The sequence below is a fragment of the Paracoccus sp. PAMC 22219 genome, assembly GCF_000787695.1.
In the GTDB taxonomy this organism is placed as follows: domain Bacteria; phylum Pseudomonadota; class Alphaproteobacteria; order Rhodobacterales; family Rhodobacteraceae; genus Paracoccus.
In genome coordinates this window covers 1-43,590 of record NZ_BBPH01000075.1, presented here as the reverse complement: position 1 = coordinate 43,590, position 43,590 = coordinate 1, and the positions used below count along the sequence as shown (strand labels likewise).

Annotated in this window: 44 protein-coding genes and 3 pseudogenes; 25 read left to right on the top strand and 22 right to left on the bottom strand. The window is 68.2% G+C overall.

Annotated elements, in window-relative coordinates; all coding sequences use genetic code 11:
* The first annotated feature begins 156 nt into the window (after positions 1-156).
* Both glgB and malQ read left to right on the top strand, forming a co-directional pair.
* The gene (glgB, locus tag TY51_RS09225; RefSeq protein WP_042248685.1) at positions 157-2,337 is read left to right on the top strand and encodes a 1,4-alpha-glucan branching protein GlgB; all 2,181 of its coding nucleotides are present in this window, start codon (positions 157-159) and stop codon (positions 2,335-2,337) included.
* Positions 2,334-4,166 carry a 4-alpha-glucanotransferase gene (malQ, locus tag TY51_RS09220; protein WP_042248683.1) on the top strand — a complete coding sequence of 611 codons (1,833 nt, stop codon included), beginning with the start codon at positions 2,334-2,336 and terminating at the stop codon, positions 4,164-4,166. Before glgB ends, malQ begins: the two co-directional genes overlap by 4 nt.
* 21 nt (positions 4,167-4,187) lie before the next feature.
* On the opposite strand, the gene TY51_RS09215 is transcribed toward malQ, so the two are convergent.
* The 5 genes from TY51_RS09215 to TY51_RS09195 all read right to left on the bottom strand — a co-directional run bounded on the left by TY51_RS09215 (position 4,188) and on the right by TY51_RS09195 (position 7,150).
* Positions 4,188-4,565 carry a DUF1622 domain-containing protein gene (locus TY51_RS09215; protein ID WP_052649989.1) on the bottom strand — a complete coding sequence of 126 codons (378 nt, stop codon included), beginning with the start codon at positions 4,563-4,565 and terminating at the stop codon, positions 4,188-4,190.
* Positions 4,566-4,891: 326 nt separating this feature from the next.
* Positions 4,892-5,167 (bottom strand): hypothetical protein, encoded by a 276-nt coding sequence (locus tag TY51_RS09210; RefSeq protein WP_197054707.1) that lies wholly within the window; start codon positions 5,165-5,167, stop codon positions 4,892-4,894.
* Positions 5,168-5,746: 579 nt separating this feature from the next.
* Positions 5,747-5,941, bottom strand: coding sequence for a hypothetical protein (locus TY51_RS09205; protein ID WP_042248680.1), 195 nt, complete (start codon positions 5,939-5,941; stop codon positions 5,747-5,749).
* A 113-nt stretch (positions 5,942-6,054) separates the two neighbouring features.
* Positions 6,055-6,756 carry an SDR family oxidoreductase gene (locus tag TY51_RS09200; protein ID WP_231558987.1) on the bottom strand — a complete coding sequence of 234 codons (702 nt, stop codon included), beginning with the start codon at positions 6,754-6,756 and terminating at the stop codon, positions 6,055-6,057.
* A 70-nt stretch (positions 6,757-6,826) separates the two neighbouring features.
* On the bottom strand, positions 6,827-7,150 hold the full coding sequence (locus tag TY51_RS09195; protein WP_042248677.1) for a nuclear transport factor 2 family protein: 324 nt from the start codon (positions 7,148-7,150) through the stop codon (positions 6,827-6,829).
* A 112-nt stretch (positions 7,151-7,262) separates the two neighbouring features.
* Here TY51_RS09195 and TY51_RS09190 point away from each other — a divergent pair.
* Positions 7,263-8,153, top strand: a pseudogene (locus TY51_RS09190) (LysR family transcriptional regulator).
* 12 nt (positions 8,154-8,165) lie between these two features.
* Here TY51_RS09190 and TY51_RS09185 read toward each other — a convergent pair.
* Entirely contained in the window at positions 8,166-8,705 is a 540-nt protein-coding gene (locus TY51_RS09185; RefSeq protein ID WP_042248674.1) for a TetR/AcrR family transcriptional regulator, read from the bottom strand.
* A 110-nt stretch (positions 8,706-8,815) separates the two neighbouring features.
* Between TY51_RS09185 and TY51_RS09180 the strand changes: the two genes are divergently transcribed.
* The 4 genes from TY51_RS09180 (at position 8,816) to TY51_RS23360 (ending at position 12,548) form a co-directional block, all read left to right on the top strand.
* Entirely contained in the window at positions 8,816-9,301 is a 486-nt protein-coding gene (locus tag TY51_RS09180; protein WP_042248671.1) for a (2Fe-2S)-binding protein, read from the top strand.
* Positions 9,298-10,242 (top strand): xanthine dehydrogenase family protein subunit M, encoded by a 945-nt coding sequence (locus TY51_RS09175; RefSeq protein ID WP_231558986.1) that lies wholly within the window; start codon positions 9,298-9,300, stop codon positions 10,240-10,242. Before TY51_RS09180 ends, TY51_RS09175 begins: the two co-directional genes overlap by 4 nt.
* Before the next feature lie 69 nt (positions 10,243-10,311).
* Positions 10,312-11,478 (top strand): xanthine dehydrogenase family protein molybdopterin-binding subunit, encoded by a 1,167-nt coding sequence (locus TY51_RS23365; RefSeq protein ID WP_231558985.1) that lies wholly within the window; start codon positions 10,312-10,314, stop codon positions 11,476-11,478.
* Positions 11,451-12,548, top strand: coding sequence for a xanthine dehydrogenase family protein molybdopterin-binding subunit (locus tag TY51_RS23360; protein WP_231558984.1), 1,098 nt, complete (start codon positions 11,451-11,453; stop codon positions 12,546-12,548). The genes TY51_RS23365 and TY51_RS23360 overlap by 28 nt, the downstream gene beginning before the upstream one ends.
* 37 nt (positions 12,549-12,585) lie before the next feature.
* Here TY51_RS23360 and minE read toward each other — a convergent pair whose 3' ends face one another.
* The 5 genes from minE to TY51_RS20245 form a co-directional block, all read right to left on the bottom strand.
* Positions 12,586-12,855, bottom strand: coding sequence for a cell division topological specificity factor MinE (minE, locus tag TY51_RS09165; protein WP_042248668.1), 270 nt, complete (start codon positions 12,853-12,855; stop codon positions 12,586-12,588).
* Positions 12,852-13,700, bottom strand: a complete 849-nt coding sequence (gene minD, locus TY51_RS09160; RefSeq protein WP_042248665.1) for a septum site-determining protein MinD — start codon at positions 13,698-13,700, stop codon at positions 12,852-12,854. Before minD ends, minE begins: the two co-directional genes overlap by 4 nt.
* Complete coding sequence (gene minC, locus TY51_RS09155; RefSeq protein WP_231558983.1) at positions 13,697-14,389, bottom strand: septum site-determining protein MinC; 693 nt, start codon at positions 14,387-14,389, stop codon at positions 13,697-13,699. Before minC ends, minD begins: the two co-directional genes overlap by 4 nt.
* Before the next feature lie 283 nt (positions 14,390-14,672).
* Positions 14,673-15,098: a peptidoglycan-binding protein gene (locus tag TY51_RS09150; protein ID WP_081994829.1), complete on the bottom strand. Its 426-nt coding sequence runs from the start codon at positions 15,096-15,098 to the stop codon at positions 14,673-14,675.
* The gene (locus TY51_RS20245; RefSeq protein ID WP_052649987.1) at positions 15,061-15,678 is read right to left on the bottom strand and encodes a peptidoglycan-binding protein; all 618 of its coding nucleotides are present in this window, start codon (positions 15,676-15,678) and stop codon (positions 15,061-15,063) included. The genes TY51_RS09150 and TY51_RS20245 overlap by 38 nt, the downstream gene beginning before the upstream one ends.
* Before the next feature lie 208 nt (positions 15,679-15,886).
* Here TY51_RS20245 and TY51_RS09140 point away from each other — a divergent pair, with 208 nt between their 5' ends.
* Positions 15,887-16,252: a DUF305 domain-containing protein gene (locus TY51_RS09140; protein WP_081994836.1), complete on the top strand. Its 366-nt coding sequence runs from the start codon at positions 15,887-15,889 to the stop codon at positions 16,250-16,252.
* Positions 16,253-16,282: 30 nt separating this feature from the next.
* Here TY51_RS09140 and TY51_RS22615 read toward each other — a convergent pair whose 3' ends face one another.
* Positions 16,283-16,441: a hypothetical protein gene (locus TY51_RS22615; protein WP_197054706.1), complete on the bottom strand. Its 159-nt coding sequence runs from the start codon at positions 16,439-16,441 to the stop codon at positions 16,283-16,285.
* A gap of 194 nt (positions 16,442-16,635) precedes the next feature.
* A complete protein-coding gene (locus tag TY51_RS09130) occupies positions 16,636-17,553 on the bottom strand; it encodes a DMT family transporter (protein WP_231558982.1) in 918 nt (305 codons plus the stop codon).
* Positions 17,554-17,704: 151 nt separating this feature from the next.
* Here TY51_RS09130 and TY51_RS09125 point away from each other — a divergent pair, with 151 nt between their 5' ends.
* From TY51_RS09125 to TY51_RS09105, 5 genes are all read left to right on the top strand, one after another.
* A complete protein-coding gene (locus tag TY51_RS09125; RefSeq protein ID WP_042248693.1) occupies positions 17,705-17,923 on the top strand; it encodes a DUF3072 domain-containing protein in 219 nt (72 codons plus the stop codon).
* Between the two features lie 119 nt (positions 17,924-18,042).
* A complete protein-coding gene (locus TY51_RS09120; protein ID WP_042248651.1) occupies positions 18,043-18,891 on the top strand; it encodes a type 1 glutamine amidotransferase in 849 nt (282 codons plus the stop codon).
* A 104-nt stretch (positions 18,892-18,995) separates the two neighbouring features.
* On the top strand, positions 18,996-19,775 hold the full coding sequence (locus TY51_RS09115; RefSeq protein ID WP_042248648.1) for an SDR family oxidoreductase: 780 nt from the start codon (positions 18,996-18,998) through the stop codon (positions 19,773-19,775).
* The gene (locus TY51_RS09110) at positions 19,775-21,574 is read left to right on the top strand and encodes a glycoside hydrolase family 15 protein (RefSeq protein WP_042248645.1); all 1,800 of its coding nucleotides are present in this window, start codon (positions 19,775-19,777) and stop codon (positions 21,572-21,574) included. Before TY51_RS09115 ends, TY51_RS09110 begins: the two co-directional genes overlap by 1 nt.
* Before the next feature lie 112 nt (positions 21,575-21,686).
* Complete coding sequence (locus TY51_RS09105; protein ID WP_042248642.1) at positions 21,687-22,256, top strand: type 1 glutamine amidotransferase domain-containing protein; 570 nt, start codon at positions 21,687-21,689, stop codon at positions 22,254-22,256.
* Between the two features lie 29 nt (positions 22,257-22,285).
* Here the strand turns inward: TY51_RS09105 and TY51_RS09100 are convergent, their stop codons facing one another.
* The 8 genes from TY51_RS09100 to TY51_RS09070 all read right to left on the bottom strand — a co-directional run bounded on the left by TY51_RS09100 (position 22,286) and on the right by TY51_RS09070 (position 29,478).
* Positions 22,286-23,173, bottom strand: coding sequence for a DMT family transporter (locus TY51_RS09100; RefSeq protein WP_231558981.1), 888 nt, complete (start codon positions 23,171-23,173; stop codon positions 22,286-22,288).
* Positions 23,174-23,193: 20 nt separating this feature from the next.
* Positions 23,194-24,204 (bottom strand): DctP family TRAP transporter solute-binding subunit, encoded by a 1,011-nt coding sequence (locus TY51_RS09095; RefSeq protein WP_042248640.1) that lies wholly within the window; start codon positions 24,202-24,204, stop codon positions 23,194-23,196.
* A gap of 24 nt (positions 24,205-24,228) precedes the next feature.
* Positions 24,229-25,506 (bottom strand): TRAP transporter large permease, encoded by a 1,278-nt coding sequence (locus TY51_RS09090; RefSeq protein WP_042248637.1) that lies wholly within the window; start codon positions 25,504-25,506, stop codon positions 24,229-24,231.
* The gene (locus TY51_RS09085) at positions 25,503-26,036 is read right to left on the bottom strand and encodes a TRAP transporter small permease (protein ID WP_042248634.1); all 534 of its coding nucleotides are present in this window, start codon (positions 26,034-26,036) and stop codon (positions 25,503-25,505) included. The genes TY51_RS09090 and TY51_RS09085 overlap by 4 nt, the downstream gene beginning before the upstream one ends.
* Positions 26,037-26,038: 2 nt before the next feature.
* Complete coding sequence (locus TY51_RS09080) at positions 26,039-27,205, bottom strand: fumarylacetoacetate hydrolase family protein (protein ID WP_042248631.1); 1,167 nt, start codon at positions 27,203-27,205, stop codon at positions 26,039-26,041.
* A 124-nt stretch (positions 27,206-27,329) separates the two neighbouring features.
* Positions 27,330-27,830: a FadR/GntR family transcriptional regulator gene (locus TY51_RS09075; protein WP_197054705.1), complete on the bottom strand. Its 501-nt coding sequence runs from the start codon at positions 27,828-27,830 to the stop codon at positions 27,330-27,332.
* A complete protein-coding gene (locus TY51_RS22610; RefSeq protein ID WP_197054704.1) occupies positions 27,827-28,057 on the bottom strand; it encodes a winged helix-turn-helix domain-containing protein in 231 nt (76 codons plus the stop codon). The genes TY51_RS09075 and TY51_RS22610 overlap by 4 nt, the downstream gene beginning before the upstream one ends.
* Before the next feature lie 2 nt (positions 28,058-28,059).
* On the bottom strand, positions 28,060-29,478 hold the full coding sequence (locus TY51_RS09070) for an FAD-binding oxidoreductase (protein ID WP_231558980.1): 1,419 nt from the start codon (positions 29,476-29,478) through the stop codon (positions 28,060-28,062).
* A 167-nt stretch (positions 29,479-29,645) separates the two neighbouring features.
* Here TY51_RS09070 and TY51_RS09065 point away from each other — a divergent pair, with 167 nt between their 5' ends.
* The 9 genes and pseudogenes from TY51_RS09065 (at position 29,646) to TY51_RS09025 (ending at position 39,059) form a co-directional block, all read left to right on the top strand.
* Complete coding sequence (locus tag TY51_RS09065; RefSeq protein ID WP_042248625.1) at positions 29,646-31,424, top strand: IlvD/Edd family dehydratase; 1,779 nt, start codon at positions 29,646-29,648, stop codon at positions 31,422-31,424.
* A gap of 186 nt (positions 31,425-31,610) precedes the next feature.
* Positions 31,611-32,689, top strand: a pseudogene (locus tag TY51_RS09060) (DUF475 domain-containing protein).
* Between the two features lie 184 nt (positions 32,690-32,873).
* Positions 32,874-33,620 (top strand): ImuA family protein, encoded by a 747-nt coding sequence (locus TY51_RS09055; RefSeq protein WP_042248622.1) that lies wholly within the window; start codon positions 32,874-32,876, stop codon positions 33,618-33,620.
* The gene (locus TY51_RS09050) at positions 33,541-35,049 is read left to right on the top strand and encodes a DNA polymerase Y family protein (protein WP_042248619.1); all 1,509 of its coding nucleotides are present in this window, start codon (positions 33,541-33,543) and stop codon (positions 35,047-35,049) included. The genes TY51_RS09055 and TY51_RS09050 overlap by 80 nt, the downstream gene beginning before the upstream one ends.
* Positions 35,050-35,133: 84 nt before the next feature.
* Positions 35,134-35,364 carry a hypothetical protein gene (locus tag TY51_RS09045; RefSeq protein ID WP_052649983.1) on the top strand — a complete coding sequence of 77 codons (231 nt, stop codon included), beginning with the start codon at positions 35,134-35,136 and terminating at the stop codon, positions 35,362-35,364.
* A 486-nt stretch (positions 35,365-35,850) separates the two neighbouring features.
* The gene (locus tag TY51_RS09040) at positions 35,851-36,213 is read left to right on the top strand and encodes a helix-turn-helix transcriptional regulator (RefSeq protein ID WP_042248616.1); all 363 of its coding nucleotides are present in this window, start codon (positions 35,851-35,853) and stop codon (positions 36,211-36,213) included.
* A pseudogene (arsB, locus tag TY51_RS09035) lies at positions 36,210-37,287 on the top strand (ACR3 family arsenite efflux transporter). Before TY51_RS09040 ends, arsB begins: the two are co-directional and overlap by 4 nt.
* Entirely contained in the window at positions 37,284-37,997 is a 714-nt protein-coding gene (gene arsH, locus TY51_RS09030) for an arsenical resistance protein ArsH (protein ID WP_042248613.1), read from the top strand. Before arsB ends, arsH begins: the two are co-directional and overlap by 4 nt.
* 72 nt (positions 37,998-38,069) lie before the next feature.
* Positions 38,070-39,059 carry a D-2-hydroxyacid dehydrogenase family protein gene (locus tag TY51_RS09025; RefSeq protein ID WP_231558979.1) on the top strand — a complete coding sequence of 330 codons (990 nt, stop codon included), beginning with the start codon at positions 38,070-38,072 and terminating at the stop codon, positions 39,057-39,059.
* On the opposite strand, the gene TY51_RS09020 is transcribed toward TY51_RS09025, so the two are convergent.
* Complete coding sequence (locus TY51_RS09020) at positions 39,043-40,155, bottom strand: tripartite tricarboxylate transporter substrate binding protein (protein ID WP_042248610.1); 1,113 nt, start codon at positions 40,153-40,155, stop codon at positions 39,043-39,045. The two genes, TY51_RS09025 and TY51_RS09020, sit on opposite strands and share 17 nt — an antisense overlap.
* A gap of 121 nt (positions 40,156-40,276) precedes the next feature.
* On the opposite strand from TY51_RS09020, the gene TY51_RS09015 reads away from it, so the two are divergent.
* The 3 genes from TY51_RS09015 to TY51_RS09005 all read left to right on the top strand — a co-directional run bounded on the left by TY51_RS09015 (position 40,277) and on the right by TY51_RS09005 (position 43,556).
* Positions 40,277-40,951 carry a response regulator transcription factor gene (locus TY51_RS09015; protein ID WP_042248606.1) on the top strand — a complete coding sequence of 225 codons (675 nt, stop codon included), beginning with the start codon at positions 40,277-40,279 and terminating at the stop codon, positions 40,949-40,951.
* Complete coding sequence (locus TY51_RS09010; RefSeq protein ID WP_042248602.1) at positions 40,948-42,360, top strand: sensor histidine kinase; 1,413 nt, start codon at positions 40,948-40,950, stop codon at positions 42,358-42,360. The genes TY51_RS09015 and TY51_RS09010 overlap by 4 nt, the downstream gene beginning before the upstream one ends.
* Positions 42,361-42,458: 98 nt before the next feature.
* On the top strand, positions 42,459-43,556 hold the full coding sequence (locus tag TY51_RS09005; protein ID WP_042248597.1) for a tripartite tricarboxylate transporter substrate binding protein: 1,098 nt from the start codon (positions 42,459-42,461) through the stop codon (positions 43,554-43,556).
* Positions 43,557-43,590 lie beyond the last annotated feature (34 nt).

The window sequence follows — 43,590 nt, the reverse complement described above, 5'->3', positions numbered from 1 at the left end:
GAACCTGCCGTCCGATCGTGCCGCGGCCGATGCGCTGCTGGACCTGTTCCTGCTGCAGAAGGCCATCTACGAGACCGGATACGAGCTGGGCAACCGCCCGGCCTGGGTCGGCATTCCGCTGGCGGGTATCCTGGAACTGCTGACGCAGGAGAACGCATGACCGATGTCGCATATCTGCCCGACGGGCTGACCTCCTCCGGGATCGAGGCGATCCTGCGCGGACAGCATCACGACCCGTTCGCGATCCTGGGTCCGCATGAAGGTCAGCTGCGGGTCTTTGCGCCGCAGGCCGCCGAGGTCCGCGCCCTGACCAATGACGGTGTGTTTCCGTTGGAACGGATCCACCCCGAGGGGTTCTTCTGCGGGCCCGGCCCGCAGGGGGCATACCGGTTGGCGATGCGGGCGGGCGATCATGAGTGGCAGGTGGGTGACCCCTATCGCTTTGGTCCCGTCCTGGGAGAGATGGACGAATACCTGCTGGCCGAGGGCAGCCACCGCCGCCTGTACGACAAGCTGGGTGCGCGTCCGATCACCCATCAGGGTGTCGCGGGCGTGGCCTTTGCGGTCTGGGCGCCCAATGCCCGGCGCGTCAGCGTGGTGGGCCATTTCAACGCGTGGGATGGCCGCCGCCACCCGATGCGCCGCCGTCTTGGCCCCGGCATCTGGGAGCTGTTCATCCCCGGCCTGACCACCGGAGAGGTCTACAAGTACGAGATCCTCAGCGCGCATGGCGAACGTCTGCCGCTCAAGGCGGACCCGGTCGGGTTCGCCCACCAGCAGTCGCCGGAAACCGCATCGGTCGTGCACGGTCTGCCCGATCACGACTGGCGCGACGGCGCATGGATGACCGAGCGCGCGCGCCGGCAGGACCGGCAGGCCCCGATCTCGATCTATGAGGTGCATCTGGGCTCCTGGCGCCGGGGCGGCGATGCCGAGATCCTGGATTATGACGCGATGGCCGATCTGCTGGTGCCCTATGTACAGCGCATGGCCTTTACCCATGTCGAATTCCTGCCGGTGGGCGAACATCCCTTTACCGGGTCGTGGGGCTATCAGCCCGTGGGCCTGTTCGCGCCCACCAGCAGGTTCGGGTCGCCCGAAGCGTTCGCGCGGCTGGTCGATCGCCTGCATCAGGCGGGCATCGGCGTCATCATGGACTGGGTGCCTGCGCATTTCCCGTCCGACGCGCATGGGTTGGCGGGGTTTGACGGCACGTCGCTGTATGAACATGCCGATCCGCGCCAGGGGTTCCATCAGGACTGGAACACGCTGATCTATAACTTCGGCCGCCGCGAGGTCGCCAATTTTCTGCAGGCCAGCGCGCTCTATTGGGTGGACAAGTTCCATGTCGACGCGCTGCGCGTCGATGCGGTGGCGTCGATGCTGTATCTGGATTATTCGCGCCAGCCCGGCGAATGGGTGCCCAACCGCCACGGCGGCAACCAGAACCTGGAGGCCATCGATTTCTTGCGCGAGGTCAACACCCGCGTCACCACCGACCACCCCGGCGCCATCACCATCGCCGAGGAATCGACCGCCTTTCCGATGGTCAGCCGACCCGTCGACCAGGGGGGCCTGGGCTTTGCGTTCAAGTGGAACATGGGCTGGATGAATGACACGCTGTCCTATTTCCGCCTTGACCCGATCCACCGTCAGCATCATCAGCACGACCTGACATTCGGTCTGGTCTATGCCTTCTCCGAGGATTTCGTCCTGCCGCTGAGCCATGACGAGGTCGTGCATGGCAAGGGATCGCTGATCCGCCAAATGGCCGGCGACCGCTGGCAGAAATTCGCGAACCTGCGGGCCTATTACGCCTTCATGTGGACCCATCCCGGCAAGAAGCTGTTGTTCATGGGCTGTGAATTCGCGCAGGATCGCGAATGGAACCACGACCAGTCGCTGGACTGGCACCTGCTGGACGACCCGATGCATGCGGGCGTGCAGGCGCTGGTCGCGGACCTGAACCGGCTGTACCGCGACACGCCCGCCCTGCACCGTCTGGACTGCGACCCCGATGGGTTCGAATGGATCGACAGCAGCGACACCGCGCAAAGCGTGCTGGTCTGGATGCGCAAGTCCGATGACGGCGCGCCCCCGGTCGTGGTCGTGTGCAACCTGACCCCCGTCGTGCGCGAGGATTACCGCATCGGCGTTCCGCTGCCCGGTGCGTGGCGCGAGGTGCTGAACAGCGACGATCCGACCTATGGCGGATCGGGTGTCGGCAACGCCGCGGTGCGCGACGCCGAACCGACGGTCTGGCACGGCCGCGACCAGTCGCTGAGCCTGACCCTGCCGCCGCTTGCGACCGTGGTTCTGATGCCGGTGAAGGCATGACCTCTGCCCGGCCGACAGGGGGCGACGGCGACCCCCTGCACGACCGCGCCCGCGCCTATGGCATCCAGCCGCAATACGATCTGGTCGGCGGCGCGGTCCACGACGCGCCGGACGACACGTTGCGCGGTCTGCTGGACGCGTTCGATGCGGACAACCTGCCTCCGCTGGAATCCGAGCCGCGCCTGACCGCACCCAAAGGGGCGCAGTGCCATGTGCCGGGGCAAGGGCGTCACTGGGGGATCGCGCTGCAGCTGTATCAGCTGCGCAGCGACCGGAACTGGGGCATCGGTGATTTCGGCGACCTGCAGGTGCTGGCGGGTCATGCCGCACAGGCGGGTGCGGCGTTTCTGGGTCTGAACCCGCTGCACGCGATGTTTCTGGCCGATCCGTCCCGGTGCAGCCCGTTCTCTCCGTCCAACCGGCGGTTCCTGAACCCGCTGTACCTGGCCGTTGACCGGGTGCCGGGCTTTCGCGCCGACATGGCCGATGGGGCGATGTTGGAGAATCTGCGCGACGCGGAGCTGGTCGACTATCCCGCCGTCGCTGCGGCCAAGCTGTCCGCCCTGCGCGCCATCTGGTCCGCGGGCGCGACCTTGCCGGACGCTTTCGTGGCCGAGGGCGGCGACGATCTGCGCCGCCATGCCCTGTTCGAGGTCGCGTCGGCGGCGATGGTCGATGCGGGCCACGGTGCCGGTTGGCTCAGCTGGCCCGACGCGTGGCGCGATGTCGACGGTGATGCCATGCGCCAGCTGGCAACGAACCGCGCCGACGACATCGCCTTTCACATGTGGCTGCAATATCTGTGCCAGTTGCAGTTGCAGGCTCTGCGCGACCGCTGTCGCGATCTGGGCATGGCGATCGGCCTCTATCTGGACTTCGCGGTCGGAGAGGCCGCGGACGGGTCCGGCAGTTGGGGCAGCGACATCGTGCTGCCCGACGTGCGCATCGGCGCGCCGCCGGATTACTTCAACGAACAGGGGCAGGACTGGGGTCTGGCGCCCTTGTCGCCCGTTGCCATGGCCGCGACGCGGGCGGCGCCGTTCCGCGACCTGATCCGGCATGCGACACAGCAGGCGGGCGCGCTGCGCATCGATCATGCGATGGGTCTGTGGCAGCTGTTCCTGATGCCGCAGGGGGCCGGGGCCGCCGACGGCACCTATGCCCGCTATCCGCTGGAGGACATGCTGTCCGCCCTGGCCGAGGCTTCCCTTCAGAACCAGACCACCATCATCGGAGAGGATCTGGGCAACGTCCCGCCGGGGTTCCGCGAGGTGATGGAGGCGTGCCGCATCCTGTCCTATCGGATCTTCTTCTTCGAACGCGGAAAGCACGGGTTCATCCCGCCCGCCGATTATCCGCGCGACGCGCTGGCCTGTTTGTCCACGCATGACCTGCCGACGTTTCGCGGCTGGTGGAAGGGCGACGACGTGGCACTGCGCCAGCGGTTCGGCTTCATCAGCGACGCCGCGGCGACCGAACAGCGTGATGCGCGCGACACGGAACGCGCCGACCTGTTGGCCGATCTGGTCGCAGCAGGGCTGCTGACGTCTGAGCGGGCGGCGGGGATCGACCCGGACGACGCACCCGGTGATCTGACAATCGCGGTGCATCGCCATCTGGCCACCGCGCCGTCACGCCTGTTCGCGGTCCGGCTGGAGGATCTGGCGGCAGAGCTGCATCCGGTCAACGTGCCCTCGACCGTCGACGAATATCCCAACTGGCGCCGCAAGCTGTCCATGCCGCTGGACAATCTGGTGGCCACGCCGCTGTTCCGCGATCTGACGGCGGGTCTGGCGTCGGAACGGCCGGTCCAGGCCGGGGGCGACTGAACCGGCAGAATTGGGGTGTGATCATTCGTCCTGAAGCGATTTCATCTCGTATTCCAGCATGAACGAGATGAACGACCGGATGACGACGATCGCCCCCAGCAGCAGGATGTTGGCAAGGCTGAGATGCAGGATGGTGCGGATCAGGTCCGCCACGATCAGCACCTCCAGCCCCGCCAGGATATGCCGGCCAAGCGCCAGCCGCCCGTGGTTCAGTTGATGGTCGCGCTCGTGCGCGTCGCGTTGCATGACGTCGCCCGACACGAAGCGCGTGGCGAACCGCATGACGCCCAGCAGAAGGATGCCGATCGCGAACAGCTCCAGCGCGATGACAATCCATTCCAGTCCGGCCGCCACAAGGCCCAGGTGGTCCGCCATGGAGGACATGGTGACATCAGTCATGGCGCGATGCTTTCGTCGGGGTGGCGTTGGGTCCATATGACGCGCCATGGCCGAATCGTCCCGCAGGACGGCCGCCATGCAGTTGGCCCCGTCCCTGATTGCTGCAGTATCCGTGGTCCATGTCCCACCCGTGTGTTGTCCCTGCGTCCCCGACGGTCTGGCGGCGCATGTCGGACGCGTACCAGCGCGGGCCCGCCGTTTGAACGGAAATCTGCGGTTGGTGTGCGTGCGGCTGGCCTTTGGCGCGCCATCTGCCCCGCCATGCGGACATGAAAAATCCCGGCATTCCTGCCGGGATCGATCCTGTCAGACGGTGCAGGCAAGGATCACTTGGCCTGTTCGCCGTGACCCTGCACGACCTGCGCATGCTGGACGACGGTCCAGTCCTCATGCGCCTTCTGCCGATAGACAGAGGTGCAGGCCGCGGTGAAGGTCGTGTCGCCCTTTTGGGCGGCGACCTCATAGCCGACCACGATCAGACCCTCCTGCGGGCGCGAGATGTGGCGGTTCGAAAAGGTCACCTCGTCCCATTCGGGCGTTCCGGTGACGGCTTCGACCGCGGCCTCGCCGTGGAACAGGTAGGGCGCGTGGCTGAGCGCCATGACGCATTCCGGGTCGACCGGTCATGATAACGCCCCTCTGATGCGCGCCAAAGGCTCTCTTCGAAATTCCAGACCCTGGTGTCATCCATCTTGTCGTCTCCCGTGTGCGTTCCCTCTCAACAGAGGGGATCGCAGGCGGTTCCCGAATGGGTGGCACAGTCTTGTGATGAGGGGGCTGCGGAAGGGGTCAGCACTGGGAGGCATCGTGACCGGAACCTGCGGTCCCCGTGCAGGGGACCGTTCCGCGCATCATGATTTCGGGAAGGTAAACAACCGGGGAAAGAACTTACAACAAAACCACTCAACGTCCCCGGTTGTTAAGTACCTTATGACTGAAGTTGATTGATCAGTCAGCCTATCTCTTTCGACAGGGTCGGACCATTTTCGATCCGGCGAAAAGAGGGGGAGATCGACCCCCGGAAACGGGACCGGGGGCCGACGCAGGTGCTGGGTCCACCCGCCTAATGAAGGCTGAGAGGAGAGGGAACTCGCTGACCAAGCAAGACCTGCACCTTCGTTCTACGGGCGCTGTCCGGAAAAGTTTCAACCTTGGACGGCGACATTGCGATGGGCGCAACCCTACAGGGACAGATCCTCTATGATCTCGGCGCGGACGCCTTTCAGCGGATCGTCCTCGGTGTGCTCAAGAACATAGTCATAGGCGGCCTCATGGCTGTCGAAGGCCATCGGAGCCTCGGTCGCGGTAAAGGCGCTGCCTGTCCGGGACAGCTTCAGATGCGGCGCGGCACCCAGGGCAATGACGAATTTCTGCATCTTTCTCTCTCCGCTGCGGCATGACGGGTGGCGGCGCGCGTGGCCGTGGCCGCCGCACCTGTTCCGCAACGCGCGCCGGGTCGAAATGGCACCGGAATGGCTTGCCCCTGCCGTCACGCGGTCGGCACGGTCCCTCCATCGATCACGTATTCCGTCCCGGTGATGCTGGCCGCGCGGTCGGAGGCGAGGAAGGCGATCAGGCTTGCGACCTCCCCGGGTTGCGACGGGCGGCCAAGGGGGATGCCGCCAAGGCTGTCCATGATGATCCGCCGACCGCCGTCCAGATCCGTGCCCGCATCCGCCGCCACCCGTTCGGCCAGCCGGACCGAGGCCTCGGTCTCGATCCATCCGGGCGCCACGCGCACCACGCGCACGCCCTTGGGCGCGACCTCCTTGGACAGGCTTTTGCTGTAGACCGACAGGGCGGCCTTGGCGCTTGCATAGGCGGTCGTGGCATCGGGCAGGGGCAGCAGCGCCTGGATCGAGGTGACGTGGACCACCACGCCCGATCCTTGGGCGACCATGCCGGGCACCAGCGCCCGGTCCAGCCGCAGCGCGGGCAGCAGGTTCAGGGCCAGTTCCGCCTGCCATTCCGCCTCTCCCAAGGCCGCAAAGCCGCCACCGGGGGCGGAGGATCCGCCCAACATGTGCACGATGATGTCGACGCCGCCCATCCGGTCCTGCACGGCGGCGGCGACGGTTTCGCATCCGGGCAGGGTGGTCAGGTCGGCAGCGATGAACAGGTCGTCCGGCAGGGCGGCGGGCCTGCGCGCCGTGGTCAGCACGCGCGCGCCAAGGTCGCGGAACAACGCCACCGTGGCCGCGCCCGCGCCTGCGTGCCGCCGGTGATCAGGGTGCGCTTACCCTGCAGCGTCAGGAACCCGGTCATCCGCCGATCTCCAGCGCGGTGACGCGGTCATCCGCCAGCACAAAGGCAAAGCGCAGCACGGCGGGGCTGCCGGGAAAATCGCCGGTGACGGTGGCCCGGACGACCGTCCTGTCATCGGTCTGCGTCGTGTCGATCGGCTCGGCATGGTGGTGGTACCTGGCCTTGGCGGCCAGCCACCAGTCGCGGATCTGCTGTGGGCCGCGATGGTCGCGGCCTTCGTCACGGACGACGGCGTCGGGGGCAAAGGCGGCGGCCAGCGCGTCGCCATCCTGCGGCGCGCGGGCGGTGAAATAGGTCCGGATGGGGGGCGGCAACTGCATGGGACGGTCCTTTCGGTTCTGATGCCCCTAATATAGCGCTGGACGGTCATGCGGATAATCAGGATAGATCGGCATCTGCTGATGACAGGATCGGGACAATGAAGGCGGGACAATGGACGGGGGGCTGAAGGCGCTGGAGGCCGTGCTGGCCATCGCGCGGCGCGGGTCGTTCCGGGCTGCGGCGCTGGATCTGGGCATCTCGACGACCGCGCTGTCCCACAACATCGCGCGGCTGGAGGCCACGCTTGGCGTACGCCTGTTCAACCGCACCACCCGCAGCGTGTCGCTGAGCGATGCGGGCCGCGCCTTTGTCGAACGCATCGGCCCCGCCGTGGCCGAGATCCGTATCGCCATGGATACCGCGCAGTCACAGCGCCTGACGCCGTCGGGCCTGCTGCGCATCAACGCCTAGGTCCAGGCGGGCAGAGAGATCGCGCCGCTGGTCCTGGCCTTCCTGCGCCGGTTTCCCCAGATGCAGGTCGATCTGGTCACCGAAGGGCGGCTGGTCGACATCGTGGCCGAGGGGTTCGACCTGGGCCTGCGCCCCGCCGACCTGGTGCCGCGTGACATGATCGCCCTGCCCGTGGGGCGGCCACAGCGCCATGCCGTCGTTGCGTCGCCGGACTGGATCGCGGCGCATGGCACGCCCGCGACGCCGGCCGACCTGCCGCTGACGGATTGCATCCGGGTGCGGCTGCCCAACGGCGCGCTGCTGCGCTGGCCGTTCCAGCGCGGCGCCGAGGTGGTGCAGATCGAGGCCCAGGGCCGCCTGACCCTGGACGAGGCTGCCATCGCCCGCGCCGCCGTGCTGGACGGTGCGGGCATCGGGTTCTTCATCGAACAGGACGTGGCCGACGACATCGCCGCCGGGCGGCTGGTACGGCTGCTGGACGACTGGACCCCGACCCGGGCTGGCTTCAGCCTGTACTATCCGGGTCGGCGCAACCCGTCGGCGGGGTTTTCGGCGTTTCTGGCGATGGTCCGCGACGCGGCGCGTGCGTGACGGTCCGCGGTTCTATCGCGGCCGCAGCCCGTCCAGGAACACGTCCAGCAGCAGGCCGGCCCGCGTCGGATCGGCCCCCGGACCATAGCTGAGGCTGAGCAGGACGCGGATGAGATCGTCCGCGGTGACCGTGCCGCGGACCTGGCCCACAGCCACCGCCCGGTCGCGCAGCCCGCCCACGGCGGCCAGCATCCGCGCCGACTGTTCGGTGAAGAACGGCGCGTCCTTGTCCAGCACCGGGGCCAGCGCTGCGACCATGCCCCGTTTCGTGGCCATCATGTCCAGCGCGGCATGCATCCAGACGGCCAGGTCGTCGGCGCGGGCCAGCGCCTCCAGCGCCTCGACCTCACGCGCATAGACGGCCTGGAACAGCGCCTCGCGGGTGGGGAAATGGCGGTACAGCGTCGCGATGCCCAGGCCCGCATGGCGCGCCACGGCCTCCAGGCTGGCGGCATCGCTGCGAAAGACCTCGCGCGCGGCGGTCAGAAGGCGGTCGCGGTTGCGGGCCTGATCGGCACGCGGCTTGCGCGCAATTGGCGTGTCTTCGCCCATTCCCGGCCCTCTCCTCCAACGGTCTTGTGAAACGGAGGGTGCCTCCGTATGGTGGTGCCATGGCCGCTTCCGGCCCGACTTCCCGATAGCTTATCGCCAACGAGGGAAAGATGACACAGACCCTGAACCTGACGATCAACGGAACCGCCCGGGCCATCGCCCTGGACGACCCCCGCGCGACGCTGCTGGACGTCCTGCGCGAACGGATCGGCCTGACCGGCACCAAGAAGGGCTGCGACCGCGGCCAGTGCGGCGCCTGCACCGTGCTGATCGACGGGCGGCGCATGAACGCCTGCCTGGCGCTGGCGCTGTCTCATGACGGGGCCAGCATCACCACGGTCGAGGGCCTGGCCCAAGGCTGCGACCTGCACCCCGTGCAGGCGGCCTTCATCCGCCATGACGGGTTCCAGTGCGGCTATTGCACGCCGGGCCAGATCATGTCGGCCATAGCCCTGATCGCCGAGGGCGAGGCCGGGCTGGACCCCGAACGCGTCCGCGAGGGGATGAGCGGCAACCTGTGCCGCTGCGCCGCCTATGCCGGCATCACCGAGGCCGTGCTGGACGCGACCCGGACGATGAAGGGGAACGCGGCATGAACCTGTTCGAATACACCCGCGCCGACACGCTGGAGGCCGCGGTCGGCGCAGACGGCGCGATCCTGGCCGGCGGGACGAACCTGCTGGACCTGATGAAGATCGGCGTCGCCACCCCGTCGCGGCTGGTCGACATCACCCGCCTTCCGTTGCGCGGGATCAAGGACCATGACGGAGGCCTGCGCATCGGCGCGATGGTCAGTAATGCCGATCTGGCCCGCGACCCGCGCATCCTGGCCCGCTTTCCCGCCGTGGCCGAGGCGCTGCTGTCCGGGGCATCCCCGCAGCTGCGCAACGCCGCCAGCACGGGCGGCAACGTGATGCAGGCCACGCGCTGCAGCTATTTCCAGGACCCCCTGTCGCCCTGCAATCGCCGCGTGGCCGGGTCGGGCTGTTCCGCGATCGGCGGCGTGACGCGCAACCATGCGGTCCTGGGCTGGTCCGACGCCTGCATCGCGACGCATCCGTCCGACCTGTGCGTGGCGCTGGCGGCCTTCGACGCGGTGGTCGAAATCGCGGGCCCCACCGGGACACGCAGCGTGCCGATGGCCGAATTCCACCCGCTGCCCGATGCGGTCGGCGTGCCGCCCGCGCTGGCGGCCGGAGAGGTGATCACCGATGTCACCCTGCCCGATCCCGGCGGCATGGCCCGCCACGCCCGCTATGTGAAGCTGCGCGAGCGGACGTCCTATGCCTTTGCCATCGTCTCGGCTGCGGCGGGGGTTCACGTGGCGGATGGCCGGATCGTGGCCGCCCGGCTGGCCCTTGGCGGCGTGGCCGCCCGTCCGTGGCGTGCCCATGCCGCCGAGGCCGCCCTGATCGGCCAGCCGCGTCCGTGGACGCCTTTGCCCATGCCGCCGCGCTGGCCCTGCAGGGTGCCGCGCCGTCCGGCGACAATGCCGCCAAGATCGTGCTGGCACAGCGCATCGCGGTGCGTGCGCTGACGCTGGCAGCTTTGGGCACACCCGACCGGATGCCCGCGCTGCCCGCCTCTGTCTTCGAAGGAGAGTTCCATGACTGACATGACCACCGGTCAACAGCACGTGCGCTTGGGCTCGAACGCGGGACAGCCGATGACCCGGCGCGACGGGGTGCTGAAGGTGACGGGCCAGGCGCCCTATGCCGCCGATCTGCGCCCCGAGGGCGTGCTGTACGCCGTCACCGCAGTCGCGGGCATCGCGCGCGGCACGGTCGAACACCTGGACACGGCGGCGGCCATGGCGCATCCGGGCGTGGTCCGGGTCTATACCCCCGCGAACCGTCCAGCCCTGGCGGTGCATCCCGACACCAAGATCCACGGCTTTGCCTGGCGGACCGAGGCGCTGCAGGACGATACCGTCCGCTATGCCGGACAGCCCATCGCGCTGGTCGTGGCCGAGACGCTGGAGGCCGCCACCGAGGGCGCGCGCCTGCTGAACCCGCGATATCGCACCGATCCGCCGCGGATCGGGCTGGACGGCAATGCGCCTTACGCCCCGGAAGCCGTCAGCATCGGCCGCCCGCCATCGCTGGAGACGGGCGACATGGACGCTGCGCGCGCAGGAGCCGCCCATCACCTGGAGACCGTGATCGAGACCGCGGCCCAGTACCACAACGCCTTGGAACCCCATGCCATCACCGCCCAGTGGTTCGGCGACCGGCTGGAGATCGACACCCCGAACCAGGCCATCGGCCTGGCCAAGCAAAGCTTTGCGGCCTATCTGGGCATCGATCCGGCACAGATCGTGATCCGCAGCCCGTTCTTGGGCGGCGGTTTCGGGTCCAAGGCCATCCTGTACGGCGCGCAGTTGATGGTGGTGCTGGCGGCCAGAGACCTGGACCGGCCCGTCAAGCTGGCCTTGCGGCGCGACCAGATGTACGGCCCGGTCGGCCACCGTCCCGCCACGCGCCAGACGCTGCGGCTGGACCTGGACGACCAGGGGCACATCATGGCGCTGGATCACCACACGCTGGCCGTCGCCTCCAGCTTCGACGATTTCATCGAAAGCGCGTCGAACGCCTCGCACAGCGTCTATGCCACGACCGCGATGCGCACGACCCACAGCGCGGTGCGCGCGGATACCGGCACGCCCGGACCGATGCGCGCGCCCGGAGAGCGCCGGGGTCGGCCGCGCTGGAGGTCGCCATCGACCAGGCCGCCCACGCGATGGGCATGGACCCGCTGGCCTTCCGGCTGCTGAACTATGCCGAGACCGACCCGGCGACGGGGATGGCGTTCTCGTCCAAGGCCCTGCGCGAATGCTATGCGCAGGCGGCAGAGCTGTTCGGATGGGCGGACCGCCCGTTGGCGCCGCGGCAGATGCGCCAGGGGCGGCTGCTCAAGGGCTGGGGCATGGGCACGGCGCAGTTTCCCTGCCCGATGTTCCAGGCGGCGGCTCATGCGACCCTGCGCGCCGATGGCAGTGCGGTGGTCGAAACCTCGGCCGCGGATATGGGGCAGGGGGCCTGGACTTCGCTGGCCCAGATCGCCGCCGACGGATTGGGCATCGATGTGGACCGGCTGGAGTTCCGGTCGGGCCATTCGGACCTGCCCGATGCGGGCGTTGCGGGCGGGTCGGGCCACACGGCCACGGCGGGCACCGCGCTGTTCAACGCGGGCGCCGATACGGTGCGGCAACTGGCCGACATCGCCACGAACGATCCCGGATCACCGCTGTTCGGGGCGGGCAACGCGGGCGTCACCGCGCGCGGCGGTCGCCTGTACCGCAACGACGACGACAGCCGCAGCGAGGCCTATGAGGATATCCTGGCCCGCGCCGGGCTGGACCTGCTACGCGGAGAGGGCAAGGGCGCCCGAGAGGGCGAACCCGAACGGGCCATGTTCTCTCATGGCGGCGTCTTTGCCGAGGTTCTGGTCGATCCGGATCTGGGCCAGATCCGCGTCAGCCGGCTGGTCGGGGCCTTTGCCGCCGGGCGCATCGTGAACCCGCATCTGGCGCGCAGCCAGCTGTTGGGCGGGATGATCTGGGGCATGGGCTTTGCCCTGCACGAAGAGGCGATGCACGACCCGCGCACGGGGCGGTTCACCAACAACGACCTTGCCGGGTATCACATCCCGGTCAATGCCGATGTCCCGTTCATCGAGGCGCTGACGGTCCACGAGGACGACAGCTTCGTGAACGCGCTTGGCATCAAGGGCGTCGGAGAGTTGGGGGTCACGGGAACGGTGGGCGCCATCGCCAATGCCGTCTGGCACGCGACCGGCATCCGCCCGCAGCGGTTCCCGATCCACCCCGAAAGCCTGATCTGACGCGGTCGCCGGCCCCCGACAGGGGCCGGCCAGCAGATCAGTTCGCCTTGACGGCGGGCAGGTCGATGTTGATTTCCAGGCTGGACATGTTGTCGCCCCGCTCCATGCGGACGTCGACATCCTTGTCGCCGATCGGCACGTGCTTGCGGATCGCCGCGACGATGTCGCGCTGCAGCATCGGCAGGTAATCCGCCTCGGCGGAACCGCTGCTGCTGCGTTCATGCGCCAGAAGGATCTGCAGGCGGTCCTTGGCGGTCTGTGCCGTCGCGGGCGGGTGCTTCTTGCGGCCAAATCCGAACAGGTTCATGACGCCCGCCCGAACAGACGCTGGAACAGGCCGGGGCGGCGTTCGCCCTGGATGCGCATCTCGACCTGGGTGCCGGTCAGGCGGCTGACCGCGTCGTTATAGGCCTGGGACGCTGCGGACGGTCCGTCCAGCGTGACGGGCGTGCCGACGTTCGATGCCTTCAGGATCGCCTTGCTCTCGGGGACGACGCCCAGCAAGGGGACGGCCAGGATTTCCAGCACGTCGTCGACGGTCATCATCTCTCCGCGGTCGACACGCTCCTGGTCATAGCGGGTGATCAGGACCTGCGCCTTGATCGGCTCGGCGCCCTGGGTCTCGGCGCGCTTGGTCTGGCTGCTCAGCAGGCCCAGAACGCGGTCGCTGTCGCGGACCGAGGACACTTCGGGGTTGGTCACGACCACGGCCTCGTCGGCGAAATACATCGCCATCTGGGCGCCATGCTCGATGCCCGCCGGGCTGTCGCAGACGATATAGTCGAAATCGGCCTTCAGCTCGGTCAGGACCTTCTCGACGCCCTCCTTGGTCAGGGCGTCCTTGTCGCGGGTCTGCGACGTGGGCAGAATCGACAGCGTGTCGACCCGCTTGTCCTTGATCAGCGCCTGCTTCAGCTTGGCGTCGCCCTGGATGACGTTGATGAAATCGAACACCACCCGGCGTTCGCAGCCCATCGTCATGTCCAGGTTGCGCAGGCCCACGTCGAAATCGATGACGACGGTGCGAAAGCCCTTCTTGGCCAGCGCGGCCGAGATGGCCGCCGACGACGTCGTCTTGCCCACGCCGCCCTTGCCCGACGTGATCACGATGACCCGCCCAAGGGGCGGGTTGGTCTTGGGTTCTGTCGTCATGCGATCACCTCCATGCAAAGTTTTTCATCCTTGAGATATATGTGCGTGCAGCGTTGGAGGGCCGCCGCATCCAGCGTCTCGCTGGTCTGGTACAGGCCCGCGATGGCCACCAGTTCGGCGCTGAGGTTCTGGCAAAAGATATGCGCGCCCTCGTCCCCGTGGCATCCGGCCATCGCGCGGCCGCGCAGGGTGCCATAGACATGGATATTGCCCGACGCCACCAGTTCGGCGCCCGATGCGACCGACCCGATGATCGTCAGGTCGCCATGTTCGGCCACCACCCGCTGTCCGGACCGGACCGGCGCGTGGATGACCTTGTTCTGGACCGGGGGCGGCACGTCGGCGGCCGGTGCGGCACCGGACGCCGCGGCGGCGTTGCGCGGCAGCGGCGCGTCGCGCCCCGTGGTGACCGGGATCAGCCCGTGCCGATCCAGCATCGCGTCGTCCATGCCATGCGCGTTCTGCACGCCAAAGACCCGCAATTCGCGGTTGCGCAGATGCGCCAGCAGGTCGCCGATGCGGTCGCCCTCGCGCAGGCCGGGGGCGTTGGCCAGGTCCAGCACCATCGGCGCGCCGGCAAAGAACTGCGGCGTCGTGCGCAGCTGTTCGTCCAGCTGGGCATAGAAGGCGTCGTCCGGGCTGTCACGATCGATGCGAAGAACAAGCGCGGTCAGGAATCGGCCGCGCACCTGAAAGGCGGCTACGGTTGCCGGCGCGCGATCGTGCCGGTTCCGGGCGTATCGTTGTGACACGTCGAGGCTGCTCCTGCTCTGGGGCGGGTCGCGATTCGGTGCCGCGCCGCTTTTGTTGAACCTCCTCTTTCACGAACTGGCGGACAAAGGAAGAATCCCCGCGCATTTTCAGCAGGAACCCGCCGTTGGTCCGGGTCAGCGCAGGGCAATCGGGGTGTTTCAGGCCGACCTGCCGGTCGCCATGCGCGGGGGCCGTGCCCGTCGCGCATGGCCGCTGCCGTCAGATGCGCGCCTGCTGGCGCAGGGTGCGGACCTGTTCGGCGGTCAGATAGCGGCTGTCCGCCATGCCGTTGTCGCCCTGCCAGCGGCCGATGGCGCTGCGGGTCGACGGGCCGAATGCCCCGTCGGCGCGCCCGTTCAGATAGCCCAGGCTGATCAGCTGGCGCTGGATCGCCACGCGTTCGTCGCGGGTCAGACCCAGCAGCTCCTCGTCGATGGCGGCCGCGCGGTTTTCGGTCGGGGTCGGGTCGCGGCCGGCGGCATCGCTTTGCAGCGACCGCAGCTGGGCCGCGGTGACATAGCCGGTCACCCGCTCGCCGGTGTCGCGCTGCCACATGCGGATCGCCTCGCGCGTGCCGGTGCCGAACAGACCGTCCGCGCCCTTGGGGTCATAGCCAAGCGCGATCAGGTCGCGCTGGATCTGCACGCGCCGGCTGCGCGACAGGCCAAGGTCCAGTTCGGCCTGCGCTGCCGACGAGGCCGGATCGGCGGGGGTCGGTCGGACGCGGCGGCGCCTGCTGCAGCGTGCGGGCCTGGTTGGCGTTCAGATAGCCGTTGCCCGGAAGCTGTCGGGAATCCTGCCACGCGGCGATGGCCCGTCGCGTGCCCGACCCGAAATCGCCGTCGATCCCCGACCGATAGAAGCCAAGCGTCGCCAGCCGCCGCTGGATCGCCATCCGGCTGGATCGCGATAGGCCCAGATTGGCCTCCGCCCGGGCGGCGTTGTTTTCCGCGATGGGCGCCCCGCCCTGGTTCGACAGCCGCTGCCGGGCTTCGCGGGCATGGCGACCGTTCGGATAGGCCTCAAGGTATTGCCGATAGGCCGCCGGGGACCCGTTCTCGACCACGCCCTGCCACAGCGACGTTTCCTGCGCGGCCTGCTGCTGTTCCAGCAGAGTCTTGGCGATCGTGCCGACCATGTCGCCCAGGTCGTTCTGCGCCATGGCACCCTGGCCCGACAGGGCCATCGTGCCGGCCAGCATCGTGGTTATGATAAAGCGTCGCATCAGTTCAGTCCTTCCCGCGCGGATCAAAGCCGTGTCCTCAACGTGCGTGATACCCGAATTATTCCCAAAGCAATCGGCGAACCGGCGGAATAAACCAGATGTGTCCGATTGTGTCGGCAAGGGCCGGGCATCGGCGCGTCATGCCGCCTTGACCCGGCCGCCCCGCCGGCGACACTGCATCGACCTGCGCAGAATGGAGATCACCGCCATGAAGACCCTTGCCACCGCCCTTCTGACGACCCTGGCGCTTGCCATGCCGGGTGCGGCCCAGCAGGCGACAGATCATTCGGGCCATGCGGACATGGCGATGCCCGCCGATACGCCCGCGACGGCGGCCTATCGCGAGGCGATGACCCGGATGCACGCCGATATGGACGTCGACTATACCGGTGATGCGGATGTGGATTTCATGCGCGGCATGATCCCCCACCACCAGGCGGCCATCGACATGGCCCGCATCGTTCTGGAGCACGGAACCGACCCCGAGGTCCGCGCCCTGGCCCAGGACGTCATCGCCGCGCAGGAGACCGAGATCGCGATGATGCAGGCCTGGCTGGCCCAGCACGATGAATGAAGGGCCTTGAACGGCCAGACGGCGCCGCGGTCAGCTGGCCTGATCGCCCGACTGGAACCCTGCAATCACCTGTGCGCCGGTCTTTTCGACTGTCGTCACGGCCAGCTGAGCCAAAGGGCGACGTTCGTCGACAAACACCTGCTGGGCCACGGCAAAGTCGCCGGTCGGCTGGAATAGGCCCGCCACCATGGACATCGTGTTCTGCGGAATGACGTGGGACCACCCGTTGCTGCCGCATCGGCTGCAGAACGCGCGCTTCGCCCAGTCCGATGACAGATCACAGGTGACATGGTCCATGCGGACCGGGCGTCTTGAGCCGAACCGTATCACGATCGGAGCCGTTGGTCAGGCAAAGACCGCCGCTGTCGTTGAGGGGCCGTCGGCTATCGCCCTGCGTCCGGACCGACCGAGATCGCGAGGGCCTTGGCCTTGCTGCGCCACAGGATGAACAGGCCGGACAGCACGATCAGGCCCGACCCGATCAGCATTCCCACCGTCAGCGTCTCGTCGAACAACGCGATGCCCAGGGCCGCGCCGAAAAGCAGCCGCGTGTAACGGAACGGGGTCACGGCCGACACGTCGCCGGTGCGCATCGCCTTCATCAGGCAGGAATAGGCGCCGATGCCGATCAGGACGGTCGCCGACAGCAGCAGGGCGGCGCGCGCATCGGGCATCACGAACCCTTGCCCCTGCCACAGGGAAAACAGCAGACCGGCCGCGGCCAGGGCCAGAAAGCCGTACAGGCCCAGGATCGCGGTGCTGAGGCTGCGCGGCGCCGCGCGGCTGGCCAGATCGCGTCCCGCAAAGCCCAGCATCCCGATCACCGCCAGCAGCGACAGGGCCGAAAACCCCTCGGTCCCCGGACGCAGGATGATCAGAACGCCCAGCAGGCCCAGGGCGATGGCGGTCCACCGCCGCCAGCCCACACGTTCGCCAAAGATCAGGGCGGCGCAGGCCACCACCACCAGGGGCGTCGCCTGCAGGATCACGGTCGCCGTGGACAGCGGGATCAGCGCCAGCGCCAGCACATAGAACAGCCGCCCCGTGATCTCGAAGAACACCCGGACGCGCATTGCCCGCGACAGTACGTCCGGCGTCATCAGCGCATCGCCCTGCGCGCGTGCGATGGCCGCAAAGATCGCCGCGCCGCCCAGACCGAACAGGACCATGATCTGTCCGACGGGCAGCAGGTCGGCCACCGCCTTGACTAGCGCATCCTCGACCGCAAAGGCCGCCATGGCGACGATCATCCAGCCCGCGCCGATGGCGTTCAGCCGAGAGGTGGTGTCCGTCTTCAACATCGTCGTCCCCGCGGCTGTCCTGTCCCCTGCGCATAGGCGTCCCGGACCCGGTGCGCAAACCCATTGCGGTCGCACGCCACGGTCGCGGCGGGAACGGAACCGGAACATGGCTGTCGCGTTAACCATGCTGAAACATGAAAGGCTGTTCCCCATGGACGATACCGACCCGAAATCCAATCCCGTCGACAATGCTGAAAAAGACCCCTCGACCTGGGTCAGCGGCGACGACCCGATGACCGGCGCGCAGGCTTCGTATCTCAAGACGCTGAGCGAGCAGGCGCATCAGCCGGACGCCTATGACGAAAGCATCAGCAAGGCCGAGGCGTCGACCCGCATCGACGCGCTGAAGGCCAAGCTGGATCTGGAATGACATTGCGCTGCGGGCCCGACGGCGGCCCGCAGCCTGACCCGGCCTGTCGCGTTCGTGTGTGAACAACCGGGGCCCCGTCGCGTTCGTGGCTGACCTTCCCCTTCTGATCGGACTTTTCAGTGCCCCTTCGCATTCTGGTCGTCGCCAGCGAGACCAAGGACCAACGTGCCGAACGGCGCCGCTATGCCGATACCGCATCCCACGAAAGCTATGCCATTGCGCTCAAGGTCTTGCGGGACGATCTTGAGATCGATTCGATCTCTTGCGTCGATGGCGGATCGCAGATGTCGCTGCGTGATCTGGGGCGGTTCGACGGCATCGTCTTTCCCGGCTCGCCGATCCAGATGCATCATGACAGTGACGAGACTCGCAGGGCTGCGTCGTTCATGCGCCTTGTCTTTGATTCCGGAACGCCGTCCTTCGGGTCCTGCGCGGGGCTGCAGATCGCCGCGGTGGCCGCCGGTGGCACGACCGGTCCGCGACAGCCGGGCATCGAGGCGGCGCTGGCCCGCAACATCATGACCACCGATGACGGCAGGGGTCACCCGATGCTGGCCGGGCGCCCGCCCGTCTGGACCGCCCCCGCGATGCATTCCAGCGTCGTCACCGCCCTGCCGCCCATGGCGCGGGTGCTGGCCCGCAACGCCGACACGCCGGTCGAGGCGGCGGAGATCCGGCACGGCAACGGCGTCTTCTGGGGCGTGCAGTACCACCCGGAAATCAGCTTGGCCGAAGTCGCGGCCTCGCTGCGACGGCAGGCATCGGACCTTGTCGACGAGGGGCTGGCCGCCAGCATCAAGGCCGTCGAGGATCACGCCGACAAGTTGCAGGCGCTGAGCGACGACCCCTCCCGCCGCGATCTGGCGTGGCAATTGGGCGTGGATGATCAGGTGACGGACACCGCCAACCGCATGCGCGAGATCGGCAATTTCCTTGCCGCGCTGGATGGGGATACGTTGCGGCGCTGACGCCGGACGGTGACCCGGAATATCGGGACCGGTTGCCGCGGTGCGGAACGACGCTCAGAGACGGGCGTTGGCCCCCGAACCAAAGCCATTCGGACCCGAATTCCATGCCAGACAAATTGCACACTCCCCTTGCCATCGTGACCGGCGCCGATTCCGGCATCGGACGGGCCACCGCCATAGCGCTGGCCAAGGCGGGGCACGACCTGTTGATCACCTATCGTTCGGACGAGGACGGTGCCGCGGAAACGGTCGCCAAGGTCAAGGAAACAGGGCGCCATGCGCGCTATGCGCATTGCGATCAGAGCGTGCCGGACGAGATCGAGGCGCTGTTCGCGGATCTGGATGATCAGGGCATCGCCGCCCGCGTGCTGATCAACAACGCGGGCATCGACGCCAGCGGCACGCCCGCATCGCGCATGACGGATGACGACTGGCTGAAGACGATCGCCACGGACCTGACCGGCCCGTTCATGCTGTGCCGCGCCTTTGCCACCCGCGCCATCAAGGCCGGCAACGGCGGTCGGATCATCAATGTCAGCTCGATCCACGAGGATACGCCGCGCATCGGATCGGCAGCCTATGACGCGGCCAAGGGCGGGCTGCGGATGCTGACCAGGACGCTGGCGCTGGAACTGGCAGGCGACGCGATCACCGTGAACAACGTGGCGCCCGGCATGATCCTGACCCCGATCAATCAGGCGGCCAAGGACGATGCCGACCTGCGCCGGAAGATGGAAAAGAACATCCCGCTTGGCCGCGCCGGAGAGCCGCACGAGGTCGCGGACCTGATCGCCTTTCTGGCGTCGGACGCGGCGGGCTATGTGACCGGGCAAAGCTTCTTCATCGATGGCGGACTGTCGATCAATCTGGGGCAGGGGGCCTGATGCCGCGCGACGCTGCGGGCTATCTGCCGTTGTCGGACTATGCGGCCCTTGGCGACGGCCGAGGCGCGGCGTTGTCGGGTGCGGACGGGGGCATCGACTGGTGGTGCGTGCCGAACATGGACAGCCCGCCGCTGTTCGATCGCCTGCTGACCGGCCACGACCCGTTGGAGAATGGCGCACAGGGCGGCCATTTCACGATCACCCCGCAGGGGGCGTTCACCGCCACCCGCCGCTATCGCCCCGACAGCAACGTGCTTGAGACGCGGTTTCAGACCGATGACGGCGTGGCGGTGTTGACCGAAAGCCTGAACAGTTCTACCGCGGGGCGCCTGCCTTGGGCGGAGTTGGCACGGCGCATCCAGGTGCTGGAAGGGCGGATGGGGTTCGACATCGTCCTGCAGCTGGGGCACCGGTCGGGCAAGCGCAGCCCCTATATGGCCAAGCGCGGCCCGTACGAGACGTTCCATGTCGGATCGGTGCTGGGCCTGTTCCTGCACGGCGAACAGCTGCGGATCGACCATCGCGGCGACGACCGGGTCGAGGCGCAGCTGTGCCTGACCGAAGGCCAGTCCGAGGTCATCGCCATCGTCGCCGGCGCGAACGAGCCGATGGTCGTGCCGCCCTTGGCCGATATCGACGCCCGCATCGATCTGTCCGACCAGGAATGGCGCGACTGGTGCGCGCTGATCGCGCGGGACCTGCCCGACCGCGACTTCCTGTTGCGGCAGGCGCTGGCGCTGAAGCTGCTGCTTTATGCACCCAGTGGGGCGATCGCGGCGGCGGCGACGACCTCGCTGCCCGAACGGATCGGGGGCGACAAGAACTATGACTATCGCTTTGCCTGGGTGCGGGACGCGGGCTACGTCATCGAATCCTTCCTGCATCTGGGGATCATGGCCGAGGCCAAGGCCGCGCTGACCTGGCTGCTGAACCAGCTGTGCGCGCATGGCGCCAAGGTCTGCTTTTCGCTGGACGGCGGCGTCGAGGAGGACATGGAGGAGATCCCCGTTCCCGGCTATCGCGGATCGCGCCCGGTCCTGTCGGGCAACCGCGCGGCGCGCCAGCATCAGCACGGCATCTATGGCGACATCTTCGAGACGGTGTCGGCATTCGTCCGCGCGGGCGGCCTGATCGACGCCCGCAGCGCCGAGACCCTGTCGCACCTGGCCGATGAATGCGCCGACCGCTGGAAGCAGAAGGACAGCGGCATCTGGGAATTGCCCGAGCTGGAGCATTACACGATGTCCAAGATCAGCTGCTGGCAGGCCCTGAACCGCGCGGTCGAACTGGCCGATGCAGGCCAACTGCCCACCACCTGCCGCGATCGCTGGAGCCGCGAGCGCGCCCGCATCGCCGCCTGGATCGACGCGCATTGCTGGGACAAGGGGATGGGCGCCTATGTCATGCATCCCGGCACCACGCGGCTGGACGCGGCGCTGATCCTGGCGGTGCGGTTCGATTACGACGGCCACGACCGGTTGCGCAGCACGCTGGACGCGATCGATGCGCAGCTGGGCGCGGGCGGGCATCTGCATTACCGCTACACCGGGATGGACGCCGAGGAGGGGTGCTTTCTGGCCTGTTCCTTCTGGATGGTCGAGGCGCGTGTCCTGCTGGACCAGCGCGACAAGGCGGAGGCCCTGATGTCGGGGCTGCGCACACGCATCGGCGACGCGCCGGGCATTTTGCCCGAGATGATCGACCCGGACAGCGGCGAATGGCTGGGCAACATGCCCCAGGGCCTCAGCCATCTGGCGGCGTTGCAGGCCAGCCTGGCCCTGTCGCGGGGCGCGTCCTGAAAGTTTACAGGCAGCCCCGCAGCTTGCGCGCCATCCGGTCGGCGCGCAGGAACCGCGCCCCCGGGGGCCTGCGTTTCACCCGCGAACGAATTGCTGCTGAAAGGAACGTCCCATGAAACTGGACGGAAAGAACATCGCCATCCTGATCTCCCCCCGTGGCACCGAAGAGCCGGAGTTTGCCCAGCCCCTGGCGGCGCTGCGCGATGCAGGGGCGACGGTCACCGTGGTCAGCACCAAGACCGGCACGGCCAAGACGGTGAACGGCGATCTCGACCCGGGATCGGATCATCCGGTCGACAGCGCCGTGGGATCGGTTTCGGCCGATGATTTCGACGGGCTGGTCATTCCGGGCGGGACCGTGGGTGCCGACACCCTGCGCGCGGACAAGGATGTCGTGGCCTTCGTCCATGACTTCTTTGCGCAGGGCAAGCCGGTCGGCGCGATCTGCCACGCCCCGTGGGTCTTGATCGAGGCAGGGGTGCTGAAGGGGCGGACGATCACGTCCTATCCCAGCCTCAGGACCGACATCACCAATGCCGGCGCCACCTGGGTCGACAAGGAGGTCATGACCGACAGCGGTCTGGTCACCAGCCGCAACCCCGACGACCTGCCGGCATTCTGCGCCAAGCTGATCGAGGAATTCGGAGAGGGCCGCCACGACGCCCAGACCCGCAGCGCCTGATAGAGCGACCGCGCCCGTTTTGGGCGCGGTCATCGCCTGCGGCGCAGCACGATCAGGCCCGATCCGATGATCAGCGCCGCGCCCGCCAGCATGCCACCGGCGGGCACGTCACCAAAGACCAGAAATCCGAACAGAACCCCCCAGACCAGCAGCGAATATTGCAGCGGCGCCACGACCGCGGCATCCGCCAGCTTCAGCGCGCGGGTCACCAGCATATGCGCCGCGGTGGCCACGATACCCAGCAGGAACAACAGCGACAGGTCGGACGCGCCCCGGATGGGTTGCCAGTCGAACGGCGCCACGATCAGCCCCCCGATCAGCGCCGCGATCAGCTGGAACAGCACCAGGTCGCGATCCGGCGTCGCGCGCAGCGACCGCCCCAGGATCATGATCGCCGCAAAGGCCGCCGTGCCCAGCAGGGCAAAGATCACCCCCGGCCCCGACACCTGCAGCGACGGCGCCAGCAGGACCAGCACCCCCAGGAACCCGACCGCCACCGCCGCCCAGGTGCGACCGCCGACCCGTTCCCCCAGGATCAGCGGCGAGATCGCCACCACATAGATCGGTGCGGCCATCCAGAAGGCCATCACGTCCGCCAGGGGCATGTGAAAGACCGCAAGATAGAAACAGAAGACCTCGGCCGTGGCGGCGATGGCGCGCAGGGCCTGCAGGCCGGGACGGGGTGCGGCACGGATGCGGGCCAGCACCCGCCCGCCCCGCAGGATCAGCGGCACCATCAGCACCAGCGCCGCCACGGATCGCAGCACGATCACCTGCGCCACGCCGTAATCCGCAACCAGCCACTTGCCGATCGCGTCATTGGCGGCAAAGGCTGCCATCCCGGCCAGCATCAGCAACGCCCCGGCCGCATTCGCGCTGATCGTCCGCCCCATGCCGAACCAGGGCCGCGCGGTCACCCGACGCGGCCCCCCGTGCCCTATTGGCCGCGCATGTCGGACAGGATCTGCTGGACCTGGTCCACGATCTCTTCTCCGATGGCGGCGCGGTGGGTGTCATAGACGACCTGCGATTTCTCCAGCATCTCCTCCTGCGCGGCGGTGCTGAGCGTGTTGAACTGCAGGCCGGCCTCCTCCATCTTGGCCAGCGATTGCAGGTTCAGCTCCTGGATGGCGCTGCGTTCGACATCGCGCCCGACGATGGTGCAATCGCGCAGCGCCTGCTGTTCCTCGGGGGAATAGCTGTTGAAGATCGCCTTGGAGAACAGGAACAGGAACGGCGTGTAGGCGTGCCGCGTCTCGCTAATATAGGACTGAACCTCGTAGAAGCGCGAGGTGTCGATGGTCACATAGGGGTTTTCCTGGGCGTCGATCGCCTTGGTCTCCAAGGCGGAAAACACCTCTCCGAACGACATCGGCGTCGCGTTCGCGCCGAAGTTCGAGAACGTGTCCAGGAAGATGTTGTTCTGCATCACCCGGACCTTCATGCCCTCGAAATCCTCCCAGGTCTCGATGGGACGCTGCGAGTTCGACATGTTGCGAAAGCCGTTTTCCCAATAGCCCAGGTTGACCAGCCCGACCTTGTCCAGAAGGCCGTTCAGCGTCTGGCCAAATTCGCCGTCCATGACGGCATAGGCCTCCTCGGGGGTGCGGAACAGAAAGGGCAGGTCGAACACGCCCAGGGCGGGCACCAGCCCGACCAGCGGCGATGACGAGGTGACCACGGCCTCCTGCAGGCCGGACCGGACCGCCTGCGTCGCCTGCAGGTCGCCGCCAAGCGCGCCGCCCCAGAACCCCTGCATCTGCATGGTGCCCCCGGTCTGTTCGTCCAGGCATTCCTGCATCGCGGCCATGCCGGTGGCGACCGGGTGATCCTCGTTGATGCCGTTCGAGACGCGGAACGTGCGGTCCTGGAACTGGGCCATGGCGGGTGCCGCCAGGGCCAGTGCGGTCGTCGCGCACAGCGCGGCCTTCCAAAGGGTCTGTGTCATGTCTTCCTCCCGTTTGACGTGGTGTCAGTGAAACCAGCGGGCCGGCACGATGACGATGCCGGGGAACGCGACCAGCAGCAGGATCACGGCCAGCTGTGCCAGAATGAACGGCCAGACCCCGCGGATGACCTTGCCCAGGGGCACGCGCCCGACGCCGCTGACGACGTTCAGCACGACGCCCACCGGCGGCGTCAGCAGCCCGATGCAGCAGTTCATGACGAACATGACCCCGAAATAGACCGGATCGATTCCGGCCTGCTTGACGATGGGCATCAGGACCGGGGTCAGGATCAGGATCGTGGGGGTCAGGTCCAGCGCGGTGCCCACGACCAGGATCAGGACCATGATGACCAGCATCAGCAGGCGCGGGTTCTCGATCAGCGGGGCGATCCAGCGGGCCAGCTCTCCGGGGATGTTGGCGGCGGTGATCAGCCAGGCCGACACCAGCGCCGCGCAGACCAGGAACATGATCGCGGCCGTCGTCCGCGCCGCGGAAATCAGCACGCCGGGCAGGTCCGCGATCCGCAGCTCGCGATAGACCACCATGCCCACGAACAGCGCATAGAAGGCGGCGATGACGGCGGCCTCGGTGGGTGTCACGACGCCCATGCGGATGCCGCCCAGGATGATGATCGGCATGCCAAGCGCCCAGACCGCCCGCCCGATCGCCGCGCGGCGTTCGGACCAGGGCGCGCGGGGCAGGGTGGCCACGTTGTCCTTGCCCGCGACGATCAGCCAGGTGATGACCAGCGAGATCCCCATCAGCAGCCCCGGCACGATCCCGGCCATGAACAGCTGGCTGATCGACACGTTTGCCGCCACGCCAAAGATGATGAACGCCATCGACGGCGGGATGACCGGCGCGATGACGCCCCCCGCCGCGATCAGCCCCGCCGACCGCGGCACGTTATAGCCCGCCCGCGCCATCATCGGGATCAGGATCGCCGCCAGCGCCGCCGAATCCGCCGCCGCCGACCCCGAGATCGAGGCCATGATCACCGCCGCGATGATCGCCACCAGGCCCAGCCCGCCGCGGATGTGGCCCACGAAGGTGATCGCGAAATCGATGATCCGGCGCGACAGGCCGCCGGCGTTCATCAGCTCTCCGGCCAGGATGAAGAAGGGGATGGCCAGCAGGGTGAACGTGTCCGCGCCGATCAGCATGTTCTGCGCGATGATCTGGGTGTTGAACATCCCCATATACGTCATCAGCACGACGCCCGTGACGATCAGCGCGAAGGCCACGGGGATGCCCACGACCATGGCGCCGATCAGCGACGCGATGAAGACCAGCAGCGTCATTCGCGATGTCCTTGACCGGGGGCGTCGTCCATCTCTCCGCCGAACCGGGCCAGTTCGGCATCCGTCATGCGGCCCGTGAACAGGCGCGCCAGCCGTTCCAGCGTGATCAGGATGATGCCCGCCCCGGTGAACAGCCCGATGCCATAGACCCAGGCCATCGACAGGCCCGAGACGGGCGCGCTCATGCTGGCGTTGATGGGCAGCTGTTTCCAGGTGCCGTGCATCAGGATGCCCGCGCAGCCTAGGATCGCCAGGTCCGACACCCCCATCAGCACCATCCGGCCGCGGCGGCCGAACAGGGCGACCGCGGTCTCCATCCCCATGTGCTGGCGGTGGTGGTGGACCACGACCGCGCCGATGAAGGTCAGCCAGACAAAGGCGAACCGCGACAGCTCGTCGGACAGGGGCAGGCCGCTGTTCATCGTATAGCGCATGACGACGTTCACAAAGACCATCATCGCCATCGCCGCCAGCAGCAACGCCAGGATGATGTCCAGAAGCCGCAGGATCAGGCCGGACAGGCGCTGCACGGTCACACCTGCCCCGACAGGCCGCGCGCGGCCAGGTTGCGGATCAGCGCGGTCGTGCCGAAGTCCCATTCCGGGCAGCGGTCGGTCCGCTCGACCCAGTTGACCAGCCGCCCAAGGCGGGGTGATGCGATCTCGACCCGGTCGCCGATGTCATGGGTGAACCCCTGCCCCGGTCCGTGCCGGTCCTTGACGGGGGCGAACATGGTGCCCAGAAACAGCACCGCGCCATCGGGATACTGATGCGACCGGTTCACAAGCTGGGCCGCCAGGTCCGCGGGGGGGCGGCTGATCGCGGCCATCCGGCTCTCGCCCTCCATGACGAAACCGTCGCGGCCCTCGACGCGCAGCGACACCGTCGCCGTTTCCAGGTCGGTCATGGTGAAGTCGTTGTCCAGCAGGCGGATGAACGGCCCGATCGCGCAGGAGGCGTTGTTGTCCTTGGCCTTGCCCAGCAGCAGCGCGGACCGCCCCTCGACATCGCGCAGGTTCACGTCGTTGCCAAGCGTCGCCCCGACGATGGTCCCGTCCGCACGGATGGCCAGCACGACCTCGGGTTCGGGATTGTTCCAGTCCGAGATGGGATGGATGCCCACCAGATCGCCGCAGCCGACGGCGGACATGGGCTGGGCCTTGGTGAATATCTCGGCGTCGGGGCCGATCCCGACCTCCAGGTATTGCGACCACAGGCCCATGTCCTGCAGCAGCGCCTTGACCTCGGCCGCCTTGGCGGACCCGGCGCGCACGTCGCGCAGGCTGGCGCCGATCACCGGTTCCAGCCGGGCCCGGATGTCGGCGGCGCGCGCGCTGTCGCCGCGGGCCTGCTCCTCGATCACCCGCTCGACCATGCTGCCGGCAAAGGTGACGCCCGCGGCCTTGACCGCCTGCAGGTCGACCGGCGCCAGCAGCCTGCCCAGGCTGCCGTCCAGAAACCCGTCCAGCGGTCCCAGGTCGGGGTGGTCGCGGCCGGTCACGACCTGTGCCAGGTCGGCACGGTCCAGCAGCGCGGACATCGTGGCCGCGGTCTGCGACACGTCGAACACATGCCCGTCGCGGATCACCACCGGGCAGGGGCCGCCCTGCGCCGTCGACCAGACGCGGCCCACAAGGCGCGCGCGCGCGGCATCGTCGGGCAACAGCGCCGACGCGGACAAGGCCAGTTGCGATGTCACACCGCGTCCCCCCAAGCTTTGCCGACATCTCTGCGCGAACGCAGCCTCCAGATGTCAGACAACCAGATGACAGGACCTTAAAAGCGTATCATGTCCACTGTCCATCGGAATTTTGCAGGGGGCGTCAGCTGTAGAATGCCAGTCGCAGAGAGATGCGGGCCGCCGACCCTTCCATATGCGCGCGCATCGCGGCGCGGGCGCGGACCGGGTCGCGCGCGGCGATGGCCTCGCGCAGCGCCGCATGTTCGGCGCCGACCGCCGGGGCGATCAGGTCGACCCGGTTCGCCTGACGCGAGGCGATGATCGTCTGCAGGATGCGGTCCGACACCGCCCCGATGAACTGCACGAAATAGTCGTTGCCCGTGGCCGCGGCGATGGCCCGGTGCAGGTCCAGGTCGGCATGGACCGCGTCGCCTGCCTCGTCCGCGGGGCGGGTGACGGCGTCGGCCATCCGCCGCAGCGCCTCGTCCATCGCGGCCAGGTGTTCGGGGCGGTGATGGGTGGCGGCAAGGCCCGCCGCCTCGATCTCCAGCGGGACGCGCAGCTGGAACAGGTCGCGAAAGCCGTGGCTGTCCATGTCGCCCTGGTCGTCCAGCCGGATGTGGCGCAGCGGGCGGTCGATCACGAAGGCCCCGACGCCTGGCGCGTCTCGATCATGCCCTCGTTGCGCAGCTGCGCGATGGCCTCGCGGATGACGGTGCGGCTGACGCCGAAATCCCGCGACATCGCCGCCTCGGTCGGCAGCTTGTCGCCGGGCTTCAGCCCGCCCTGCTGGATGCGCGCGGCCATATGGGCCGCGATCCGGGACGGCAGGTGCTGGGTACGGGCGATCGGGGACGGGTCGGCGGTCATGGTCAGGCTCCTTGGACTGACCCGGATGTGGCAGGTCGCGGGGTGATCTGACAACCCGGATTCATGATGCCCTCCGGGTCCACGGCCTGCCGGATGGCCTGCAGCAGCCGGGCCTGCGCCGGCGGCAGGCGCGCCTCGAACGCAGCGCGTTTCAGGCGGCCGATCCCGTGTTCGGCGCTGATGGATCCGGCATGGCGGTCCAGCGCCGCGTCGATGGCCGTCTTGGCCCGCGCGATCTGGATGTCGGCATCGGCCCCCGGCCCCGGCAGCACGTTCAGATGCACGTTCCCGTCGCCGACATGGCCATAGGACACGCAGACCGCGCCGGGCAGCACGTCGGCAACCGCGGCCTCGGCCTCCGACACGAAGGTCGCCAGCTGCGACAGCGGGACCGAGATGTCGGTGCGCAGGTGCCGTCCGCGCTGGACCTGGCCCAGGTTCATCCCCTCGCGGATCGCCCACAGGTTCGCCGCCTGCGCCCGCGATTGCGCGACCACGCCGTCGCGCGCCAACCTGCCCTCCAGCGCGCGTTCCAGGAACCGCGCCATCAGGTCGTCCACATCGACCAGCCCCGACCCCGACATCTCGATCAGCGCATAGGCCGGGTGTCCGGGGTCCATCGGCAGCGGCAGGTCGGGCATCGCCTCGCGCGCCAGCGTGAAGGCCAGCGGCGGCATGAATTCAAAGGCCGACAGCAGATCGCAGCAGTCCCGCCGCGCGTGGCGATACAGCGCGATGGCACCCTCCAGATCGTCCAGCGCCACGAGCGCGGTGGCGATCGCGGTCGGGGCAGGCACCAGCTTCAGCGTGACGGCGGTCACGATGCCAAGCGTGCCCTCGGCGCCGATGAACAGCTGTTTCAGGTCGATGCCGCGGTTGTCCTTGCGCAGACTGGACAGGCCCGCGAACAGCGATCCGTTCGGCAGGACCACCTCCAGCCCCAGGACCAGCTCGCGGGTCATGCCGTATCGCAGCACGTTGATGCCGCCCGCATTGGTCGAGACGTTTCCGCCGATCCGGCAGCTGCCCTGCGCCCCAAGGGACAGGGGGAAATACAGGCCAACCTGTGCTGCGGCATCCTTGATGTCCTGAAGGATCGCACCCGCCTCGACCTCGATGGCGAAATCATTGGGGGCAAGGTTGCGAATGGCGGTCATCCGTTCCAGCGACACCACGACCTGCCGGTCGGGGGCATCAGGCATCGCCCCCAGGACCAGCCCGGTGTTGCCGCCCTGCGGAACGATCCCCAGGCCAAGGGCGGCGGCCACCCGGACACAATCCTGCACCTGCGCCGTAGTGCGCGGGCGCAGCACGGCCAGCGCGCTGGATTGGACGTCGCCGATCCAGTCGCGGCAATAGGGCAGGACGGCGTCCCCGGTCAGGACCATCTCTCCCAGTTGCGCGGTCAGTCTGTCCTGCATTGTCCGATCCACGGGCTTGCCCCCTTGCACCATGCTGTTATGTTGTCAGACAACCATACTAATACGGCTGCGCCCGAATGCCAGCCGCGATCTGTCGGGGGATGCATGGACAGTCCGATCACGAATACCGCCGGAATGCCGGCCGACCGGCCCGGAAAGGCCGACGGATGACCGGCGTCGCGCCGTGCCGCCTGCGCTCTCAGGACTGGTTCGACAATCCCGACCACGCCGACATGACCGCCCTGTACCTGGAGCGGTTCATGAACTTCGGCACCACGCCCGAAGAACTGCGGTCGGGTCGGCCCATCATCGGGATCGCGCAGTCGGGCAGCGACCTGAACCCGTGCAACCGCCATCACCTGGACCTGGCGCGCCGGGTGCGCGACGGCATCCGCGACGCGGGCGGCATCGCGATAGAGTTTCCCAGCCACCCCCTGTTCGAGAACTGCAAGCGTCCGACCGCGGGCCTGGACCGCAACCTGGCCTATCTGGGCCTGGTCGAGCTGCTGTACGGTTACCCGTTCGACGGGGTCGTGCTGACGACGGGCTGCGACAAGACCACGCCATCGGCGATCATGGCGGCCGCCACCGTCGACATTCCGGCCATCGTGCTGTCGGGCGGGCCGATGCTGGACGGCTGGCACGACGGCAAGCTGGTGGGCTCGGGCACCGTCATCTGGCAATCGCGCCGCCGCTATGCCGCCGGAGAGATCACCCGCGACGAATTCCTGGAGGCCGCCTTGGACAGCGCGCCGTCGATCGGGCATTGCAACACGATGGGCACCGCCTCGACCATGAACGCGATGGCCGAGGCGCTTGGCATGTCCCTGACCGGCTGCGCCGCCATCCCCGCAGCCTATCGGGAACGCGGCCAGATCGCCTATCGCACCGGCCTGCGCGCCGTGGCCCTGGTGCACGAGGATCTGCGTCCGTCCCGAATCCTGACGCGCGCCGCCTTCCTGAACGCGATCCGCGTCAACTCCGCCATCGGCGGATCGACCAACGCACAGCCGCATCTGACGGCGATGGCGAAACATGCGGGCGTGACCATCGACGCGTCGGACTGGCAGGTGCATGGCTATGACGTGCCGCTGCTGGCCAATGTCCAGCCCGCCGGCGCCTATCTGGGAGAGCGGTTCCACCGCGCGGGCGGCGTGCCCGCGATCATGTGCGAGCTTTTGCAGGGGGGGCTGCTGGATGGCGACTGTCCCACCGTCACCGGGCACAGCATGGCCCGGAACCTCGAGGGCCGCGAGGCCACCGACCGCGAGGTGATCCGGCCCTTTGACGCTCCATTGATGGCGCGGGCGGGGTTCCTGGTGCTGCGCGGCAACCTGTTCGATTTCGCGATCATGAAGACCAGCGTCATCTCGGACGATTTCCGCGCCCGCTTCCTCAGCCGCCCGGGGCACGAGGGGGTGTTCGAGGGCACGGCCTTCGTCTTTGACGGGTCGGCTGATTACCACGCGCGCATCAACGACCCGGCCCTGCCCATCGACGCAGGGTCGATCCTGGTCATCCGGGGCGCGGGCCCGCTTGGCTGGCCCGGATCGGCCGAGGTCGTGAACATGCAGCCGCCCGATCGCCTGCTGCGCGAAGGCATCCGCAGCCTGCCGACCATCGGCGACGGGCGGCAGTCGGGCACGGCCGACAGCCCGTCCATTCTGAACGCCGCGCCGGAAAGTGCGGCGGGGGGCGGGCTGGCCTTCCTGCGCACCGGCGACCGCATCCGTATCGACCTGACCGCGGGCCGCTGCGACATGCTGGTCGACGACGCCGAGATCGCCCGCCGCCGCGCCGAAGGCCTGCCCCCGGTCCCCCCGTCCGCCACGCCGTGGCAGCGCATCTATCGCGACACCGTCACCCAGATGGATGAGGGCGCGACGATCCGCGGGGCCGAGGATTTCACCGCCATCGCCCGGACCCTGCCGCGCCACAACCACTAGGACACGCGGAAGGGCGCCCATCCGCGGGAATATCTGAACGAAAGACTTGCCGAATCTTCCCGGCGGACCCACGGTCGCGGGGCGTCGTGAACGCATCGAGCGGTGTCCGGGCCCCTCTGACGAAAGTGGCGGCGCTTTCGTGATGTCGGCACCTGTATTCAGATCCACCGCCTGGACTCTTTCCTCATGTCACAGGACATTCTTTCCGCCGCGCAAAAGCGCCCGGTCCTTTCCTATCTGAAATGGGCGATCATCGTCACCTTCCTGGGCCTGCTCCTGGGCGCGGTGCTGGGATGGCAGACGACAGGCACGCTTGGGGGCATGCTGTCGATCCTGTTCATCGTCGCCGTCTTGGCGGTGCTGGAGATCTCGTTGTCCTTCGACAACGCCATCGTGAACGCCAACAAGCTCAAGGACATGCAGCCCGTCTGGCAGCGCCGCTTCCTGACCTGGGGCATCCTGATCGCCGTCTTTGGCATGCGGATCGTGTTCCCGCTGCTGATCGTGGTGGTCGCGGCGGGCATCGGCCCGTGGCAGGCGCTGGTCCTGGCCGCCAGCCAGCCCGACGAATACGCCCGCATCATGCATGACGCGCATCTGCCCATCGCCGCCTCGGGGGCACGTTCCTGATGATGGTCGGCCTCAGCTTCTTCTTCGATCACGAAAAGGACGTGCACTGGGTCGGGTGGGTCGAACGCCACATGGCCAAGTACGCCTCGATCCGCGGCGTCGAGGTCGCGGTGGTGCTGCTGTTCGTGCTGGGCTTCTCGCACCTGTTGGAAGGCGCGGAACGCACGACCTTCTTCACCGCTGCGATCTGGGGTCTGATGACCTTCCTGCTGGTCGAGGTTCTGGGCGGGCTGCTGGACAGCACCCAGGAGACCCTGCATGGCGCCGCCAAGGGGGGCCTGGGCGCGTTCCTGTACCTAGAGGTTCTGGACGCGTCCTTCAGCTTTGACGGCGTGATCGGTGCCTTTGCGCTCAGCCAGAACCTGTTCGTGATCGCGATCGGCCTGGGCATCGGCGCGATGTACGTGCGTTCGATGACCATCATGCTGGTCGAGAACAGCACCTTGTCGGAATACCGCTATCTGGAACACGGCGCCTTCTACGCCATCATCGCGCTGTCGGTGGTGATGTTCGCCCAGGCCCTGGTCCACATCCCCGAGGTCATCACCGGACTGGGTGGCGCGACGCTGATCGGTATCTCTCTGTGGTCGTCGATCCGGTTCAACCGGAACGAGGGACTGGCCGCAGCCCACTGACCGACAAATCCTGCGGCCGCGACCATCGCGGCCGCAGGTCCCGGTAAATCAGCGCCGCGCGCTGCTTTGCCGGACGCCCCCGCCCTTGATTCAGGACCGAAGCGGCTGGCGGGTGGCTGATGCGTTGACTTTCGGCGTCGAAAAGAACAAAACAGGAACTTACAGTCCTGTTCCGGTAACCCCCATGTCTGCCTCCTCCGCCACGCTTTCCGCGCTTCGCAGCCGCATTTCCCACCTTGAGGGCAAGGTGCAGGACCATGCGGTGCTGCCCTTCGGTCTGCCCGAGCTGGACCGGCGCCTGCCCCAGGGCGGGCTGGCCCTTGGCTGCCTGCACGAGGTCGCAGGCAGCGGCGCGGGAACCGATGACGGGGCCGCCGCCGCCTGTTTCGCCGCCGGCATCGCCGCGCGCCTGCCGGGTCAGGTCCTGTGGTGCGTGACGCGCGCGGACCTGTTCGCGCCGGGCCTGGCGCAGTCGGGACTGGCCCCCGACCGGGTCATCCATGTCGAGGCCGGGGACGAGACATCCGTGCTGGCCTGCATGGAGGAGGGGTTGCGCCATGGCGGCCTGGCCGCGGTGGTGGCCGAGATCGGGCGCCTGTCCATGACCGCCTCGCGCAGGCTGCACCTGGCGGCCAAGAACTCCGGCACCACGGGCATCGCGCTGCGCCGCTGGCGGTGGCTGGCGGATGCCGACGAGTTCGGCCAGCCCACCGCGGCGATGACGCGCTGGCGCGTGTCGGAACGCCCTTCGGCCGCGCTGCCGGTGCCGGGGCTTGGCCGCGCGCTGTGGCTGGTCGAGCTGATGCGCGCGCGGGCGGGCGAGACCTTCGATCTGGAAGTGGAGGCATGCGATGGCACGGGTCATCTCGGTCTGCCTGCCGATGTGGCCGATCGACCGGCTGCGGCGGGTGGGCGATACGCCTTCGGATAGCGCACCGCTGATCCTGTCGGGCCGGGCGGGCAGCCGCCGCGTGGTCACCGCCGCCTGCGACGGTGCGCTGGCGCTTGGCCTGCGGCCCGGCATGCCGGTCAGTAAGGCGCAGGCGATGGTCCCCGACCTGCGCGTCGAACGGGCCGATCCGGATGCCGACATGGCGGCACTGGAACGGCTGGCCCTGTGGTTGATGCAGCGTTTCGCGCCCATCGTCGCGGTCGATCCGCCCGACGGGGTGGTGATCGACGCGACCGGCACCGACCACCTGCATGGCGGAGAGGACGCGATGCTGCAGGCGATCCTGGGCCGGCTGACCCTGTCGGGCATCGTTGCGCGGCTGGCCATGGCCGACAGCTGGGGCGCGGCCCATGCGCTGGCCCGCCATGGTGCAGCCCTGTCCATCGTCGCGCCGGGCGACACGCAGGCCGCGCTGGCGCCCCTGCCTCTGACAGCGCTGCGCCTTCCCCCTGCCACCGTCGGCGGGCTGCAGGATCTGGGGTTCGCGACCATCGGCGACCTGCTCGCGGTGCCCCGCGCGCCGCTGACCCGCCGGTTCGGGCCGCAGGTGATCCGCCGCCTGGACCAGGCCCTGGGCGCCGTGGGCGAACCCATAGACCCGCTGCGCCCCGACGATCTGGTAACCGCACGCCGCGTCTTCGCCGAACCGATCGGCGCGGCTGAAACCATCGCCCGCTATATCGACAAGCTGGTCCGCGACCTGTGCCGCCAGCTGGAGGCGCGCGGCCTCGGCGCGCGGCGGCTGGACCTGATCTGCTGGCGCGTGGACAACCGCGCCCAGCCCGTTCGCGTGGGCCTGGCCGCACCGCTTCGCGATCCGGCGCGTCTGGTGCGGCTGCTGTGCGACAGGATCCCCACCATCGATCCGGGCTTCGGGATCGAGATCATGTCCCTGACCGCCACCCTTGCCGAACCCCTGGCCCCGCGCCAGACCGCCAGCCTGCTGGAACCTGCCGCCCCCGACATGTCCAGCCTGATCGACAGCTTGACGAACCGCGTGGGCGCGCGGGCCGTCTATCGCCTGGCGCCGGTGGCCAGCGACGTGCCCGAACGATCGGTCGTCCGCGTGCCGCCGCTGAGCGTGATCGCCGCGGGCTGGCCCGACCACTGGCCCCGCCCGTCGCGCCTGCTGGCGCGACCCGAACCGATCGACACCATGGCCCTGCTGCCCGACCATCCCCCCCGGTGGATCGTCTGGCGCGGCGGCCGCCACGACGTCGAGGGCGCCGACGGGCCGGAACGCATCTTTGGCGAATGGTGGAAACGCGACGCCGAGACCCGCGCCGTGCGCGACTATTTCCGTATCGAGGATCAGGCAGGCCGGCGGTTCTGGATCTTTCGCCAGGGTGATGGAGAGGACATGACCACCGGCTCCCACAACTGGTTTCTGCACGGGGTCTTCGGATAAGGCATGTTTAGCTGCAGTTGACGGCGTATTCCCCGTTCCTGCACGGCACGTCCTCCGTTCACGCCGTTCCCCACCCCGGCGCTGATGGCCCTGCGCGCGCCGGCCGTCACGGACCGCAACAGCCTGGCCGGCATCGTCCGCGCGTTCGAAGTGTCCAACGACACGGTGATCCGGCTGATTGTCGGCTGTCGTCCGGACCTGCGCTGCGCCATGTCGATGCTGCTCTATCCGATGGACCGCGCGGGCCACGGCAGCCTGTGCCACCTGCTCCCTGGGCACGGCGCGGACGGGAAGAAGGCGTGTCACTTGGACTAGGCCAATGCGGCAGACCACGCCGAGGGACTGTGGGCGGCGCTGGTCCCCGACTTGGCATATGGCGCCTGCACCCTGCGCCTGCGCCCCATGCACGACGTCTTTGGCGACCGCGCCTATCCGGCCCTGACCCTGCCGACCGCCACGTGACGACAATGGTCGAGATGGCGCGGCTATTCGTCCGCTATCCCGACGCGCTGTCCCGCACCACCACCCGCTGTCGCTCCCACGCGACGGCCTGACCCGCCGCCTTGACCGACATGTTGGCAGAGCGTGCATCCGTGGTGTGCTAGGACGCGTTTTCCCTGCCGCACGGGCGCGGCTACGAACTCCACCGCGGCGCATTGCCTACCGATCCACGCAACCATGCGCCGAAGGCCCGCCATGATATCCGCGACCTGCACCGTGACGTTATCATCGTGAAGACGTGCGATTTCCGCTGACCACTTAGCCATTGCAGGCAGCTAATGTTTCGGAATAACATGAAGTATGGAAAAGAATCAGACCCTGGATGTCCTGTCCGCCCTTGCCCATGACATCCGCCTGGACGTCTTTCGCGTGCTGGTGCAGGCCGGACCCGGGGGCATGGCGGCTGGCGATATCGCCGCGCGGCTGGACATCCGCCCCAACACGCTGTCGAACAACCTGACCATCCTGACCGCGGCGGGCTTGGTGCGATGGGTCCGCGAGGGACGCTTCATCCGCTATTTCGCGCGGATGGACACGATGGGCGGCATGCTGGGCTTTCTGCTGCAGGATTGCTGCGGGGGCCGGCCCGACCTGTGCCAGCCGCTGCTGGACCAGATCGCCTGCGACTGCGGGCCCGCCACAACCACGGATGTCGTCGCATGACCGACCTTGCCCCAGCACAGCCCAGCCCCTTGGGCGTGTTCGAGCGCTGGCTGACCTTGTGGGTCGCGCTGGCGATGATGGCGGGCCTTGCCCTGGGCGCTGGCGCCCGGCGCGGTGCAGGCCATCGCCGCGGCCGAGGTCGCGTCGATCAACCTCGTCGTGGCGGTGCTGATCTGGGCGATGGTCTATCCGATGATGGTCAGCGTCGATTTCGCCGCCATCGGCGGGGTCGCGCGGCAACCCAAGGGGCTGCTGATCACGCTGGTGGTGAACTGGCTGATCAAGCCCTTCACTATGGCGCTGCTGGCGGTGCTGTTCTTCGACCACGTGTTCGCCCCCTGGATCGCGCCGCAGGATGCGCAGCAATACATCGCCGGGCTGATCCTGCTGGGGGCCGCGCCCTGCACCGCGATGGTCTTTGTCTGGTCGCAGCTGACGCGCGGGGACGCGACCTATACGCTGGTGCAGGTGTCGGTGAACGACCTGATCATGGTCGTGGTCTTTGCCCCCATCGTGGCGCTGCTGCTGGGTGTGACAGACATCGCGGTGCCGTGGCAGACGCTGGTTCTGGCGACCGTCCTCTATGTGGTGCTGCCGCTGGCGGCAGGCCTGCTGACGCGGCGCATCCTGCGCGACCCGGCGCGGATCGACGCCTTTTCGGCGCGGGTCAAGCCGTGGTCGGTGCTGGGGCTGATCGCAACGGTGGCGATCCTGTTCGGGCTGCAGGGCCGGACCATCCTGGACCGCCCTGCCATCATCGCGCTGATCGCCGTGCCGATCCTGATCCAAAGCTATCTGATCTTTGCACTCGGCTATGGCGCGGCGTGGCTGATGCGCGTGCCGCATCGCATCGCCGCACCCTGCGCGATGATTGGCACGTCGAATTTCTTCGAACTGGCGGTGGCGGTGGCGATCAGCCTGTTCGGCCTGAACTCGGGCGCGGCGCTGGCCACGGTGGTGGGCGTGTTGGTCGAGGTGCCGGTGATGCTGACCCTGGTGGCCTTTGCCAACCGTACGCGCGGGCGGTTCCCCGAGCCCCCCGCCGACCCCGCACCGAAAGGACAGCCCCGATGAGCGACCCCACAACGCTGCACCCCGACGCCTTTCGCCCGGTCCGGGCCGCCGATCTGGTGCCCGCCACGCGCAGCACCCACCCGCCGCGCATCCTGATGCTGTACGGGTCCCTGCGCGAACGCAGCTTTTCCCGCCTGGCGACCGAGGAGGCCGCCCGCATCCTGACTGCCCTCGGCGCCGAACCGCGGATCTTCGATCCCCGCGGCCTGCCCCTGGCCGATGCGGCCGAGGCCGATCACCTCAAGGTCGCCGAACTGCGCGATCTGGTCGGCTGGTCCGAAGGCATGTGCTGGAGTTCCCCCGAACGCCACGGCGCGATGACCGGCGTGATCAAGACGCAGATCGACTGGATCCCGCTGTCCCTGGGCGGGGTGCGCCCGACGCAGGGCAAGACGCTGGCCGTGATGCAGGTCTGCGGCGGCAGCCAAAGCTTCAACACCGTGAACCAGCTGCGCATCCTGGGCCGCTGGATGCGGCTGCTGACGATCCCGAACCAGTCGTCCGTCGCCAAGGCGTGGGACGAATTCGACGGCGACGGCCGCATGAAGCCCTCTCCGTACTACGACCGCATCGTCGACGTGATGGAGGAGCTGGTGCGTTTCACCCTGCTGACCCGCGACATCCGCGACCATCTGCTCGACCGCTATTCGGAGCGGGTCGAAAGCCATCAGGCGCTGTCGCAGCGGGTGAACCAGGGGCAGGCGGTCTGACGGCCATGCGGGCTTGACCCTGCGCGCGGGGTTTCCGACAGTCCGTCGGACCCCGACCAAGGCAGGCACCCCATGGCATTGAAGATAGCGGTTCTTGACGATTACGCGAATGTGGCGCGCCGGTACGCGGACTGGCCGCAGGGCGACGAAATCACGGTGTTTCAGCACACGATGACAGATCCGGCGGAGCTGGCCACGGCGCTGGCGCCGTTCGATGTGCTGTGCGTCATGCGTGAACGGACCCCGCTTGACGGCACGCTGATCCGGGCGCTGCCGAACCTGAAGCTGATCGTGACCACCGGCGCGCGCAACCTGTCCATCGACGTGGCCGCCGCACAGGAGCGCGGTATCGTCGTCTGCGGCACGGAATCGCGCGGGACCACCACGGCCGAATTCGTGATGGCGCTGATGCTGGCCCTGACCCGTCGCATCGTCCCCGAGGCGAATTCCGCCGCCGCCGGGGGCTGGCAGACGGGGATGGGCCGCGATCTGGCGGGGCTGACGCTTGGCATCGCGGGCTTTGGCCGCATCGGGCGCAAGGTGGCGGCGCTTGCCCGACCCTTCAGTGTCGAGGTGCTGGCCTGGTCGCGCAGCCTGACGCCCGACCAGGCCGCGGCCGAGGGCGTGGCCCACGCGGCCGATCTAGATGCGCTGCTGTGCGGATCGGACATCGTGTCGATCAACCTGGTCCTGTCCGAGGCGACGCGCGGCCTGTTCGGGGCGCGGGAATTCGGGCTGATGCGTCCCGACGCGCTGTTGCTGAACACGTCACGCGGGCCGATCGTGCAGGTGGGACCGCTGCTGGATGCCCTGCGCGCGGGGCGTTTGGGCGGGGCGGCGCTGGATGTGCACGATGTCGAACCGCTGCCGGACGGTGACCCGGTCGTGGACCGCGACCTGATCGACAGCGGGCGGCTGCTGGTCACACCGCATCTGGGTTATGTCAGCGAACAGACGTTCCGTATGTTCCACCGCCAGACGGTCGAGGCGATCGAGGCGTGGAAGGCCGGGCGGCCGATCCGCGTCATTGGCGGGGGACGGCAGGCTACTCCGTCAACCTGATCGAATATTCGTCGGCCAGCCAGTTCAGGACAAAGCGGCGCACGTCAGGGTCGATCCGCGTCACGGTGCCTGCCAGGTGCTGTGCATCATCGCCCACCAGCGATTGATAGGCGCCCAGGATCGCGGGCGCGCGGTCCAGATAGTCGGGATCGCTGCGTGCCGCGCGGATCGCCTGCAGCCAGGTGTCCCGGATCGCGGGCGGGGTGTCGCCGGGCAGGACCAGCATCTTCTGCGCCGCGAACCCGGCCGATGCAAAGACCCGATAGGCATCGTATTCCGGCCCCGACGGCTGTGTGCCGTGGATGTGTTCGTACAACTCCTCCAGCGTGGGCAGGTCGGGGAAGGTCGGATCGCGCTGCACGCTGCCGTCTGCGGCGACGATCCCCCAGCTGAACAGCGGCACCGCATCGCCCGCGGCGACCATCGGCGCCACGTTCTGCAGATAGGCCGAGGTAGTCTGATAGTCGATATTGACCTCGTGGTGGCGCATCGCCTCCAGCCCGTCGTTGCGGCCGGTATAGCCGAACACGTAATGCGCATCCAGGCCCAGCACCCGGAACGCCAGCATCGGGACAAGGTCCAGCGAGGTGATCCCCTGGCTGGCAAAGACCAGCTGCCGCCCCTGCAGCGCCGCGATGTCGCGCCAGGATGCGACCCCCAGGTCACCCGCGACATAGACCACCCCGCCGGTGGGCGATGCCATCAGCACAGTCCATTCGTCAAAATCGTATCGCACGCGGAAATCGCCCAGCAGATAGGCGAACAGCGACGATCCCGACGTGCCCAGCAGGCTGCGCCCGTCCGCGGAAGCCTGTTCGGCAAAGGCGTTCGATCCGCGCGTGCCGCCGCTGCCCGGTTCGTTGCGCACGACGATCGACGGCTGGCCCGGCAGGTGGCGCGCCAGCAGCGGCGCGTGAAACCGCGCCCAGACATCCGACCCGCCGCCCTGCGAGAAGGGGATGACCAGTTCGACCGTCTGGCCGGTGAAATCCACGTCCTGCGCGCGGGCCGCGCGCGGCGACAGGATCGCCATCGCGGCGATTGCGCAGATCACCAGCGCCCCGGCGATGCCGGGCGCGGTCGGTGTGTATCGCATGGCGTGCCTCCCTGGCGTGGCGACCTTGCGGCCGTCTCTCCCTGCTGGGCCATGTTTAGGGGCTGTATCTTCGCCGATCCAGCCCCTAAGAGGGAAAAACCCCCGAGCCGAGGCGAAGGCCATGCGGATCGTCCTGATCGAAGACAACCAGATGCTGGCCCGCGCGGTCGAGCAGGCGCTGCGCGAGCAGGGCCATTCCGTCGACTGGCTGGCCGACGGACAGGACGGGCTGGACTTTCTGACCCATGACGGCGCCGACCTTGCCATCGTCGACATGAACCTGCCGCGCCTTGGCGGGCTGGAGGTGATCCGCCGCACGATCGCCATGGATCTGGACATCCCGGTGCTCGTGCTGACCGCGCGCGACGGGCTGGACGACCGCGTGGCGGGGCTGGATGCCGGGGCCGACGACTACATGACCAAGCCGTTCGAGATGGCAGAGCTGTGCGCCCGCGTCCGCGCGCTTGGCCGCCGGCGCGGCAAGCGCGGCCAGATGGTCGAGACGATGGGCGCGCTGTCGTTCGACCGCGCCGGACGCCGCCTCAGCGGGCCGGACGGGGTGATCGAGCTGTCGCGCCGCGAACTGGCCCTGTGGGAGGCGCTGTTCGACAATGCCGAACGCGTGGTGGCGAAATCGGCCCTGTGCGACAGCATCTATGGCACCGGCGCGGACGTGGACGTGAATGCGGTCGAACTTCTGGTCTCGCGGCTGCGGCGCAAGATCGATGGCTGCGCGGTGCAGATCCGGTCGATCCGCGGGCTGGGCTATATCCTGCAGCAGGACGGGCCCGCATGAGCGCGCCCGACGGTCGCGCGGTCAGCCTGCGGACGCGGCTGTTCGTGCTGATCGTGGTGCCGCAATTCGTGCTGGCGGTGCTGGCCAGCGTGGTGCTGCACTGGATGGCGCGGGACATGTCGCGCAACCTCTATGACGATACGCTCAAGGTGGTGGCCCATGCCGTCGCGCGCGAGGTCATGGTGACCAAGGGCGACCTGATCGCGGAATCGCTGCTGACATCGCTGCAGGGCGCGATCGGCGATCCGCTGTTCTATCAGGTCCATGCGGCGGGCGGGCGTTTCATCGTGGGGCGCACCGATGCGCCCCCCATCCCCGCAGGCCGCGAATACCCCGAGGCCGTGCCCGTCTTCTACAACGCGGTCTATAACGACCAGCCGGTTCGCGCGGTGGTGCTGCGCGAATACATCACCGACCCCGATCTGGACGGCTGGACGACCGTGCGCGTCTGGCAGACCGTGACCCGACGCGAGGCGCTGACCCTGCAGATGCTGGGACAGGCCGCGGCGGTGGTGGCGCTGATGGTGGCGTCCGGGGCGGCGTTGGTCTGGTTCGGCATCAACCGCGGCCTGTCGCCGCTGACCGACCTGCGCGACGCGGTCGCCCTGCGCAACTCTCAGGAGCTGCACCCGATCCGCCGCCGCGTCCCGCGCGAGGTGGTGCCGCTGGTCGCGACCATCAACGGACTGTTCCAGCGGCTTGGCGCGGAACTGGACCGGCGGCGGGCCTTCATCTCGAATGCCGCGCATCAGTTGCGCAACCCGGTGGCGGCGATCCAGGCGCAGGCGGAATCGGCGCTGAACGCACGGTCGGATGCCGACCGCCAGCAGCGGCTGACCGACCTGCACGAACTGTCCCGCCGCCTGTCGCGCCTGACCCAGCAGATGCTGCGGCTGGACGCGGCCAGCGACGCGCTGGACGCGCAAGGGGGCGCCCCCGCCGATCTGGCGCAGATCGTGGCCGAGGTTGCCCGCCGTCACGTGCCCGCCGCCCTGCGTCGCGACGTGGACCTGTCCCTGGACGGGGTCGACGGCCCGCTGCCCGTCGCCGCGAACCCCGTCCTGCTGGAGGAGGCGGTCGACAACCTGATCGACAACGCGTTGAAATATGGCACACCCCGGGGCAGCGACCTGCGGCTGGAGCTGTCGCGCGACGGCGGCATGGCCGCGCTGCGCGTGCGCGATCAGGGCGACGGCATCCCGGCCCAATTGCACGACGCGGTGTTCGAGCGGTTCTTTCGCGTCAGTACGGCCGATGACGGCGGGTCGGGTCTGGGCCTGCCGATCGTGCGCGCCATCGCCCGGCGCGCAGGCGGCGACGCGCGGGTCGAACCGTCTGACCGCGGCTGCGTCATCCTCCTGACGCTTCCGGTGGCAGGGTCTGATGCGCAAACGGGCAGAAAAAGTTAACGCGGCGGCATCCTGACAGTCTTTGGACAGCTTCATGTGCGATGACTGTCCCGTTCGCCCGGTGCCCCAGGTGCCGGACCAATGGGAGGAATAAAAACATGCAAGCAACACTGCGTCGCCTCAAGGGCGCCGTCGCCGCCGCATTCGTGGCCGCCACCCTGACCGCAGCCCCTGCCACCGCGCAGGACGTCGATTTCTCGGGCCAGACCGTCGAATGGTGGGTCCCCTTCTCGGAAGGCGGCGGTTCGGATGTCTGGGCGCGTTTCTTTGCCCCCTATCTGTCGCGGCACCTGCCGGGCAATCCCAACGTGATCATCCGCAACGTCCCCGGCGGCGGCTCGATCACCGGGACCAACGAATTCGCCGCCCGCGCGCGTCCGAACGGGCTGCAGCTGCTGGGCACATCGGGTTCGACGCAGTTCCCCTTCCTGCTGGGCGACACGCGCGTCCGCTATGACTATGCCGACTTCGAACCGGTGCTGGTCTCGCCCACGGGCGGCGTGGTCTATATCCCGGCCAGCGCCGGCGTCGCTGACGCGTCCGAACTGGGCAAGCTGAGCGATACCGAGCTGGTCTATGCCAGCCAGGGCGCGACCTCGCTGGACCTGGTGCCGATGCTGGCCTTCGAGGTGATGGGCCTGAACGTGCGCCACGTGTTCGGGATGACCGGCCGCGGCGACGGCCGCCTGGCCTTCGAGCGTGGAGAGGCGACGATCGACTATCAGACCTCGTCGGCTTACCTGACGAACGTGGCGCCGCTGGTCGAGGAAGGCTCGGCTGTGCCGCTGTTCTCGTACGGGGTGCTGGATGCCGAAGGCAACGTGCAGCGCGACCCGTCCTTCCCCGATATCCCGCATTTCGTCGAAGCCTACGAGATGATGCACGGAGAGGCGCCCTCGGGCGTGGCCTTCGAGGCGTACAAGGCGTTCTTCAGCTCGGGCTTTGCCGCGCAGAAACCCGCCATGCTGCCCGGCGGCACGCCCGAGAACATCGTGCAGGCCTATCGTGACGCGTTCAGCGCCGCGGCTCAGGACCCCGAACTGATCGCCACCTCGGGCGAGGTGCTGGGCGAGTACGACCAGGCCGTCGGCGACGAGGTCGTCGGCCTGTACCAGGTCGCGACCACCATCGACCCCGAGGCCCGCGAATGGGTGCGCACCTATCTGAGCGAGAACCACAGCGTGATGCTGGACTGACCTGACCCGCGGGCGGCACGCGACACGCGCGCCG

What these genes read in the sequence shown, in the direction of transcription:
- arsH (WP_042248613.1), top strand. Translation starts at nt 37,284, where the DNA reads ATGAGCGACCCCACAACGCTGCACCCCGACGCCTTTCGCCCGGTCCGG.
- TY51_RS09215 (WP_052649989.1), bottom strand. Translation starts at nt 4,565, where the DNA reads ATGACTGATGTCACCATGTCCTCCATGGCGGACCACCTGGGCCTTGTG.
- TY51_RS09005 (WP_042248597.1), top strand. Translation starts at nt 42,459, where the DNA reads ATGCAAGCAACACTGCGTCGCCTCAAGGGCGCCGTCGCCGCCGCATTC.
- TY51_RS09095 (WP_042248640.1), bottom strand. Translation starts at nt 24,204, where the DNA reads ATGACACAGACCCTTTGGAAGGCCGCGCTGTGCGCGACGACCGCACTG.
- TY51_RS22615 (WP_197054706.1), bottom strand. Translation starts at nt 16,441, where the DNA reads ATGGTGGCGGGCCTATTCCAGCCGACCGGCGACTTTGCCGTGGCCCAG.
- TY51_RS09010 (WP_042248602.1), top strand. Translation starts at nt 40,948, where the DNA reads ATGAGCGCGCCCGACGGTCGCGCGGTCAGCCTGCGGACGCGGCTGTTC.
- TY51_RS09130 (WP_231558982.1), bottom strand. Translation starts at nt 17,553, where the DNA reads ATGTTGAAGACGGACACCACCTCTCGGCTGAACGCCATCGGCGCGGGC.
- TY51_RS20245 (WP_052649987.1), bottom strand. Translation starts at nt 15,678, where the DNA reads ATGCGACGCTTTATCATAACCACGATGCTGGCCGGCACGATGGCCCTG.
- TY51_RS09125 (WP_042248693.1), top strand. Translation starts at nt 17,705, where the DNA reads ATGGACGATACCGACCCGAAATCCAATCCCGTCGACAATGCTGAAAAA.
- TY51_RS09040 (WP_042248616.1), top strand. Translation starts at nt 35,851, where the DNA reads ATGGAAAAGAATCAGACCCTGGATGTCCTGTCCGCCCTTGCCCATGAC.
- TY51_RS09195 (WP_042248677.1), bottom strand. Translation starts at nt 7,150, where the DNA reads ATGCAGTTGCCGCCCCCCATCCGGACCTATTTCACCGCCCGCGCGCCG.
- TY51_RS09175 (WP_231558986.1), top strand. Translation starts at nt 9,298, where the DNA reads ATGAACCTGTTCGAATACACCCGCGCCGACACGCTGGAGGCCGCGGTC.
- TY51_RS23360 (WP_231558984.1), top strand. Translation starts at nt 11,451, where the DNA reads ATGGACCCGCTGGCCTTCCGGCTGCTGAACTATGCCGAGACCGACCCG.
- TY51_RS23365 (WP_231558985.1), top strand. Translation starts at nt 10,312, where the DNA reads ATGACTGACATGACCACCGGTCAACAGCACGTGCGCTTGGGCTCGAAC.
- TY51_RS09050 (WP_042248619.1), top strand. Translation starts at nt 33,541, where the DNA reads ATGGCACGGGTCATCTCGGTCTGCCTGCCGATGTGGCCGATCGACCGG.
- TY51_RS09020 (WP_042248610.1), bottom strand. Translation starts at nt 40,155, where the DNA reads ATGCGATACACACCGACCGCGCCCGGCATCGCCGGGGCGCTGGTGATC.
- TY51_RS09115 (WP_042248648.1), top strand. Translation starts at nt 18,996, where the DNA reads ATGCCAGACAAATTGCACACTCCCCTTGCCATCGTGACCGGCGCCGAT.
- TY51_RS09110 (WP_042248645.1), top strand. Translation starts at nt 19,775, where the DNA reads ATGCCGCGCGACGCTGCGGGCTATCTGCCGTTGTCGGACTATGCGGCC.
- TY51_RS09205 (WP_042248680.1), bottom strand. Translation starts at nt 5,941, where the DNA reads ATGCAGAAATTCGTCATTGCCCTGGGTGCCGCGCCGCATCTGAAGCTG.
- TY51_RS09210 (WP_197054707.1), bottom strand. Translation starts at nt 5,167, where the DNA reads ATGGCGCTCAGCCACGCGCCCTACCTGTTCCACGGCGAGGCCGCGGTC.
- malQ (WP_042248683.1), top strand. Translation starts at nt 2,334, where the DNA reads ATGACCTCTGCCCGGCCGACAGGGGGCGACGGCGACCCCCTGCACGAC.
- TY51_RS09105 (WP_042248642.1), top strand. Translation starts at nt 21,687, where the DNA reads ATGAAACTGGACGGAAAGAACATCGCCATCCTGATCTCCCCCCGTGGC.
- TY51_RS09015 (WP_042248606.1), top strand. Translation starts at nt 40,277, where the DNA reads ATGCGGATCGTCCTGATCGAAGACAACCAGATGCTGGCCCGCGCGGTC.
- TY51_RS09140 (WP_081994836.1), top strand. Translation starts at nt 15,887, where the DNA reads ATGAAGACCCTTGCCACCGCCCTTCTGACGACCCTGGCGCTTGCCATG.
- minD (WP_042248665.1), bottom strand. Translation starts at nt 13,700, where the DNA reads ATGACGACAGAACCCAAGACCAACCCGCCCCTTGGGCGGGTCATCGTG.
- TY51_RS22610 (WP_197054704.1), bottom strand. Translation starts at nt 28,057, where the DNA reads ATGACCGCCGACCCGTCCCCGATCGCCCGTACCCAGCACCTGCCGTCC.
- TY51_RS09045 (WP_052649983.1), top strand. Translation starts at nt 35,134, where the DNA reads ATGGCCCTGCGCGCGCCGGCCGTCACGGACCGCAACAGCCTGGCCGGC.
- TY51_RS09090 (WP_042248637.1), bottom strand. Translation starts at nt 25,506, where the DNA reads ATGACGCTGCTGGTCTTCATCGCGTCGCTGATCGGCGCCATGGTCGTG.
- TY51_RS09070 (WP_231558980.1), bottom strand. Translation starts at nt 29,478, where the DNA reads ATGCAGGACAGACTGACCGCGCAACTGGGAGAGATGGTCCTGACCGGG.
- TY51_RS09180 (WP_042248671.1), top strand. Translation starts at nt 8,816, where the DNA reads ATGACACAGACCCTGAACCTGACGATCAACGGAACCGCCCGGGCCATC.
- minE (WP_042248668.1), bottom strand. Translation starts at nt 12,855, where the DNA reads ATGAACCTGTTCGGATTTGGCCGCAAGAAGCACCCGCCCGCGACGGCA.
- glgB (WP_042248685.1), top strand. Translation starts at nt 157, where the DNA reads ATGACCGATGTCGCATATCTGCCCGACGGGCTGACCTCCTCCGGGATC.
- TY51_RS09065 (WP_042248625.1), top strand. Translation starts at nt 29,646, where the DNA reads ATGACCGGCGTCGCGCCGTGCCGCCTGCGCTCTCAGGACTGGTTCGAC.
- TY51_RS09055 (WP_042248622.1), top strand. Translation starts at nt 32,874, where the DNA reads ATGTCTGCCTCCTCCGCCACGCTTTCCGCGCTTCGCAGCCGCATTTCC.
- TY51_RS09185 (WP_042248674.1), bottom strand. Translation starts at nt 8,705, where the DNA reads ATGGGCGAAGACACGCCAATTGCGCGCAAGCCGCGTGCCGATCAGGCC.
- TY51_RS09025 (WP_231558979.1), top strand. Translation starts at nt 38,070, where the DNA reads ATGGCATTGAAGATAGCGGTTCTTGACGATTACGCGAATGTGGCGCGC.